Origin of the sequence: Streptomyces sp. NPDC000345, assembly GCF_042898825.1 — a bacterium.
In the GTDB taxonomy this organism is placed as follows: Bacteria; Actinomycetota; Actinomycetes; order Streptomycetales; family Streptomycetaceae; genus Streptomyces.
Window position 1 is genome coordinate 1 of the sequence record NZ_JBIAZE010000029.1, and the last position, 52,229, is coordinate 52,229.

The following is a 52,229-nucleotide window of genomic DNA, read 5'->3' on the forward strand; positions in this document are numbered from 1 at the left end:
TGAGGCGTGGGTGCGCGGCATCCCGGTGGACTGGACGGCGGTGTTGGCCGGCCACGACGCCCGTACCGTCCCGCTGCCCACCTACGCCTTCCAGCACCGCCGTTACTGGCTCGACCTCCCCGAACCCGCCCCCCACGGCGAGCCCGGCAGCCCCTCGGTCGACGAGGTGGACGCTCTCTTCTGGGAGGCGGTCGAACGTGAGGACCTGGAGGCCCTCGCCGACACCCTCGACCTGGCGCCCGAGCGGCGCCGGACGCTCGACACGGTGGAACCGGTGCTGCCCGTCCTGGCGCAGTGGCGCCGGCGCAAGCGGGAGAGCGCCGTGCTGGACTCCTGGCGCTACGCGGTGACGTGGCAGCCGGCCGGCGCATCGGTGGCCGGGCCGGGCCCGCTGGCGTCTCACTGGCTGGTCGTGGTGCCCGGCGCCGACGGGACTGCCGAGGGCACCGCCCAGGAACCGGCCGAGGGCACGGCCCGGGAACTGGTCGAACGGCTGCGCGGACACGGGGAGGTCGACGACGTCGTCACGGTCGTCCTCGACGTGACGTGTGAGGACCGGGCCGCTCTGGCGGACCGTCTGCGCGAGGCCTTCGAACAGAACCCGCTCATCGGCGGCGTACTCAATCTGCTTCCGCTCGCACCGCGCGGTGACCGCTCCGCCACCGAGCCACGGTCCTCCGCCGTGCCCGAGGCCGTCGCGACGACCTTCCTGCTCATGCAGGCGCTCACGGACACGGAGGTGGAGGCACCGCTGTGGACGGTCACCCGGGGAGCGGTCGGCGCGCCCGGCCCGGCCGCCGGTCCGCTCCCCGAGCAGGCGGCCGTCTGGGGGCTCGGCCGGGTCTACGGGCTCGACCGTCCCCAGCGCTGGGGAGGTCTCGTCGACCTCCCCGCACCTCCCGACGACGAGCACGCATCCGACGGCGCGGGCGCGGGTGCGGCACTCGGCACACACGTCTGGGACCGGCTCTGCACCGCTCTGGCGGGCGACGAGGACGAGGACCAGTTCGCCGTACGCGAGGACGGACTGTACGTACGCCGCATGATCCGCAAGCCGGTCGACACCGAGGCCGGCGAACGGCGCACGGTCGGGTTCACGGGCACGACGCTCATCACAGGCGGCACCGGAGCCCTCGGCGCGCACCTGGCCCGACGGCTCGCCGCGACCGGTGCCGGGCATCTGCTGCTCGTCAGCCGGCGAGGCCCGGACGCTCCCGGCGCGGACGGACTGGAGCGCGAACTCACCGCGCTCGGCGCCCGCGTCACCATCGCCGCCTGCGACATCACCGATCGGGAGGCCCTGGCCGCGGTGCTGGCGGACGTACCCGAGGACGCGCCGGTCAACGCCGTGGTGCACGCGGCGGGCACCGAGCCGCCGGCCGTCGCGATCGGGGACACGGACCTCGACGCGCTGCAGGAGGTGATGTGCGCCAAGACCGCGGGTGCCCTGCACCTCGACGCACTGCTCGGCGACCGCCCGCTGGAGGCCTTCGTCCTGTTCTCCTCCGGCGCGGGTGTCTGGGGCGACGGGGGCCACTCCGGTTATGCGGCGGCCAACGCCTACCTCGACGCGTTCGCCGAGTGGCGCCGCAGCCGCGGCCGCACCGCCACCTCCATCGCGTGGGGTGCCTGGGCCGGCGGTGGCATGGTCCACGAGGCCGAGGGCGACCGGCTGCGCCGCTACGGCGTCCCCACCATGGACCCCGAGGTGGCCGTGGGCGCCGTACAGCAGGCCCTGGCGTACGACGAGACGGTCCTGGTCGTCGCCGACGTGATCTGGGAACGGTTCGCGGCGACCTACTCGGCCGCCCGCCGCCGGCGCCTCTTCGACGAGATCCCGGAAGCCCGGTTCCTCGACGCGGCGCGGGCCCGTGCCGGTGCGGCCGAGACCGAAGGCGCGGACGTACCCGGTCCGGCGCGGTCGTTCGCCGACCGGCTGGCCGGCATGAGCCGGGCCGAGCAGGAACGGACCGTGCTCCAGCTCGTGCGTACGCAGGTCGCGGCGGTTCTCGGCCATGACGGTACCGGCGCGATCGGCCCCGGCCACGCCTTCCGCGATCTGGGGTTCGACTCCCTGACGGCGGTCGAGCTCCGCAACAGGCTGAAGGAGGTCACAGGTCTCGGCCTGCCCGCCACCCTGGTCTTCGACCACCCCACCCCGGCCGCGCTCGGCGAACGCCTGCTGTCGGAACTGACCCCGCGGACGGAGGGCGCGGACACAGGGGATCTCACGCCGCTGGACGCGCTGGAGGCTGCCGTCGCCGCCCTCGACCCGGCCGACGACGTCTCCCGCACCAGGATCACCACCCGGCTGCAAGCGCTGCTGTGGCGCCTGTCGGACGGCCCGGCGGAGAAGCCGGCCGGCGGCGACCCCGACGAGGCACCGCTCGAGGCCGTCTCCGACGACGAGATGTTCGACCTGATCGACAAGGAACTCGGCCTCAACTAGACCGCCGGCGGGGCGGTGTACTCCCCCCTGGCCGCCCCGTCCGGCTCATCCCCTCCCATCGCACCACCGACACCACCCGCACCATCCGCACCACCCAGCACCGAACCACCCCGTCCGACCGCCCGGTTGCCAACGCCGCATGGGTGACTTCAAGCCTTCGGGCCTGCTCTAGGGACTGATGACGTTCATGGCTAACGAGGACAAGCTCCGCGACTACCTCAAGCTGGTCACTACCGACCTTCGGCAGACCCGCCGACGCCTCCAGGAGGTCGAGGCCCGGCAGCAGGAGCCCATCGCCATCGTCTCGATGAGCTGCCGCTTCCCCGGCAACGCGCACACTCCGGAAGACTTCTGGGCCATGCTGGTGGCGGGCGTCGACACCGTGTCCGAGCTGCCCGCGAACCGAGGCTGGGACCTGGAGAACCTGTACCACCCCGACCCGGAGCACCAGGGCACCAGCTACACCCGCTCCGGCTCGTTCCTGTACGACGCGGCCGACTTCGACCCCGGGTTCTTCGGCATCTCGCCGCGCGAGGCCACGATGATGGACCCGCAGCAGCGACTGCTCCTGGAGACCTCCTGGGAGGCACTGGAACGCGCCGGGATCGACCCCGGCACCCTGCGCGGCGAGAAGGCGGGCGTGTTCGTCGGCAGCAGCGACCAGGGGTACGGGGCCGCGGCCGCCCGGGCCCGGGACCGCGTCGAGGGACACATGCTGACGGGCGGCTCCGGCGCGGTGCTCTCCGGCCGTATCGCCTACACCCTCGGATTCGAGGGCCCCGCCGTCACCGTCGACACCATGTGCTCCTCGTCGCTGGTCGCGCTGCACCTCGCCGTCCAGGCCCTGCGCCAGGACGAGTGCCGCCTCGCCCTCGCGGCCGGCGCCACCGTCATGGCCGGCCCCCGCAACTTCGTGGAGTTCAGCAGGCAGCGTGGGCTTGCGCCGGATGGTCGGTGCAAGCCGTTCGCGGCGGGTGCGGACGGCACGGGCTGGGGTGAGGGTGTGGGGGTGCTGTTGCTGGAGCGGTTGTCGGATGCGCGGCGCAATGGTCATCCGGTGCTGGCGGTGGTGCGGGGTTCGGCGGTCAACCAGGACGGGGCGAGCAATGGTCTGACGGCGCCCAACGGTCCTTCGCAGGAGCGGGTGATCCGTGCGGCGCTGGCCAACGCCCGTCTGAGCGCGGATCTCGTGGACGCGGTGGAGGCGCACGGCACGGGCACGACGCTGGGTGACCCGATCGAGGCGCAGGCCCTGCTGGCGACCTACGGCCAGGATCGGGAAGAACCGCTGCGGATAGGCTCTCTCAAGGCCAACATCGGCCACCTCCAGGCAAGTTCGGGCGTCGCCGGCGTCATCAAGATGGTCCTCGCCATGCGGCACGGCGTCCTGCCGAAGCTGCTGCACCTGGACGGGCCGACACCGCACGTCGACTGGTCGTCCGGAGCGGTCGGCCTCCTCACGGAGAACGAGGAGTGGCCCGAGACCGGCCGCCCCCGCCGCGTGGGCGTGTCCTCCTTCGGCGGCAGCGGCACCAACGCCCATGTGATCCTGGAGCAGGCGCCGGAATCCGGCCCCGGGACGCGGGAACCGGAGACCACCGACGACACCGTGGCACCGGTGTTCGTGGCCGGCGGCCCGGTTCCGTGGGTGGTGTCGGGGCGTGGTGGAGAGGGGCTCACCGGTCAGGCGGGGCGGCTGGCGTCGTACGTGGAATCGGCCGGCGAGGACGTCCGGCCGGTGGATGTCGCGTGGTCCCTGGCCGCCACCCGTGCCGCGTTCGAGAACCGGGCTGTCCTCCTCGGCGCGGATCGGAGCGAACTCCTGTCCGGCCTCGGCGACCTGGCGGCCGACCGCACGGTCCCGGGAGCGGTGACCGGCAGCTTCGACGTGGTCCCCGACGGCACCGTGTTCGTGTTCCCGGGGCAGGGGGCGCAGTGGGTGGGGATGGGGCGGGAGTTGTGGGATGTCTCGCCGGTGTTCGCTGCGTCGATGGAGGCGTGTGAGCGTGCGCTTTCCCCGCATGTGGAGTGGTCGTTGAGTGAGGTGGTGCGGGGCGGCTGCGAACTGGTTGATGTGGATGTGGTGCAGCCGGTGTCGTGGGCGGTGATGGTGTCGTTGGCGGCGGTGTGGCGTGGGTGTGGGGTTGTGCCGTCGGTGGTGGTGGGTCATTCGCAGGGGGAGATCGCGGCTGCGGTGGTGGCGGGTGGTCTGTCGTTGGAGGACGGGGCGCGGGTGGTGGCGTTGCGGTCGCGGGCGATCCGGGCGATCGCGGGGCGCGGCGGCATGGTGTCCGTCCCGTTGGCTTTGACTGAGGTGGAGGAGTTGCTGGCCGGCTGGGCGGGCCGTATCGATGTGGCTGCGGTGAACGGTCCGGGTTCGGTGGTGGTGGCGGGGGATGCGGATGCGCTGGATGAGCTGATGGCGCACTGCGAGAACAGTGGCATCCGGGCGCGTCGTGTCCCGGTGGACTACGCCTCCCACACCCGGCACGTGGAGGCCATCGAACAGGAACTGGCACGAGTGCTGGCACCGGTTTCCCCGCGCACGGGTGAGGTGCCGTTCTTCTCGACGACCGAGGCGGAGGTCATCGACACCGCTGGGCTGGACGGGGGTTACTGGTATCGGAACCTGCGTCAGCGGGTGCGTTTCGCCGACGCCGTCGAAGGCCTGCTGGCACAGGGTTACGGGGCGTTCGTCGAGGTCAGTTCCCACCCGGTGCTGGGTATGGCGGTGCAGGAGGCGGCACCGGACGCGGTCGTGGTCGGCACGCTGCGTCGGGACAAGGGCGACGCCCACCGTTTCCTGACTTCCCTCGCTGAGGCGTGGGTGCGCGGCATCCCGGTGGACTGGACGGCGGTGTTGGCCGGCCACGACGCCCGTACCGTCCCGCTGCCCACCTACGCCTTCCAGCGTCGTCGTTACTGGCTGGAGAAGACGGTTCCGGCAGGGGTGGGGGTGTCCGGGCAGGAGGTGGTGGACGCCCGCTTCTGGGAGGCGGTCGAGCGTGAGGATCTGGAGGCGCTGGCGGGGACGTTGCGGGTGTCCGACAGTGAGGCGCTGGCGGGTGTTCTTCCGGTGCTGTCGGGGTGGCGCAGGGAACAGGTGGCGCGCTCGGCGGTGGACGGCTGGCGGTACAAGGTGGTCTGGAAGCCGGTCGCCCAGGACACGCGCGCCGTCGACCTGACCGGTCCCTGGCTGCTCGTCGTACCGCAGGGACACCCCGACACCGGCCTCATCACCTCCCTCTCGGGCGGTCTGACGGCCCACGGCGCCGAGGTGACCACCCTCGAAGTGGCCGCCGGCGTCGACCGGGAGCGGCTCACCGCTCTGCTCGGCGGTGTCGTCGGCGACGACGAAGGTGCCGCGCGGCCGGCCGGTGTGCTGTCCCTGCTGGCGCTGGACGAGTCGCCGTACGCTCCGGGCAGCGCGCTCGGCAACGGGCTCGCCCTCAACACCGCGTTGGTGCAGGCGCTCGGGGACGCGGGCGTGGCCGCGCCGCTGTGGATCGCCACCCGGGGCGCGGTGTCCACGGGCCGTGCCGACCGGCCGGCCGCGCCCGTCCAGGCGCAGGTGTGGGGGCTCGGCCGGATCGCCGCTCTGGAGTACCCGCAGCGCTTCGGCGGGCTGGTGGACCTGCCGCCGGACCTGGACGACCGTGCCCTGGCCCGGCTGGTCGCCGCCCTGTCCGGAGCCGCCGAAGAGGACCAGGTGGCCGTACGGGGTTCCGGGCTCTTCACACGGCGGCTGGTACGGGCGGCCGCCCCGGCCGACCCCGCGTCGACCGGATGGGTGCCGAACGGCACCGTGCTGGTGACCGGGGGAACCGGGGGCGTGGGGGCGCATGTCGCCCGCTGGCTGGCCCGCAACGGCGCCGGTCATCTGCTGCTGGCCGGACGCCGGGGCCCGGACACGCCCGGCGCGGCCGAGCTGGAGGTCGAGCTGACCGGGCTCGGCGCCCGCGTCACGCTCGTGGCGTGCGATGCCGCCGACCGCGACCAACTGGCCGCGCTGCTGGCCGCCGTACCCGAGGACCAGCCGCTCACCGCGGTCGTGCACGCGGCCGGGGTGCTCGACGACGGAGTGCTGGACGGCCTCACCCCCGAGCGGGCGGAGACCGTGCTGCGGCCCAAGGTGGCGGCCGCACTGCATCTGCACGAGCTGACCCGGGACCTGGACCTGGACGCGTTCGTGCTGTTCTCCTCGCTCGCCGGCACCCTCGGCGGCCCCGGGCAGGGCAGTTACGCCGCGGCCAACGCCTTCCTCGACGCGCTGGCCCGGCAGCGGCACGCCGACGGGCTGCCCGCCACGTCGGTCGCCTGGGGCGCCTGGGGCGGCGGCGGTCTGGCCTCAGGCGAGACCGGCGAGCGGCTGGCCCGTTCCGGCATGCCCGCCATGGATCCCGAGTCGGCCCTGACCGGGCTTCAGCAGGCCGTGTCCGCCGGGGAACCCGTGCTGGCCCTGGCCGACGTACGGTGGGAGACCTACGCGTTCGCCCACTCCGACCGTGCGCCGCGGGTCCTCGCCGACCTCCCCGAGGTGCGGGAGGCTCTCGCGGCGCGTACCGTGTCCCTGGCGGACGGCGGTGACGGAAACGCGCTCACGGCGCGCCTCGCAGGCCTTCCGTACGACGAGCAGCGGCGCGAACTCCTCGGGCTGGTGCGGACCCTGGCCGCCGCGGCGCTCGGGTACCCCGGCGCCGACCAGGTCGACGAGGAGCGGGCCTTCCGCGACCTCGGCTTCGACTCGCTCACCGCGGTGGCCCTGCGCAACACCATCGCCGAGAGCACCGGCCTCCGGCTGCCGGTCACCCTGGTCTTCGACCATCCGACCGCCGTCGCGCTCGCCGCGAAACTGCACGCCGACCTGTTCGGTGCCGCCGTCCCGTCCGGCGCGACCGGCCCGGCGCCGGCCGCCGCGTCCCGGCCGGCCGCGACGGACGACGACCCGGTGGTGATCGTGTCGATGGGCTGCCGCTACCCCGGCGGCGTGGACGGCCCGGAGGAGCTGTGGAGGCTGCTCGCGCGGGGCGGTGACGCCGTGTCCGCCTTCCCGGAGGACCGCGGCTGGGACCTCGAGGCCGCCTTCGACCCCGACCCGGACCGGCCCGGCACCTTCTACGCCCGCGGCGGCGGATTCCTGTACGACGCGCACCACTTCGACCCGGATTTCTTCGGGATGAGCCCGCGCGAGGCGCTGGCCGTGGACCCGCAGCAGAGGCTGCTGCTCGAGACGTCGTGGGAGGCGTTCGAGCGGGCCGGCATCGACCCGAGGACCCTGCGCGGCAGCAGCACAGGGGTGTTCGTCGGCTCCAACTACCACGACTACGGCTCCCGGGTGCAGCACGCCCCGAAGGACTTCGAGGGCTATCTGGCCACCGGCAGCGCCGGCAGCGTGGCCTCGGGGCGGATCTCGTACACCTTCGGTCTGGAGGGCCCGGCCGTCACCGTCGACACCGCGTGCTCCTCGTCCCTGGTGGCCCTCCACATGGCCGCCCAGGCGCTGCGCGCCGGTGAGTGCACCATGGCGCTGGCCGGCGGGGTCACGGTGATCTCCTCGCTGGACACCTTCATCGAGTTCAGCCGGCAGCGGGCGCTGTCCGCGGACGGCCGCTGCAAGGCGTTCTCCGACGACGCCGACGGGGCGGGCTGGGCCGAGGGCGTCGGCGTCGTGCTGCTGGAGCGGCTCTCCGACGCCCGCCGCAACGGCCACCCCGTCCTCGCGGTGCTCGCCGGTTCGGCGGTCAACCAGGACGGTGCCAGCAACGGCCTCACCGCGCCGAGCGGCCCCGCGCAGCAGCGCGTCATCCGGCAGGCCCTGGCCGCCGCCGGGCTCGCCCCGGCCGATGTGGACGCCGTCGAGTCGCACGGCACCGGCACCCGGCTCGGTGACCCCATCGAGGCGCAGGCGCTGATGGCGACGTACGGTCAGGACCGGCCGCAGGACCGGCCGCTGTTCCTCGGCGCCCTGAAGTCGAACATCGGGCACACACAGGCCGCCGCCGGTGTCGGCGGTGTGATCAAGATGGTGCTTGCGATGCGGCACGGGATGCTGCCCCGCACCCTGCACGCCGAGCGCCCGTCGACCCGGATCGACTGGACCGAGGGGGCGGTGTCGCTGCTGACGGAGGCCGTCGCGTGGCCGGAGGCCGAGGGACGTCCGCGCCGGGCCGGTGTGTCGGCGTTCGGTATCAGCGGCACCAACGCCCATGTGATCCTGGAGCAGCCGCCCGCCGAGTCCCCTCGGCCGGCCGCCGAGGACGGCCCGTCACCGGAGGAAGCGCCCGTGCCGGTGGGCTCCGGCGGTGCCGTCGTCCCCTGGGTGCTCTCCGGCCGCAGCGCCGACGCCCTGCGTGCCCAGGCCGTCCGGCTGCTCGCCCATCTGGAGGACCCGGAGCGGCAGGATGCCGCCGCGCCCCTCGACGTCGCGCACTCGCTCGCCCTCGGCCGGGCCGGATTCGACCACCGGGCGGCCGCCGTCGGCCGTGACCGGGACGAACTCCTGTCCTCCGTACGGGCGTTGGCGGAGGGCCGGGAGGCTCCGGGGCTGGTGCGCGGAGTGCGGCGCCGTGGCGGGCGCACCGCGTTCCTCTTCAGCGGTCAGGGAAGTCAGCGTCCGGGTATGGGCCGTGACCTGTACGCCGCCCACCCCGTGTTCGCCGACGCCCTCGACGCCGTCTGCGCCGAACTCGACCGCGAACTCGAACGGCCCCTGAAGGAGGTGCTGTTCGCCCCGGCAGGTTCGCCCGACGCCGAACTGCTGGACCGCACCGCCTACACCCAGGCCGGGCTGTTCGCCCTGGAAGTGGCACAGTTCCGGCTGCTGGAACACTGGGGTCTGCGACCGGACCTCGTCGTCGGCCACTCCATCGGCGAGCTGGCCGCCGCCCATGTCGCCGGAGTGTTCGACCTCGCCGACGCCTGCCGTCTGGTCGCCGCACGCGGCCGGCTGATGCAGCAACTGCCGGACGGCGGGGCCATGCTGGCCGTGCAGGCGGGCGAGACGGAGGTCGCGCAGGCCCTGCGGACCTACGAGGACCGGGTGTCCCTCGCCGCCGTCAACGGGCCGGCCTCCGTGGTCGTCTCCGGCGACGAGGAGGCCGTGGAGGAACTCGCCCAGGCGTGGCGCGAGGCCGGGCTGCGCACCAAGCGGCTGACCGTGTCGCACGCCTTCCACTCGCCGCGGATGGAACCGATGCAGGCCCGCTTCGCCACCGTCGCCCGCGAGACGGCGTACGCGGCCCCGAGCGTTCCCGTCGTGTGCGACCTCACCGGCGAACTCGCCGACTCCGGGCAGCTGGAGGACGTCGACTACTGGGTCCGCCACGTGCGCGGCACGGTCCGCTGGGCCGAAGCCGTCGCGACCCTGGAGCGGCAGGGGGTGACCGCGTACCTCGAACTGGGCCCCGACGCGGTGCTCACCGCCATGACCCGGGACTGTCTCGCCGAACCGCAGGCCGCCGTCGTCACTCCGCTGCTGCGCCGCGACCGGCCCGAGGAGACCGCGGTCACGAGCGCCCTCGCCACCCTTCACGTGCACGGCGCGGGCCCCGACTGGGCCGCCTTCTTCGCCGGCCGTCCGGTGCGCCGGGCCGATCTGCCGACGTACGCCTTCCAGCGGGCCCGGTACTGGCTCGACGCCGAACCCCGCGTGCCGGACCTCGCCGCCGCGGGGCTCTGCGCCGGCGAGCATCCCCTGCTCGCGGCGGGCACGGCCCTGGCGGGCGGCGACGGCTACCTGCTCACCGGACGGCTGTCGCTCAGCAGCCACCCCTGGCTCGCCGACCACGCGGTCTCCGGCACCGCGATCCTGCCCGGCACCGCCTTCCTGGAGCTGGCGCTGCTGGCAGCCGACCGGGTCGGCTGTGCCGCCGTCGACGAACTCACCCTGGAGGCGCCGCTCGTGCTGCCCGAACAGGGGGCGGTCCACCTCCAGGTCACCGTCGGCGAACCCGGCGAGCAGGGAGTGCGCGGGGTGACCGTGCACTCCCGGCCGGACGACGCGGCGGACGACGAGCCCTGGACCCGCCACGCGCTCGGGCAGCTCGGCACGACGGCGGACCCGGCGGTCGACGTCCCGCTCGGGCCGTGGCCGCCGCAGGGCGCCGAGGAGATCGCGGTGGACGGGATCTACGACCGCTTCGCCGCGGGCGGCTTCGGCTACGGACCGGCGTTCCAGGGGCTGACCGCCGCTTGGAGGCTCGGCGAGGAGGTGTACGCCGAGGTCGAACCGTCCGCCGGGGTCGCCGCCGACGCCGGCGGGTACGGGCTGCACCCGGCCCTGCTGGACGCCGCCCTGCAGACCGTCGGACTGACCGCCGGCGCCGCCTCCGGGACCGCGCTCATGCCGTTCAGCTGGACCGGTGTACGCCTGCACGCGCCCGGAGCGGGTGCGCTGCGGGTGCGTCTCGTCCCGGCCGGACCCGACACGGTCGCGCTGACCGTCACGGATCCCGCCGGCAGCCCCGTCGCCACGGTGAGCGGGCTGACCCTGCGTCCGCTGCCCGCCGGGCAGCTCGGGGACGCCCGCGCCGCCGCCCGTCATCTCCACGAACTGGAGTGGGCGACCCCCGCCGCCGCCCCCGCCCGGACCGCCTCCACCGGCTTCGCCGTCCTGGACGGCGACGGCGACCCCGCCCTCGGGGAGGCACTGACGGCCGCCGGGCTCGCCGCCGCATCCCACCCCGACCTGGCCGGCCTCGCCCACGCCGTCGCCGCAGGCGGCCTTCCGGTACCCGGGACGGTGCTGGCCGCCGTGCCCGGCCTCGCTGACGACGAGGGGGGCCTGCCGGCCGGAACCGACCTGGCCGCCGCGGTGCGCCGGACGACCGGCCGTGTGCTGCGGTTGCTGCAGGACTGGCTCGCCGACGACACCTTCAATGCCACCCGGCTGGTGCTCGTCACCCGGCACGCCGTCACCGTGCACGACGGCGACCGGGCACCCGACCCGGTGGCGGCGGCCGTATGGGGTCTGGTGCGCACCGCGCAGACCGAGAACCCGGACCGGTTCGTGCTCCTCGACTGGGACGGCGCCCAGGAGTCGTACCGGGCGCTGCCCGCCGCGGCCCGCCACGAGGAACCGCAGATCGCCCTGCGCAAGGGCGAGTCGCGGGTGCCGAGGCTGGTCCGTGCCCGGCTGACCCGGACGGCGGACGGCGGCACCGGCACGCTGCTCGACCCGGACGGCACGGTCCTGGTCACCGGGGCCACCGGCGCGCTCGGCGGCCTGGTCGCCCGGCACCTGGCCGGCCGGCACGGTGCCCGGCACCTGCTGCTCGCCGGCCGGCGCGGCCCCGCCGCGCCCGGTGCGCGGGAACTCCTCGAGGACCTGACCGCGCTCGGTGCCCGGGCCGAACTCGTCGCCTGCGACACCTCCGACCGGGAGGCGCTGGCCGCGCTGCTCGCCACGGTCCCCGCGGAGCACCCGCTGACCGCCGTGGTGCACACCGCGGGCGTCCTCGACGACGGCGTGATCGGCTCCCTCACCCAGGAGCGGCTCGACACGGTGCTCGCCGCCAAGGCCGACACCGCGCTGCATCTGCACGAGCTGACAAGGGACAGCGAGCTGCGCGCCTTCGTGCTCTACTCGTCGCTCGCCGGTGTCCTCGGCGGCTCGGGGCAGGGCAACTACGCGGCGGCCAACGCCTTCCTCGACGCCCTCGCCCGGCAGCGGCGCGCCCACGGCCTGCCCGCCCAGTCCCTGGCGTGGGGCCTGTGGGAGGAGCGGTCGGCCATGACGGGCAAGCTGGACCAGGCCGACCTGGTGCGGATGGCGCGCGGCGGAGTCGTCCCGATGCCGTCCGAGCAGGCCCTCGGCCTTTTCGACGCCGCCGTGGCCACCGGCCGGGCCGTGCTGGTCCCGGCCCGCTTCGACACGGCAGGGCTGCGGACGCCCGACGGGGAGGTCCCGGCCCTGCTGAGGTCCCTCGTCAAGCCCGCCCCCGGTCGTCGCGCGGCCGCCGCCGACGGGGCGGCGCCCGCCGAGCGGCTGCGGCGCAGGCTCGCGGACCTGGACGCCGAGGCGCGCCTCGCGGTGCTGGCGGATCTCGTCCGCGACCACGCGGCGGCCGTCCTCGGCTACGCCGACTCCGAGGCGGTGGACCCCGAACGCGGCTTCCTGGAGCTGGGCTTCGACTCGCTGACCGCCGTTGAGCTGCGCAACCGGCTCAACTCCGCCACCGGGCTCAGGCTGCCGGCCACCCTGCTGTTCGACTACCCGACGCCCCTCGGGCTGGCCCGTCATCTGCGGGCCGAGACCGCGCCGGGCGGCGCAGCGGCCGTACAGCCGATGCTGGCCGAACTCGACCGGATGGAAGGCGTGCTGGCGGAGATCGCCGGCGACGAGACGGTGCGCTCCGCGCTGGCCGAACGGCTGCGCGGGCTGCTGTCCGCACTGGACACGGCGGTGCCCGCCACGACCGCGGTGACGTCCGCCGCGGACGGCGCCGGTGGGCCCCCGCAGACGGAGGTCGAGGAGCGCATCGACGCGGCCAGCGACGACGACCTCTTCGACTTCATCGACAAGCAGTTCGGATCCGCGTGACGGGACGACGACGGTAGACCGCGGTCCCCTCTTCCGGGACGGCGGGGCCGGCGGGTTCCGGCCCGCCGGCCCGCCGGAGGGTGCACGGCCCGGACGCGGTGAGGCCGAACTTGGTCCCACCGCAGCCGAGTTGCGCATCCGTGTGCCGTCATCGGGCCCCCTCCGCCGCTGACGGGGCGTCGGGCGTCGCCCGAGATATAGGGCTTCACCTAACACATGCCGAGATCGGCGGATGTGAGCCGGTGTTCGGTGAATGGTTGAGCTCGGGCCGCTTTCCGGTCCCGGTGCGGCCATCGGGCTGTGAAAGGAGCTGGAGGCCATGGAACGAGCGGCAGTCGTCGCCGGACTCGGGGGCTGGGTTCCCCCCACCGTCGTCACCAACGACCAGCTGGCGGAGGTCCTCGACACCAGCGACGAGTGGATTCACCGCCGCACCGGCATCCGGGAGCGCCGCTGGGTCTCGCCGGGGCAGTCCACCGGCGACCTGGCCGTGGAGGCCGGGCGGCGGGCACTGTCGTGCGCCGGGCTGGAGGGCGTCGACGCGGTGGTCCTCGCCACCAGCTCCCCGGACCGGCACTGTCCCGCGACCGCGCCCGAGGTGGCCACCCGGCTGGGACTGGGTCCGGTCCCGGCGTTCGACGTGGCGGCGGTGTGCACCGGCTTCGTGTACGCCCTCGCGACGGGCGCCGGAATGGTCGCGCTGGGCGCCGCCCGGAGCGTGCTGGTCGTCGGCGCGGACGCGTTCTCCACGCTCCTCGCCCCGGACGACCGCTCGACCCGGGTGATCTTCGGTGACGGCGGTGGCGCGGTGGTGCTGCGCACCGGGTCGCCGACCGAGCCCGGCGCGCTCACCGGCCTGAACCTCGGCAGCGACGGCAGCCTCAGCGATCTGATCGAGGTGCCGGCCGGCGGGTCCCGGCAACGGTCCACGGGGCTGCCGGCCAAGACCGAGGACACCTACTTCACCATGCAGGGGCAGGCCGTCTACGCGCAGGCGGTGCGGCGGATGGCGGAGTCGGTGCGGGAGACCGCCCGGCGCACCGGATGGGACCTCGCGGAGATCGACTCCTTCGTGCTGCACCAGGCCAACGCCCGCATCCTGGAAGCGGTCGCCCGGCGGCTCGGCCTGCCGCCGGAGCGGTTCCTCTCCAACATCGAGGTGCGGGGCAACACGGTCGCCGCCTCGATCCCGCTGGCCCTGGCCGACGGAGTCGCCTCCGGCGAGCTGCGCCCCGGGCACAAGGTGGTGCTGGCCGGCTTCGGCGGCGGCCTCACCTGGGGATCGATGGCCCTGGTCTGGCCCCGCCTCGCCGCGCACCGGACGGCGTCGCCGGAGCCCCCGGCCACCTCCGCCGGGACGGACACCGGCACGCCCTGACCGCCGCGCCGACGCCCGAGGCCCCACCACCAGGTCACCAGGAGGAACGTTGGACGCGCAGTCGATCGTCGCCCAGTTGCTGACGCCTGAGGGACGAGCCGATCCCTACCCGCTGTACGAGCGCGCCCGCGAACTGGGACCCGCCGTGCCGGCCGGGGACGGTCTCCTGCTGGTCAGCGGTTACGAAGCCTGCCGCCAGGCGCTGCGCAGTCCGGCACTGGGCGCCGACATCAACCTGGTGACCTGGGGCGCCGACCTCGCCGCACATCCCTCGCTGGCCCTGCTGAGCCGGACCCTCTTCGTCGCCAACCCGCCCCACCACGGGCGGCTGCGTTCGTCGATGTCCCAGGTGTTCACCGCACGGAGGGTGGCGGGCATGGAAGCCGGGATCGCCGGCATCACCGACGCCCTGCTCGACACCCTCGCGGAGGCCGGCTCCTCACCGGTGGACTTCATGGACGCCTTCGCCTTCCCCCTGCCCGCCCATGTCATCTGCGACCTGCTCGGAGTCCCCGCCGAGGACCGGGAGCGCTTCCGGGGCTACGCCGCGGATCTGAGCGCCACCCTGGAACTGCTCGCCGACCCCTCCGGACTGGAAGCCGCCGACCGGGCGGCGCTGGAGGTCCACCGGTACTTCACCGAGCTGGCCGACAAGCGACGGGCCGACCCGCGCGACGACCTGGTGACCGCCATGGTCGGGGCGCGCGACGAGGGAACCCTGCGGGACGACGAGGAACTCGTCGCGAACCTCGCCGGCCTGCTGCTGGCCGGTTTCGAGACCACCACCTACCTCCTCGGCAACGGCCTGCAGGTGCTGTTCGAGCACCCCGAGATCATGGCCGGCCTGCAGGACGGAACCGTTCCGGTGGAGGGCTTCGTCGAAGAGGTTCTGCGCCACGACTCACCCTTGCAGGTGAGCAACCGGGCCGTGCTGACCGACGGCGTCCTGGTCGGGGGCGTGCCGGTGCCGGCGGGCAGCCATGTGGTGCTCCTCCTGGGCGCCGCCAACCGCGATCCCGCCCGCTACGAGGACCCGGACCGCTTCGACCCCCACCGTCGGGACATCCAGCCGCTCAGCTTCGGCGGGGGAGCGCACCACTGCCTCGGCGCCATGCTGGCCCGGCTGGAGGCGGCCACCGCCTTCAGCCAACTGCTGGCGCGGTTCCCCGCTCTGCGCCCGGCCCCCGGGGACGGGCCGGTCCGCCGTGACCGCCTTGTCCTGCGCGGCCATCAGAGCCTGCCGGTCGTCGTGGCCTGAGGACGAACGACCGTCGGTTTTCAGCGAAGTTGCCACGGCGCCCGACTCGAAAGGTTTCGCCCGGTCCCGCCGTGAGAACTTCCGGTGAGGTCGAGCGCAAAGCCATGCGGAGGAATCACCTTGTCGCTCACCACGGAATCCGAACGCCGGACCGTCGGCGTTCTGTCGCCCTCCAGCGAGGAGTTCCTGATCGCCCGGTGGGCCGGTGGAAAGGGCAGAAACCTGCACGCCCTGACCGCGGCCGGCTTCCAGGTGCCGGACTGGTCGGTGATCGGCCTCGACGTCTTCGCCGGCTTCTCCCGGAGCAGCGGACTCGACGAACGGCTGGCCCGGCTGCTCGCCGACGGCTGGGACAGCACGGCCGGGCGGGTCGCCGCCGAGATCGCCGCCCTCATCGAGGCGACACCCCTCGACGAGCGCACCGCCTCGGCCGTCGCCCTGGCCTACCGGCAGGCCGGCGGCGGCCTGGTCGCGGTCCGCTCGTCCGGACAGGAGGAGGACGGCACCGAGCACTCCTTCGCCGGCCAGTTCGACAGCTACCTCAACGTCCGCGGCCTCGACCAGGTCATGGCCCACGTCCGCCGGTGCTGGGCCTCCGGATTCTCCGAGCGGTCCCTGCTCTACCGGGCGCAGCGCGGACTGCCGCCCGGCACCGCGGGCGTCGCCGTCGTCGTCCAGCGCATGGTGCCCGCCGAGCGCAGCGGTGTGCTGTTCACCGCCGATCCGACGACCGGCCGGACCGACCGCCATGTGGTCAGTGCCGTCCACGGGCTGGGGGAGGGGCTGGTCTCCGGGGCGGTCGACGCGGACACCGTCGTCCTCGACGCCACCACCGGCGAACCGCTGAGCACGGTGATCGGCGACAAGCAGGAACGCTACGACGCCGACGCCGGACCGGGGTGCCGGGTGTCGCCGGTCGCCGACGAGGACCGCGAGGCGCTGTCCCTGACCGCCGACGACCTGGCCCTGCTGCACGCGGCCGGGGTCCGCGCGACCGAGTACTACGGCGCCCCGCAGGACATCGAATGGGCCATCGCCGACGGCACCCTCTGGCTCCTGCAGAGCCGCCCCGTCACCACCCTCGGCCGAGATCCCGGGACCGCGCCGGAACCCGAGGGGGAGCTGCGGGTCTGGGACAACTCCAACATCATCGAAAGCTTCAGCGGCGTCGTCTCCCCGCTCACCTACAGCTTCGCCGCCGACACCTACGCCAAGGTGTACGAGAGCTACGCCCGCGCGCTCGGCGTCAGGGGCGAGCAGCTGCGCGAGGTCCAGGAGTGGACCCCGCACCTGCTCGGCTATGTCCACGGACGGGTCTACTACAACCTGTACCACTGGTACCGCATGGTGCGCCTGGCACCGCTGTATCCGCTCAACCGCCGGGTGCTGGAGAAGTCGCTGGGCGTCGCGGAGAGCATCTCCGACGAGACCGCCGACGCACTGCACCCCTTCACCCCCCGGCCCGGACTGCGCGGCCGTCTCTCGCGGCTGGCCCGAACGGCCGTGTTCGCCAGGCGCTTTGTGACCATCGGGAAGTCGGTGGAGATCTTCCACCGGGACTTCTACCGGGCGTACGAGGTCTTCAACAACGTCGACTACGACGCGCTGCCCGGTGACGAGACCTACCGCCGCTTCCGCCGGCTGCAGAGGGAACTCATCGAGAAGTGGGGCCCCATGCAGGCCCTGGACGCCACGATCCTGCTCTCCGTCGGCCTGCTGGCCCTGCTCACCCGCCGGTGGCTGCCCGACGCGCCCGAGTGGTTCACCTGGGCCGCGGCCGCTCCCGGCGGCGACGTCGAATCCGCCGAACCGGCCTGGGCGCTGGCCGACCTTGCCACGAAGGTGCGCGCGGACGACGAGGTGCGGCACCTGCTGGAGCACACCCCCGACGCCGACGCCTACCAGGCGCTGGCCGAGGCCGGCCACACCGGCATCGTGGCCGCCGTCGACGCCTACGTCGCCTCCTACGGCTACCGCAGTCCCGACGAACTCAAGCTGGAAGTCCCCGACCTGTACGAGAACCCGGCCGGACTGTTCACCCTGCTGCGCGACGCCCTGCCCGAGACCCGGGGCGGCGGCGCGGGCGAGCACCGCGGCGAGGCCGACGCATACCTCGACCGGCATCTGCGCGGTCCCCGCCGCTGGGTGTACGAGCGGGTGCGGCGCAAGGCCCGGGCCGCGCTCACCGACCGGGAACGGCTCAGGTTCTGCCGCACCCGCGCCTTCGGCGCCGCCAAACGCATGCTGCGCGCCCTGGGCCGCGACCTCGCCCGCAACGGCGCCCTCACCGCCTGGGACGACGTGTTCATGCTGCGTCTGGAGGAGGTCCGGGGCGCCTACGAAGGCATGATCGACCACACCGGACTGAAGGAACTGGCCGCCCTGCGAAGGACACAGCTCGCCGCGGACGCCGAACTCCACGCGCCGGCCCGCTTCACCACCCGAGGCGCCCCGTACTGGTCGGGCAACCTGGAACGGGCCGGCTGGAGCAGCGGACCCGCCGCCCGCAGCGGCGTCCGCGAACTGCGTGGCACCCCCTGCTGCCCCGGAGTCGTCGAAGGGCCCGCGGTGGTCACCGACACCCCCCGTGACATCGGCGGCGGCATCCTGCTCACCTATCGCACCGACCCCGGCTGGGTGGCCGCGCTGCCCTCGGCCGCCGCCCTGGTCATCGAACGCGGCAGCCCGCTGACCCATGTCGCCGTCGTGGCCAGGGAACTGGGGATCCCGACGGTGGTACAGGTCAGGAACGCCACCACCGAGATCCGCACCGGCACCCTCCTGCGCGTCGACGGCGCCGCCGGCACGGTCACCGTACTCGCCGACCCGCCCGACGGCGGCGCGGCCGCCGAGACCCCGGACACCCCCAGGACGGAGACACATCCGTGATCCTCACCGAGGGCCAGCTGCAGGACCTGCTCGACAAGTCGCTCGCCGAACTCCCTCCGGGCGCCGACTGGGCGGTGGTGCTCGAAGGCTCCATCGCGGAGGGCTTCGGCAACCCCTCCTCCGACATCGACTTCCTGCTGGTCGCCCGGTCCGAAGCCGACCTGCCCACCATGCCGTCGCTGCTCTTCGTCGACGGCCGCCGGGTGGAGATCCGCACCCGGTCGGTCCGTCAGCTCGCCGACCAGTTCCGCGCCCTGCAGGAGGGCGCCAGGCGACCGGGCCGGCTCTCCGAGGACCTGCTCAACCGGTGCCAGCGGCTGCTGAACAGCCACCCGCTGCGCGGCCACGACCTGGTCGACCAGGTCAAGGCGACGCTGCCGGCGGAGCGGTTCGCCCGGATCGCCGCCGACTGGTGGGCGCACCGGGCCCGGCAGTCCCTGCGGCACGCGATGGCGCTGCTGTGCCTCGGCGAGACCGACGAGGCGGTCGACTGGACCCGCGCCGGACTCGTCCAGACGATCAAGTCGTGGGCGGCCGGACAGGGCGAGACCTACCTCGAACCCAAGTGGCTGTCCATGCAGCTCGACCGGACCGACCGCCCCGACGTGCGCGACCGCTACTGGGAGCTGGAGACGGCCGCCCCCGCACCGGGCGACGCCGACGCGGCCCGGGCGCACCTGACCGCCTGCCTCGCCTTCGCCGGCGAACTCGGCCTCACCGGCGTCCCCTGCCGCCCCGAGCGGCTCACCGTCGAACGCGTCGCCGGGGTGACCACCTGGCAGACCGACGAGCGCGTGCACGTCGTCCGCGGCCGGCGCGAGGTGTTCGCCCTCGGCGAGCGCGCCGGAGCGGTCTGGCGCTCCCTCGTCCCGGGCCGGCCGCTGCCCCAGGTCCTGGCCGCGGCCTCGGACACCGGCGTCACCCGCCCCGGCCCGCTGCTGGCCGCGTTCGTGCGCTACGGGCTGGTCCGGCTGGCCTGGAAGGGCGGCGGCACCGTCACCCCGACGCTGCCGCTCGCCGCGCCCCCCGGCCCCGTCACCCCGCCGCCGTCCACCGCGCAGCCGCTGCTCTCGGTGCGCGGCGCGGCCGTCAGCGGCCCCGACGCCATCGACCTGGTGCCGCTGCCCGCCGAACGGTTCGCCGCCGCCACCATGGCCCTGGTGTGGTCCAACGTCGTCGTCGAGAACGCCATCGAGGACCTGACCGGGGCCCTCCAGCGCGGACAGTGGCGGGTCGCCGAACTCACCGCCCGCCGCGCCGTGCACGCCGCGCTGCGCGGCCTGTTCAGCGCGTACGGCGTCAACCCGCTGCCCGCCGACTCCGACCTGGTCCGCCGTATCGACCTGCTGCCGCCCGCCGCCCGGCAGTTCCGCGCCCGCGCCGAGGAACTGCTGCGCCGCACCATCGACTCGGCGGAGGCTGGTGGCGAGGTCCTCGCCGAACTGCGCGACTACGTCGCCCTGGTGCGGGGCACGGCGGGCGCCGATGCCTTCCCCCTCTCCTTCGACTCGGCGGACACCTGGCGGGCCACCCTGGAGCTCGGCTACGACTGGCTGCGCATCGGCGCCTACCTCGACGCGGAACTGCCCCTCGAGGAAGCCCGCGACCTGCTCGCCAGCAACGGGGCCCAGCCCCACCAGGCTGCCTGAGCCACGCCGCCGTCCCACCCCTTCTGGAGGATCGATCGATGGCCGACACGATGACGGTGCTGGTGACCGGCGCCAGCGGCTTCGTGGGCGCGGAGGTGACCGCCCGGCTCACCGGCGCGGGCCACACCGTGCTCACCCTGCTGCACAGCAACGGCGACATCGTCCGCAACAACGGCAGGAAACTCGCCCCCGGCCCGGGCACCCTCACCCGGATCACCGGCGACGTCACCCGCCCCGGCCTCGGGCTCACCGGGGACGACCGGCGGCTCGTCGCCACCGCCGACCGGATCGTGCACTGCGCCGCCGTCACCGACTTCGGACTTCCCGAGGAGCGGTACGAGAGCATCAACGTCGTCGGCACCCGGCACGTCCTGGACCTCGCCCTGGCCCACCGCACCCCGCTGGTGCACGTCAGCACGGCCTATGTGTGCGGGGAGCGCGACGGCGTGGCCCTGGAGGACGAGCTCGACGTCGGCCAGCAGCCCGGCAACGGCTACGAGAAGAGCAAGCTGGCCGCGGAGACCCTGGTCCGCAAGGCCGCCGCGGAGGGCCTGCCGGTGGCGGTGGTGCGCCCCAGCATCGTCACCGGCGCCGCCCGCACCGGCCGCTCCCGCGACTTCAAGACCGTCTACCCCGTGCTCAAGATCATCACCAGGGGCCTGGTGCGCACCGTACCGGGGCACTACGACGCCGCCCTGGACCTCGTGCCGGTCGACCACGTCGCCGACCTGGTGACGGAGGCCACCACCCGCTTCGAGGACGCCGAGGGCCTCACCCTGCACGCGGTCGGCCAGACGCTGACCCTGCGGGACTTCTCCGACGTCCTCGCCGAGTACCCGTCCTTCCGGGTGGCGAGGTTCGTCCCGCCGGCCGCGTTCTCCCCGTCGGCCCTGTCCGACCGCGAACGCCCCTACTACGACCGTGTCATCTCCCTCTACGACACCTACTTCCGGCGCCGGATCCGCTTCGACGACAGCCGGGCCGCCGCCTTCAGCGGCCGTCCGGCGTACGCGGGCGGACGCCCCTACCTGCGCCGCCTCCTCGACCACTGCCTGAAGGTCGGCTACCTCGGCGCGCCGCCGCCCCGGGAACCGACCGCCGCCCCGACGGAAGGGAGCACCACCCCGCGATGACCCACTCCGACCACCCCGAGCCGGCGTACGGCATCCCCGTCTCGCCCCTGCTCACGTGCCACCCCGGGAAACAGCGGCTCTACGGCGCGGACACCTACTACCAGGAGAGCTACGAACAGCTCGCCGCCCTCACCGACGACGCCACCGGCTTCGCCCATCGCCACGCCGCGCTGCTGCTGAAACCCGACGCCGTGGTGGCGCGGACGCTGGACGCGGCCGTGGAGTGGCTGACCGAGCAGGACTTCCGGATCGTCGGCGCGGCGACCACCCGGCTGACCCGGACCATGATCCGCTCCCTGTGGTACTTCCAGTGGAACCTCGCCACCCCCTACCGCAGGCGGCTCGCCGCGCTCTTCCTGGAGGACGCGGACGCCCTCGTCCTGCTCGTCCGCCCCGGGCGCGACAGCGACATCCCGGCCTCGGTCCGCCTCACCGCGCTGAAGGGCCCGACCGACCCCGAAGCCCGGGTGCCCGGCCAGCTCCGCCATCTGCTCGGCCGCTACAGCTACCTGCTCAACCTCGTGCACACCCCCGACGAACCCGCCGACGTGCTGCGCGAGCTGGCCGTGCACTTCGGCCACGCCGGACGTGACCGCCTCTTCCGCTCCGCGCTGGCGGGCGAGGACCGCAGCGCGCACGCCCTGGACCTGGCCGACGAGCTGTACGCCCACACCAAGCCCCGCGACCTCGACTTCGAGCCCGCCGTCGAACGCCTGCGCGCCGCACTCTCCGGCCGGCCCGGCCTCGGCCCCGACGCCACCCCGCGTCACCTCCTGGAACACGCCTGGGAGCACGGCCTCGACATCGATCCGTGGGACACGGTCATCGTCGGATCCAAGGTGCTCCCCATGCGGCAGCCCGGTCGCGCACCGGTGCTGGACGGGGCCGGCGTCGACCAGTGGCGCCGCCACCTGGACGCCCTCCGCGGCGCCCTGAACTGAACGAGGAGCCGCCATGCAGTTCGCCCGGACACTCCCGAAGGAGCTGGTGCACCGGGCAGCGATCGCCGAGGTCTTCCTGACCGACGCGGAGCGCCACGGCGAGGACGAGATGCGGCTGGCCGCACAGCTTCCCCGCCTGCACCCCTTCTACGACGACGTCCTCGGCCCCCGCACCCATCACGACCCCCTGCTGTTGCTGGAGGCCTGCCGCCAGGGCATCTTCGTGGTGGCCCACCGCTACCTCGACGTACCCCTCGGCCACAAGTTCCTGTTGCGGGCGGTCGAGTACGAGGTGCCCGAGCCCGCCGCCCTGGTCCGCGGCGACACCCCCGCGGAAGCGGTCATCGGCGTCCGTGTCGAGCACCGGACCCGCGACCGGACCGGGGTGACCGGGCTGCGGCTGCGGTTCACCGCGGCCATCGGCACCCGTCAGGCCCTGCTGGCCCGCATCGACTACGTGTGGATGCCATCGCAGGCGTGGACCCGCCTGCGGGCCGGGCAGCGGTGCGCGCTCGGCCTGTCCGATCCCCCCGTCGCGCTGCCCGGACGCCCCCTCGACCCGGGCCGGGTCGGCCGGCGCCACCGGGCCAACGCGGTGATCACGCCCCCGCACACCGCCCACGACGGCGTCCGCACGGCCCGCCTGGTGGCCGCGACCACGCACCCGACGCTCTACGACCACTGGGTCGACCACGTCCCCGGCATGCTGGAACTCGAGGCCTTCCGGCAACTGGCCCTGACCGCCGCCGTGGTCGACGGCGCGGTGCGCGCGCCCACGGCGCTGCCCGTCCGCCTGCGGGCCCGCTTCCGCCGCTTGGCCGAGATGGACCTGCCGCTGGAGTGCCGGACCGCTCCGGTGGTGCCGGGAGCCGACATCGAGTGCACCCTGCACCAGCCCGGGGCGCTGGTCGCCGAGGCCCGCGTCGGGTTCGCCGACCGCGACCCGGCCGGCCCGGCGGGCGCCCTCGCGAGCATGGCGGCACACGCCCGTGTCTGAGCCGCCCGCCACCACCGAAGACACCGGACCCCGTACCCGGGACGGGGAACCCCCCGCCGTGAGCACCGTCGCCGTGTCCCGCGTCCCCGCCCGGCTGGGCCGGTTCGTGCTGCGCAGGTTCCGGCCCCACGTCTACGCCACCTACGGCCTGCTGTGGGTCCTCGCCCTGGAGGGCTCCGCCGTGTCCCTGACCGGCACGGCCTGGAGGCCCGCCGGCGCCACCTGGGTGCGGGTCGTCAGCGTCGTCCTCGCCCTGCTGTTCCTGCGGATGCTGGACGAGCGGAAGGACTTCGCGTACGACCGTGTCCACCACCCGGACCGGCCGCTGGTCACCGGTGCGATCACCGTCGCCGAGCTGCGCGGCGCGATGGCCGCCCTCACCGCGGTGGCGGCGGGCCTGAACGCCGCGCTGTCCGCCACGGCCGTCCTGCTGATCCTGGCCGCCCTCGGCTACGGCCTGTTCCTCGCCGCCCTGGAACGCCTCTCGGCGGCGGTACGCGACCGGCAGCTGCTCAACCTCGCGGTCACCTACCCGGTGCAGGTCCTGCTCGGCGTCTATGTGTACGGGTCCCTGGCCGCCGCCGGGACCGTCACCGCCGACCGGCGCGGAGCGCTGCTGCTCGCCCTGTGCGCCTGTGTGTTCCTGCACTTCGAGTTCGCCCGCAAGACCGCCTGGGAGGCGGAGCCCGGCGCACGCCTGTACTCGGCCGGCCTCGGCCCCCGGGGCAGCGCGGTGGTCACCGCCGGCCTCGCGGCCGGGGCGGTCGCCTGCCAGGTCGTCCTGTTCGTGCCGGACGGCGCGCTCGGGCTGCTGCCCTGTCTGACGGCGGTCCTGCCGGCCTGGGGCACCCGGCGGTTCCTGACCGCGCGACGCGGCGGCTGGCCCCTGCCCACCGCGATGGCCTTCGTCGTGACGACGTACCTCGCCCTGGCCGTCCGGGCGGTGGTGCTGCCGTGACCGCTCCGCCTCCCCTGTCGGGCGAGGAACTGCTGACCACGACCCGCTGCGTGCGGCGCGGCCTGGACCTGGAGCGCCCGGTGGACCCGGAACTGGTCAAGGACTGCCTGCGCATCGCCCTGCAGGCCCCCAACGGCAACAACCGCCAGAGATGGCACTGGCTGATGCTCACCGATCCGCGGATCCGCGCCGGTGTCGCCGAGGTCTACCGGGCCGCCTTCGACGACCGCAACGGCGCCGCCCTGCGCCGGCTGGACGAGCAGCCCGAGGGGACCCGCTCCGTGCTCGGCGGCGCCCGGCTGCTGGCCGAGCGGCTGCACCGGGTGCCGGTCCTGGTCATCCCCTGCCTCGAACCGGCCGACGGCCGGCTGCCGGAGGGCAACCAGGCCGGGTTCTGGGGGTCGCTGCTGCCCGCCGCCTGGAACTACGCGCTGGCCGCCCGCAGCCGGGGCCTGGTCACCGCCTGGACGGCCGTCCATCTGGACCGCGAGCGGGAGGTCGCCGACCTGCTGGGTCTGCCGCCCACCGTCCGCCAGGGCGCCCTGCTGCCGACGGCGTATCCGCTGCGCACCACCTTCCGGCCCGGGCCGCGGCGGCCGCTCGAAGAAGTCCTGCACCACGACGGCTGGCAGGGCGGCGACCGCGCGTGACACCCGGACCCCGGACGTCAGGCTGTGGCGGGGAAGACGTCCGGGGCCCTCCGCCGCACCCACGCGGCAGAGGGCCCCGGACGTCGTCCGTCAGCGCCGGCTCACCCTTCGTTCCATTTGAAGAACCGCAGCGTCACCCCGGTCACCACGGCGGCGAAGGCGAGCATGCCGCCCATCGTGGGCAGCACGTCCAGCACCCCGCCGCCCCGGCTGAGCACCGACTCGCCGCCTTCCACGAGGTAGTGCAGCGGCATCACGTACGACACCGCCCTCACCCACTCCGGGGCGCTGTCCAGCGAGAAGAACGATCCGGACAGCAGTGACATCGGCAGCACCAGCAGCTGGGCGAGACCGCCCGCGGACTCCTCGGTCCTGGTGAGCGAGCCGATGAGCAGGCCCAGCGACATCAGGGCCAGCGTCCCGCACACCACCAACGGCACCACCAGCCACCAGTTGCCGGTCAGCTGGAGACCGAAGTACGGCAGGGTCGCCACCGCCAGGAACAGGGCCGTCTGCGTGAGTGCCATGAGCATGGTCATGGAGATCCGGGCGGCCACCACCTCCCAGGGGCGGATCGGCGACAGCTGCATCCGCTGGAGGATCTTCTTGCGGCGCAGCGTCACCAGCGTCAGTGCGGTGCTGAACACCGCGCTGGTGGCGACGGCGAAGCCCAGCAGACCAGGGGTCAGGTACTGGATGGGCTTGACCGATTCGTCCTCGACCTGACTGGCCTTCAGCGTGTACTTGGCGGCCATGCCGGTCGCGGCCAGGTTCGCCTGCTCCAGCACCGCGTTCAGGGTCGCCCGGGCCGAAGCCCCCTTGACCGAGTCGGCCAGGCTGTAGCGCAGCACGACGGTGTCACCGTCCTGCTCGACCAGCGCGTCGTAGTCCCCCTGGCGCACCTTCTCCAGCGCCGCCGACTCGCTCTTCACCTTGGTGATCGTGGCGGCCTTGGACAGCTGGTCCCGCTGGGCACCGGTGAGCGAGTCCAGCACCTGCACCTCGCCGACCTGGGCCACCTTGATGTGCGAGGTCCCGTCGCTCTTGAACAACGAGCCGAACAGCATCAGGAACAGGATGGGGAAGATCATCAGGAAGAAGATCGTGCCCTTGTCCCGCAGGACGCTCAGGATCATCGCCCGGGCCAGCTCGCGGATCGGGTTCAGCCGTCTGTCCCTGACCGGGCCCTTGCGGCCCGGACCGGCCTTGGCCGCCGCCTTCTCCTGCTCCGCCGGGGCCTTCGCGGCCGCTCCGGAGGAGCGGGAGGACGTCTCGTCGATGCTCACGCGCGGTACTCCCGTCCGGTCAGCTGGAGGAAGACGTCCTCCAGAGTGGCGCCGCGCACCTGGAGGCTGCGCAGCGCCCGGTGGTCGGCCAGGATCGACAGCACCGGCCCGGGGGAGTGGGTGGCGATCGACAGCGTGATCCCGTCGTCCTCCACCACCGCGTTGTCCACCCCGGCCGCCACCAACCGGCCGCGCAGCGTGTCCGCCTTGACCAGCCCGGACTCCACACTCACCCGCACCATGTCGTCCAGCTCGCGGATCAGGGCCGCCGGCGCGCCCGTCTTGAGCACCCTGCCCTTCTCCATCACCGACACCCGGTCGCAGAGCATCTCGGCCTCGTCCAGGTAGTGCGTGGTGAGGACCAGGGTGCGGCCCTCCTCGTTGACGTCCCGCAGCAGGTCCCACAGATTGCGGCGGGCCTGCGGGTCCAGACCGGCGGTGGGTTCGTCCAGGAAGACGATCTCCGGGTCGTGCACCAGACCGCAGGCGATCGACAGCCGCTGCGCCTGGCCGCCGGAGAGCTTGTCGGCCGGCACGGCGCCGAACTCGGTGAGGCCGACCCGCTCCAGCATCGCGTCGGCCTGCCGGACACCGACCCGGTAGAAGGACGCGAACAGGCAGATGGTCTCGCGCGTGGTGAGCTTGTCGAAGAACGACGACGCCTGGAACTGCACGCCGATCCGTCTCAGCAGCCTGGGATTGCGCGGCCAGGGGCTCTCGCCGAACAGCTCGATCCGGCCCTCGTCGGGCTCGCGGACGCCCTCCAGAATCTCCAGAGTGGTCGTCTTCCCCGCGCCGTTGGGACCCAGGATGCCGTAGAACTCGCCCGCCTCGATGTGCAGCGAGACTCCGTCGACGGCCTGGATGTCCCCGTACCGCTTGCGGACGCCGTCCGCGACGATCGCCGCCGTCATGACGCGTACGCCCTGACCGTGCGGGGCCGTGAGCCGGCCCCGCCGCACATGAACTGAAGGTCCATCACTCGACTGTCGTCTCTCCGTGATCGGTTGAGGGATCGGGGCCGGGCCGGGGGAGTGACAGGGCGCGGTGAACGCGTCCACCGCAGGTCGGCCGGGCAGGGCCGAACCGCGGCGCGAGCGGGTGGGCCCAAGGGCGGTTCGGAACCTCCACACCAGCACAGCCGCCACGGCCGGGGCCACCAGGGGCGCCGAAGACTAGGGAATCGCCCCTACTCCCGGGCCCGTTGAGGGGAACACGCCGTTCCGGTGCCGGCCGCCGACCGTAGGTTCGACGCGCAGAGCTCCACGTGCCTTCCACCGCGAACCCCACAGGATCGAGGAAGCGACGATGCCCCCCACAGCCCGGGACGAGGCGACCCACCGCGACGGCGGGTACCGGCCTCCCGGCGCCACCCCCCGTACCCGCGTCCCCGCCGCACCGCCGGCGGCCACCCCGCTCCCGCCCCTGGCCCTGCTGCCGGTGTGCGCCCTCGCCTGCGTCACCGCGGCCCTGCTGTTGCGCACCGCGGACCGCTTCGGCTACTTCAGCGACGAGCTGTACTTCCTCGCCGCCGGCCGCAGCCCCGCCTGGGGATACGCAGACCAGCCGCCGTTGCTGCCGCTGCTGACCCACGCCCTCGACACCGTGTCCCCCGGCTCGCTGCCGGTGCTGCGCGCACCGGCCGCGGCCCTCACCGCGCTCGGCGTGCTGACCGCCGCCCTGACGGCCCGGGAACTGGGCGGCCGGCGCGCGGCCCAGCTCGCCACCGCCGGTGCGTACGCCGTCTCGCCGGTCATGCTGCAGATGGGCCATCTGCTCATCACCGCCACCCTGGACATCTTCCTGACCACGGCCGGCGTCTGGCTGCTGGTGCGCTGGATCCGCACCCGGCGCGACCGGCTGCTGCCCCTGCTCGGCCTGACCGCCGCCGTCTCCCTCCAGGTCAAGTTCCTCAGCGTCGGCCTGTGGGCCGTACTGTTCGCGGCCCTGCTCCTCGCGGGGCCCCGGGACCTGCTGCGCCGCCCGCTGCTGTGGGCCTCGGCGGCCGGAGCCCTGCTCACCGCCGTACCGGGACTGCTGTGGCAGGCCCGCGCCGGCTGGCCGCAACTGGCCATGACCGAGGTCATCGCCCAGGAGGTCGCCGGCGAGGAGGGCGGCCGGGCGATGTTCCTGCCCACGGTCCTCTCGGCCGCCGGACTGGCCGGCGCGGTCCTCCTGTGCTGCGGGCTGGGATGGCTGCTGGTCGCGCGCCGGGCCCGCCCCTACCGGTTCCTCGCCCTGACCTTCGCCGGACTGTGCGCCTGTTACCTCGTCGTCCACGGACGGCCGTACTACGTCGCCGGGCTGTTCGCCGTCCTGTGGGCGGCCGGCGCCACGGCTGTGCAGGGTCTGCGCGCCACCCGCCCGCGCGTGTGGTCGACGGCCGTGGTCTACCTGGTGTCGGCGGTCCTGGCGGTGCAGGTGCTGCCGCTCTACCCGGTCCAGCGGCTCTCCCGGTCCTCCGCCGACCGGCTGGCGATGGAGACCGTCGGCTGGCCCGACCTGGCCGCCTCGGTGGCCCGTGTCCACCGCCGGCTGCCCGCCGACCGGCGCCGCCGGGCCCTGCTGATCACCGACCGGTACGACCAGGCGGGCGCCCTCGACCGGTTCGGCCCCGGGCTCGGTCTGCCGCGGCCGTACAGCGGCCACCGCGGCTACTGGTACCTGCGCCGCCCGGCCGACGACACCGCGACCGTGGTCTTCGTCGGCGCGGACGCCCGTTTCCTGCGGCGGTTCTTCACCAGCGTGCGCCGGCGCGGCACGGTCACCAACGCGGACCGGGTGCACAACCTCAACTGGGGCACCCCCATCTGGGTCTGCGAGGGACTGCGCCGGCCCTGGCGCACGACGTGGCCCCGCATGTCCCACCTGAGCGCCTACTCGGCGACGCGGTAGCTCCGGCGGCGCGCGCCGGAGCCGGCACCGCGGGCCGCCCCTGTCCGGGACGGCCCGCGGTGCCGGCCACGGGGGTGCCCTCACCCCCAGGTGACGGGCAGCGCGTACACGCCGTAGTGCATCGCCTTGTCCCGCAGCGGGATCTCCTGCGGATCGGCCGCCAGCCGCAGGTCCGGGAAGCGGTCGAAGAGCTTCTGGAAGCCGATGCGCAGGGTCGCCCGGGCCAGATGCTGCCCCAGGCACTGGTGGATGCCGAAGCCGAAGGCCAGGTGGCGCCGCGACGGCCGGGTGACGTCGAAGACCTCCGGGTTCTCGAACTGCTCCGGATCCCGGTTGGCGGCCGGCAGGGACAGCACCACGGTCTGCCCGGCCTCGATGGTCCGTCCGCCGATCTCCACGTCCTCCAGCGCCACCCGGCTCGCGCCCATGTGGGAGATCGTCAGATAGCGCAGCAGCTCCTCCACCGCCCGCTCCATCAGCTCCGGCCGCCTGCGGACCTTCTCCAGCTGCTCGGGATGCTCCAGCAGCGCGAACGTGCCGAGACCCAGCATGTTCGGCGTGGTGTCCAGCGCGCCGCCGATGGTGATCCAGGCGATGTTCGCCAGTTCCTCCTCGGTCAGCTCACCCGTCTTGACCAGCTTGCCGAGCAGCTTGTCGTTCGGCTCGGCGAACAGGTCCTTGACCACACGGGCCAGGGTCTGGTCCAGCGCCGTGTTGTGTTCGACGAACTCCTCGAGCGTGTAGTCGATCCGCATGATCGCCGAGAAGTGCTTGTCGAGCTCGGCGATGTCCTCCTCCGGCACACCCATCACCGAGTGCACCGACCGGTACACGACCTTCTGCACGAACGCCGGCAGCAGATCCACCGGCGGCTGGAGACCGGCCATCTCGTCGAGCACGTCGTCGATGATCCCGGCCAGCGTCGGCTCGTACTCCTGGATCCTGCGGACCGTGAAGAAGCCCGTCAGCAACCGCCGGTAGCGCGTGTGGTCAGGGGCGTCCATCCGGACGAAGGAGCCCGGTCCCGACGGCTGCGGCTCGTACTTCTCCACCTCGAACGGCGGGGACGCCACGAGCGCCAGCAGCTCCGCGCGGTGACTGAACCGGGGGTCGGTCATGATGGCCCGCACATGGTCGTGCCGGGTCACCAGCCAGCCGTCGTCGCGGCCCGGCGCGATGTCGAAGGTGACCGGGCTGATCGGTTCCTCCGCGCGCAGCCGGCGGTACTCCGGATCGGGGTCGAAGGGGCAGATGCGGTCGGTCGGTATCACAGGTGGTTTCGGCTCGTAGGCCATGAGTCCTCCGTCTGGTGGTGTGCGTCCGCCGGGGTGTGCCGCTCAGGCCCGGCGGACCGTGAGGGGCAGCCGCCGAAGGCCGAAGACGTTGACCCGGTTGTCGAAGTAGGACAGCGGCGCGTCGCGGTCGACCCGGATGCCCGCGTAGCGGTCGAGCATCAGGTCGAGCGCGATCTGCCCCTCCATACGGGCCAGCGGGGCGCCCAGGCAGTAGTGGATGCCGTGCCCGAAGGCGAGCTGCCTGGCGTTGGAGCGGCCCGGCAGGAAGCGGTCCGGCTCCGGGAAGACCCGCTCGTCGCGGTTGGCCGACAGCAGCCAGAGGTACACCATCGCGTTCTCCGGGACCTTCTCCCCGGCGATCTCCACGGCAGCCGTCGGCACCCGTTCGATCTTCAGGAACGGCGGCCGGCAGCGCAGCACCTCTTCGGTGAACGGCGTGATCCCCGCGCGGTCGGCGCGCAGCCCGGCCTGCACGCCCTCCTCCCGGTCGAGCGTCAGCAGCATGTTGCCGAGCAGTACGGCGGTGGTGACATGACCGGCGAGCAGCAGCAGCGCGGCGAAGCTCACCACGTCGTCGTCGTCGAGGCTCTCCCCGTCGACCTCGGCCCGTACCAGCAGGCTCATCAGGTCGTCGTACTCGCGCGCCCGCCGCTCGGCGACATGCCGGCGCAGATAGGCGTCCAGTTCCTGCACGGTCCGGCCCATGACCTCGGCGCCCTCGGGCGTCTCCCAGTCCACGGTCAGCAGGTTGTCGGCCCACACCTGGAACAGCGGGCGGTCCGAGGGCGGCACACCGAGCAGGGAGGAGATCACGATGACCGGCAGCGGGTTGGCGAACGCCTCGATCACGTCGAAGCGGTCGCCGCCGTCGAGACCGTCGAGCAGCTCGGTGGCCACCTCGGTGATCCGCGGGGCCAGCTCGTTGATCATCTTCGCGGTGAAGACCTTGCTCACCAGCCGCCGCAGCTTGCCGTGCCGGGGCGGGTCCAGCAACAGCAGCGTGCCGCCCGGCGGTTGCCGCTCACCGCCCGACAGCCGGGTCACCGTGTCCGAGGAGAAGGCCGCCGGGTCGGAGCTGATCCGCTGGACGTCCTCGTGACGGAAGACGTGGTAGCGGCCCGCCGGATCGCACCACACCGGCTGCTCGTCGCGCATCCGCCGCAGCCAGGCCAGCAGGGTCGCACCACCGTCGAGACCCACCTCGGGCGGCGCGGCCACCTCAGGGCCGACAGGAGCGGGCACGGCAGTCATCGGGAACCCCTCTCGTAGGGCGGGCCGCACGGAGGCGGGCCGTAAGCGGCCTCAGCGCAGCACGCCGGGCGGAACGAGGGCCAGGAAAGCCGCGCAACTCTAGGGATTTGCCGGTGCCGCCCGCCGCCCGGCCGGTGCCGTGGGCAACTAGGGGATTTTTCAGAGTCGGAGGTCAAGCGGCCGTGGACCGCCCGGGCGCCCCCAGACTGGGCCGCGTTCGAGGTGTTCGAGGAGCCATGCCCAGAGCGTGGGTGTCCGAGCCTGAGGAGATACCGGTGTTGTCTACCGATCCGAGCGCAGCGGGCCTGCCACCGCTCTCCGCCGTGGTGTGCGACCCGGGTCTGGGGGCCGAGCTGTGAGCGAAGACCGCCTGCGGGACTATCTGAAGCGGGTCACCGCCGATTTGCACCGCACCACCGGCCGCCTGCGCGAGCTGGAGACGAAGGACCGCGAACCCGTCGCGATCGTCTCCATGGCCTGCCGGTACCCGGGTGACGTACGCGCCCCCGAGGACCTGTGGCGACTGGTCGCCGACGGCACCGACGCCATCACGCCCTTCCCGGAGGACCGCGGCTGGGACGTCCCGGCCCTCTACCACCCCGACCCCGAGCACCCGGGCACCTGCTACACCCGCGAGGGCGGCTTCCTGCACGACGCCGCGGACTTCGACCCCGACTTCTTCGGCATGTCGCCCCGCGAGGCCCTCGGCACCGACCCGCAGCAGCGCCTGCTGCTGCAGATCTCCTGGGAGGCGCTGGAGCGGGCCGGACTCGACCCCGGCACCCTGCGCGGCAGCCCCACCGGCGTCTTCGTCGGGGTCATGTACAACGACTACGGCTCCCGGTTCGACGCGCCCCCGCCCGGTCTCGAAGGCTTCATCGGCAACGGCAGCGCGGGCAGCATCGCGTCCGGACGGGTCGCCTACACCCTGGGCCTGGAGGGCCCGGCGATCACCGTGGACACGGCCTGCTCCTCCTCCCTGGCCGCCCTGCACCTGGCCTGCCGGGCGCTGCGGGCCGGCGAGTGCTCGCTGGCGCTGGCGGGCGGTGTCGCCGTGATGTCCACCCCGGTCACCTTCACCGAGTTCAGCCGCCAGCGCGGACTCTCCCCCGACGGCCGCTGCAAGTCCTTCGCGGACGCGGCGGACGGCACCGGTTGGGGCGAGGGCGCGGGCCTGCTCCTGCTGGAGCGGCTGTCGGACGCCCGGCGCAACGGGCACCGGGTGCTGGCCGTGATCCGGGGCAGCGCCGTCAACCAGGACGGTGCCAGCAGCGGCCTGACGGCGCCGAACGGTCCCGCGCAGCAGCGGGTCATCCGGGCCGCCCTGGCGAGCGCGGGTCTGTCGGCCGCCGACGTGGACGCGGTGGAGGCCCACGGCACCGGCACCACACTGGGCGATCCGATCGAGGCGCAGGCCCTGCTCGCCACCTACGGACGCGACCGTGAACACCCGCTCTGGCTCGGCTCGTTGAAGTCCAACATCGGGCACACCCAGGCCGCCGCCGGGGTCGGCGGCGTGATCAAGATGGTCATGGCCATGCGGCACGGGATGCTCCCGCGCACGCTGCACGTCGACGCCCCCTCCCGTCACGTCGACTGGTCGGCGGGCCGGGTCGCGCTGCTGGCCGAGGCCCGGCAGTGGCCGCGCACGGAGGAAGGCCGGCCACGCCGCGCGGGCGTCTCCGCCTTCGGCGTCAGCGGCACCAACGCGCACGTGGTCCTGGAGGAGGCCGGGCCGGCCGGGGAACCCGCAGCCGCTCGGCCGGACACCGGCGACGGCGGCGTGGTGCTGTGGCCGCTCTCCGCACGCGGGGAAGGGGCGCTGCGGGCGCAGGCGGCGAGGCTGCTGGACCGCACCGACGGCTCCGCCGTCGACGTGGGGCTGTCGCTGGCGGTGACACGGTCACTGTTCGAGGACCGTGCCGTGATCGTGGGCGCCGGCGTGGACGAACTGCGGTCCGGGCTGGCCGCGTTGGCGGCCGGCGAGGCGGACGCACGGGTGGTGCGGGGTACGGCGCTGCGCGGGCGCACGGCGTTCCTGTTCGCCGGACAGGGTTCCCAACGCCTTGGCATGGGACGGGAGTTGTACGAGACGTATCCCGTCTTCGCACAGACCGTCGACGCGGTGGACGCCGAACTGCCCTTCAGTCTGCGGGAGACCGTCTTCGGTGAGGACGCCGAGCGGCTGGACCGGACCGAGTTCGCCCAGCCCGCCCTGTTCGCGCTCGAAGTGGCGCTGTTCCGGCTCCTGGAGTCCTGGGGCGTGCGCCCGGACCTGGTCGCGGGTCACTCCATCGGTGAGATCGCCGCGGCCCATGTGGCCGGAGTGTGGTCGCTGGCCGACGCCTGCCGTCTGGTCGTGGCGCGGGGCCGGCTGATGCAGGCCCTGCCCGGGGGCGGGGCGATGGTCGCGCTACAGGCCTCCGAGGAGGAAGTCCTCCCGCTGCTGGACGACACGGTGGGCGTCGCCGCGGTCAACGGCCCGCGAGCCGTCGTGGTCGCCGGTGCCCGCGACGCGGTGGACGAGGTGGCCGCGCACTTCCGCGCCCAGGACCGCAGGACCACGGCCCTCCGCGTCAGCCACGCCTTCCACTCCCCGCTGATGGAACCGATGCTCGCGGCCTTCCGCGAGGTCGCGGAGAGCCTGACCTACGGGCGCCCGGGGCTGCCCGTCGTCTCCACCGTCACCGGCGAGGCCGCGAGCGCCGAGGAGCTGATGTCCCCGGACCACTGGGTCCGCCACGTCCGCCGCACCGTCCGCTACGCCGACGCCGTCCGCACCCTCGCCCGGAGCAAGGTGACACGGTTCGTCGAACTCGGGCCGGACGCCACGCTCACCGCGCTCGCCCGCACCCTGCTCGACGACGACCAGCGCGTCCTGGCCCCCACGCTGCGCAGCGAGGCACCGGAGGCGGCGACCCTGCTGCACGCCGTCGCCACGCTGCACGCGCACGGCAGCAGCCCGGACTGGTCCGCGCTGTTCCCCGGCGGCAGGACCGTCGAACTGCCCACCTACGCGTTCCAGCAGCGACGCTTCTGGCTCGATCCGGCGCCCGGCACCGGACGGCGTGGCGGCGGGCATCCGCTCCTCGGGGCCGCGGTGACCCTGGCGGACTCGTCCTCGGTGCTGTCCACCACCGTGCTCTCCACCCGCACGCACCCCTGGCTGGCCGACCACACCGCGGCGGGCGTCACCGTGCTGCCCACGGCCGCGTACGTCGACTTCGCCCTGCATCTCGGCGGACTCGTGGGATGCCACCATGTCGTCGAGCTCGACCAGGAGCGGCCCCTCGTCCTGGACGGCGACCGGCCCGTGGAGATCCAGGTCGTCCTCGACGGCCCGGACGAGGACGGCGTCAGGGCGTTCGCCTGCCACTCCCGGCCCGCCCCGGTCGCCGCCGGCCCGGCGGAGGAGGACGCGAGCGCGTCCGACCGGCCCTGGACCCGCAACGCCCGAGGTGTCCTCGCGCCGGCCGGTGCCACGCCGGAGCAGCCGGATCAGCTGGAGCAGGACGCGCAGGACGCGCAGGACGCGTTGGACGGGCACGACGCACCGGACGGCGCCTGGCCGCCGCCCGGTGCCCACGCCCTGGACGCCGACGAGATCGAGGAGATCTACGAGGCGGCGCGGGCCCGCGGCCTGGACCACGGTCCCGCCTTCCGGGGGCTCACCGCGGTGTGGCGGGCCGGCGACGAGACGTACGCCGAGGTCGCCGTACCGGAGGAGTTCCGCGCGGACGCCCTGCGGGTGGCGCTGCACCCGGCGCTGCTCGACGCGGCCCTGCACGCCGCCGCCGCGCTCGGCCACCCCGGCGGATTCGCCGTGACATGGCGGGACTGCACGCTGCACGCGGGCAGCGCCGAGGCGCTGCGGGTCAGGCTCCGGCCCCGCCCCGACGGCGCACTGCGACTGGACCTCGCCGACGAGTCCGGCACCCCGGTCGCCACCGTCGGCGCGGTCACCCTCACCCCCGTGGACGAACTGCCCCTGACCGTCCCGTCCCCGGCCGGTGACGATCTGTTCGTGGTCGACTGGACCGCGCTGCCCGCGGCCCCCGCCCCCGCACACCGGCCCACGGTGGCCGTCGTGGGCGCCGGACCGGCCCCCGCGGACGCCGAGCGCCACCCGGACCCGGACGCCTTCTTCACCGCCCTGGCCGCCCCCGGCGCCTCCGTGCCGGACCTGGTGCTCGTGTCCTTGCGGGGAGCCGACGCGGAACTGCCCGCCGCCGTGCACGAGTCGGCCGCCGCGGCCCTGGAACTGCTCCAGCGCTGGCAGGCCGAGGAACGCACGGCAGGCGCCCGGCTGGTCCTGCTCACCCGGAACGCGGTGGCCGTCCGCCCCGGTGAGCCGGTCGCCGATCTCGCCGCGGCCACCGTGCGCGGCCTGGTGCGCTCGGCACAGTCGGAGAACCCGGGGTCCTTCCTCCTCGTGGACACGGACACCGACACCGGCGTCCCCACGGACACCGACACCAGCACCGGCAGTGGTGCCCCCACGGACACCGGCCCCGGCACCTGCCCCGGCACCCCCACGCACACCGGCACCGACCCGGAGGCGCTCCTCGCCGCGATCTGCGAGGCCGCGCACCGCGGGGAGACGGAGATCGCCCTGCGGTCCGGCCGCCTCCACGCCGCCCGCCTCACCCGGCACCACCCGGACGGCTCCACGCGACCGCTCCTCGATCCGGAGCGGACCGTGCTGATCACCGGTGCCGGCGGCACCGTCGCCGCGGCCGTCGCCCGGCACCTGGTCACCGCGCACGGAGCACGGCATCTGCTGCTCACCAGCCGCCGCGGCCCGCAGGCACCCGGAGCCACGGAGCTGCGCGCCGAGCTCGAACGGGCCGGTGCCGAGGTGACCGTGGCCGCCTGCGACGTGGCCGACCCCGCCGCGCTCGCGGCGCTCCTGGACGCCGTACCCGAACCGCATCCCCTCGGCGCCGTCTTCCATGCCGCCGGGGTGATCGACGACGGGGTGATCCCCGCGCTGACCCCGGACCGGCTGTCCGCCGTGCTGCGGCCCAAGGCGGACGCCGCCGTGCATCTGGAGCGGCTGACCCGGGACCTGGACCTGACGGCGTTCGTGCTCTTCTCGTCCGCCGCCGCCACCTTCGGCGGACCCGGCCAGGGCAACTACGCCGCCGCCAACGCCTTCCTGGAGGCGCTGGCCGCCACCCTGCGGGCACAGGGACGGCCCGCGCTCGCCCTCGGCTGGGGCCTGTGGGCCGAGGAGAGCGGCATGACGGCCGGGCTCGGCGACGCCGACCGCACCCGGATGGCCCGTGCGGGCATCGCGCCGCTGCCCACCGCCGACGCCCTGCGCCTGCTCGACCTCGCGCCGGCCCAGGACCGCCCGGTGCTCCTGCCGGTCCGGCTGGACCTGGCCACCGCGCGGACCGCCACCACCCCCACCCCGGCCCTGCTGCGCGACCCGGCCGTCTCCGCGCGCCGTACCGCCGGGCCCGCCAGGCCGGGCGGACGACTGGCCCGTACCCTCGCCGCACTGCCCGCCGCCGAGCGGCCCGCCGCCGTCCTCCGGCTCCTCCAGGCGGAGATCGCCGCCGTTCTCGGGCACGCCGCGGACGCCCCCGCCGCCGATCCCGAACGCGCCTTCCGCGACCTCGGCTTCGACTCGCTGACCGCCGTCGACCTGCGCAACGCGCTGCAACGCCGCACCGGCCTGCGGCTCGCGGCCGGCGTCGCCTTCGACCACCCCACCCCGGCCGCCCTCGCCGCGCACCTGCTGCGCTCGCTGCCGGCCGGTGACGGATCCGCCCGTCCCGTCACCACCGCGCCCCGGCCCGCGCAGGCCGGCAAGGACGAACCCGTCGCCGTCGTCGGCATGGCCTGCCGGCTCCCCGGCGGCGCCGACACGCCCGAACGGCTGTGGGACCTGCTCGTCTCCGGCGGCGACGGCCTGACCGGATTCCCCGAGGACCGCGGCTGGGACCTCGCCTCGCTGTACCACCCCGACCCCGGCCACGAGGGCACCAGTTACACCCGCACCGGCGGCTTCCTGTCCGGCGTCGACGGGTTCGACCCCGCCTTCTTCGGCATCTCTCCGCGCGAGGCCCTGGCCATGGACCCGCAGCAGCGGCTGCTCCTCGAGGTGTGCTGGGAGGCCGTGGAGCGAGCAGGCGTCGACCCGCGGACCCTGCGCGGCTCCCGCACGGGCGTCTTCGCCGGCACCAACGGGCAGGACTACACGGCCCTGCTGCGCATGTCCGCGGACGACGTCGACGGCTACCTCGGCACCGGCAACGCCGCCAGCGTGGTCTCCGGCCGCATCTCCTACACCCTCGGCCTGGAGGGCCCCGCCGTCACCGTCGACACCGCCTGCTCGTCCTCCCTGGTCGCCCTGCACTGGGCGGCTCGGGCGCTGCGCGCGGGGGAGTGCGACCTGGCGCTCGCGGGCGGCGTCACCGTGATGTCGACCCCGGCCGCGTTCCTGGAGTTCAGCCGCCAGCGCGGTCTCGCGCCGGACGGCCGCTGCAAGGCCTACGGCGACGGGGCGGACGGCACCGGCTGGGGCGAGGGCGCCGGGATGCTGCTGGTGGAGCGGCTGTCCGACGCCCGGCGCAACGGACACCGGGTGCTCGCCGTGCTGCGCGGCAGCGCCGTGAACTCCGACGGCGCCAGCAACGGCCTGACCGCCCCCAACGGTCCGTCGCAGGAACGGGTGATCCGGGCCGCGCTGGCCGACGCCGGGCTCACCCCGGCCGACGTCGACGCCGTGGAGGGACACGGCACCGGCACCGTCCTCGGCGACCCCATCGAGGCACAGGCACTCCTCGCCACCTACGGCCAGGACCGGGAACGGCCCCTGTGGCTGGGCTCGGTGAAGTCCAACCTCGGCCACACCCAGGCCGCCGCGGGGGTCGCCGGCGTCATCAAGACCGTGCTGGCGCTCCACCACGGCCGACTGCCCCGCACCCTGCACGCCGACCGGCCCTCCAGCCGGGTCGACTGGACCTCCGGCGCCGTACGCCTGCTGACCGAGACCCGGCCGTGGCGGCGCGAGGAGGGCCGCCCCCGGCGCGCGGGCGTCTCCTCCTTCGGCTTCAGCGGCACCAACGCCCACGTCATCCTGGAAGAGGCCCCGCCCGTCCCGGACCAGGCCCCGCCGAACAACGCCGCCGAGGCCCCGCCCGCCGCGGGGCGGCCGGTCACCCACCGGACGACCGCCTGGCCGCTGTCCGCCCGCACCCCCGAGGCGCTGCGCGCCCAGGCGGAGAACCTGCTCGACCACGCCCTGCGGCACCCCGAGCTGTCCGCCGCCGACCTCGGCCACTCCCTGGCCACCACCCGCCCCGTCTTCGAACACCGCGCGGTGCTCCTCGGTACCGGACGCGACGACCTGCTCGCCGGCCTGACCCGGCTCGCCTCCGGCGCCACCCCGCCCGACGGGACCGGCGCCGCCGCCCGCGGCGGGCGGACCGCCTTCCTCTTCACCGGCCAGGGCGCCCAACGACCCGGCATGGGAAGCGACTTGTACGGCGCCTTCCCGGTCTTCGCGGACGCCTTCGACGAGGTGTGCGCCCACTTCGGCGCCGACGTCCTCGGCACCCCGCTGCGCGAGACCGTCCTCGGCGACGCCGGAGCGCCGCTGGACCGCACCGGGTACGCGCAGCCGGCCCTGTTCGCGCTCGAAGTCGCCCTGTACCGGCTCGTCCGCAGCCTCGGTGTGACCCCCGACCACCTGTTGGGTCACTCCATCGGTTCCCTGGCCGCCGCGCACGCCGCCGGAGTCCTCTCCCTCACCGACGCCTGCACCCTGGTCGCGGCCCGCGGCCGGCTGATGGACGCCCTCCCCGAGGGCGGCGCCATGGTCGCCCTCCAGGCCGCCGAGGACGAGGTCCTGCCCCTGCTGGAGGGCCGGGAGCACGAGGTGGGCCTGGCCGCGGTCAACGGCCCCCGCTCCGTGGTGATCTCCGGCGAGGAGAGCGCCGTACGGGAGGTCGCCGCCCGGATCGAGGAACGCGGCCTGCGCACCAGGCGGCTGCGCGTCAGCCACGCCTTCCACTCGCCGCTGATGGAGCCCATGCTCCAGGAATTCCGCGAGGTCGCCGCCACGCTGGAGTACCACGAGCCGCTCGTCCCCGTGGTCTCCGACGTCACCGGCCGGCCGGCCGCTCCCGGCGAACTCGCCTCGCCCGACCACTGGGTCCGGCACGTGCGCCGGGCCGTCCGCTTCCACGACGGCGTGCGCGCCCTCCAGGACGCCGGGGTCCGCCGCTACCTGGAGATCGGCCCCGACGGCACCCTGACGGCCTTGGTCGCCGACGCCGTCGCCGACCCGGCCGGCACCGCCGCCCTCGCCCTGCTGCGTCCCGGCCAGGACGAGACGGGCAGCCTGCTCGCCGGACTCGCGCGCGCCCACGCCCACGGCGCCGACGTCGACTGGAGCGCCGCCACCGGCGGCTCCGGCGGGATCGTCGACCTGCCCACCTACGCCTTCCAGCGCGAGCGCTACTGGCCCTCCACGGGCGGCCGGAACGCGGGAGACCTGGCCGCGGCGGGCCTCGCCGACGCCGGACACCCGCTGTTGGGAGCCCGCGTCGACCTCGCCGACGCCGACGGCCACGTCTTCACCAGCCGGCTCTCCGTGACGGACCAGCCGTGGCTCGCCGACCACGCCGTCGGTGGCACCACCGTCCTGCCCGGCACCGCCCACCTCGACCTGGCGCTGCTCGCCGCGGACCGCGTGGGCTGCGACCGGGTGACCGAACTGACCCTCGTCGAACCGCTGTTGCTGACCCCCGGGCAGGCCGTCACCCTGCAACTGCGGGTCGGCGCGCCCGATCCGGACGGCAACCGCCCGCTCGGCGTGCACTCCCGGCCCGCCGACGCCGCCTCCGACCGGCCCTGGACCCTGCACGCCGACGGCGTCCTCGCCCCCGGCGCCCACCCGGAGCCCGACGGCGCCCCGCTCGCCGCCTGGCCGCCCGCGGATGCCGAGGAACTGCCCGTCGACGACACCTACGACCGCCTCGCGGCCGCGGGATTCGACTACGGGCCCGTGTTCCGGGGGCTGCGCGCCGCCTGGCGGCTCGACGGCGACGTGTACGCCGAGATCGCCCTGCCCGAACAGGCACACGCCGACGCCCCCCGCTACGGTCTGCACCCCGCGCTGCTCGACGCCGCCCTGCACGCCACCGCCTTCCTGCCGCTGGACGACTCCGCGGCCGGCCGGCTGCCGTTCTCCTGGCGTGACGTGACCCTGCACGCCACCGGCGCCACCGCCGTACGGGTCCGGCTCGCCCTGCGCGGCGAGGACACCGTCACCCTCGACGTCGCCGACGCCACCGGGCGGCCCGTCGCGTCCATCGGTTCCCTCACCCTGCGCGAGATCGACCCCGAACGGCTGCGCGTACGGCCCGACCGGGGCGCGGGCGACCTGTTCCGCCTCGACTGGCAGCCGCGGCCCGCCACCGGCGACCGGCCGGACCCGGGCCGGCTCACCGTCCTCGGCGACGACGCGGGCCGGGAGTTCGCCGACCTGCTCGCCGCCGCCGGAGTCGCCGCCGACGTCACCGAGGCCCCCGGCCCCGCCGCTCTGGCTGCGGCCGACGGCGCGCCCGGCACCGTGCTCGCCGTCCTGCCCCACGGCGACGGCCCGCTGGAGCGGGCGGGACACGCGGCGGCACAGCACGCCCTCGCCCTCGTACGGCAGCTGCTGGCCGAACGACGGCTGGACGCGACCCGGTTGGTGCTGGTCACCCGCGAGGCGCTCGTGCCGGACGGACCCGCGGGACCCGGCGTTCGCCACCCGGCCGCCGCGGCCGCCTGGGGACTGGTCCGCTCGGCGCAGTCCGAGCACCCCGGCCGGTTCGTCCTCGTCGACACCGACACCGCGGCCGCCTCACTGGCCGCCCTGCCCGCGGCACTCGGCCACGCCGATCCCCAACTGGCCCTGCGGGAAGGCTCCGTACATCTCCCGCGCATCGCCCGCACCGACCCGGCCGACGGCCTGCGCCCCCCGCACACCGGATCCGGAACGGCCTGGCGGCTGGACATGGTCCGCAAGGGCACCCTGGACGGCCTGGCACTCGTCGCCGCACCGGACGCCGAACGCGCCCTCGCCGACGGGGAGATACGGATCGCCGTCCGCGCCGCCGGAGTCAACTTCCGCGACGTGCTCAACGCCCTCGGCATGTACCCCGGCCCGGCCCGCGACTTCGGCCTGGAGGGAGCCGGGGTGATCACCGAGGTCGGCCCCGGGGTGACCGGTCTCGCCGTCGGCGACCGTGTCATGGGCATGTTCCCCGCTGCCTACGGGCCCGTGGCGGTGGCCGACGCCCGCACCGTCGCCCGGATCCCGGACGGCTGGACGTTCGCCCAGGCGGCGACCGTGCCCATCGTCTTCCTCACCGCCTACTACGCCCTCGTCGACCTCGGCGGCGTGAGCGAGGGGAACTCCGTCCTCGTGCACGCGGCGGCCGGCGGCGTCGGCATGGCCGCCACCCAGCTCGCCCGCCACCTCGGCGCCGAGGTCTACGCCACCGCGAGCCCCGGCAAATGGGACGCCCTGCGCGCCGCCGGACTGGACGACCCGCACATCGCCTCCTCCCGCGACCTGTCCTTCGAGGCCGCCTTCCGCGCCGCGACCGGCGACCGCGGCGTCGACCTCGTCCTGGACTCCCTGGCCGGCGAGTTCGTCGACGCCTCCCTGCGCCTGCTGACCCCCGGCGGAACCTTCCTGGAGATGGGCAAGACGGACGTCCGCGGGTCCGACGACGTCGCCGCCCGCCATCCCGGCGTCCACTACCGGGCGTTCGACCTCATCGAGGCCGGCCCCGACCGCATCGGCGAGATGCTCACGACCCTCGTCGGCCTGTTCGAGAGCGGAGTGCTGACCCCGCTGCCCGTCACCCCGTGGGACGTACGCCTCGCGCCGCAGGCCTTCCGCCACATGTCGCAGGCCCGCCACATCGGCAAGGTCGTCCTCACCGTCCCCGCACCGCTCGACCCCAACGGCACCGTGCTCATCACCGGCGGCACGGGCGGCCTGGGAGCCCTGCTCGCCCGCCACCTGGTCACCGAGCACGGCGTACGTCACCTGCTGCTCGCCTCACGCCGCGGACCCGCCGCTCCCGAGGCCGCGCCCCTCGTCACGGAACTGGAGGAGCTGGGCGCACAGGTGAGCGTCCGGGCCGCCGACGTCGCCGACCGCGACCAGGTCGCCGCACTCCTCGCCTCCGTACCCGACGGTCATCCGCTGACCGCCGTCGTCCACGCGGCCGGCGTCCTCGACGACACGGTCGTGGACCACCTCACCCCCGAGCGCCTGGCCGCCGTACTGCGCCCCAAGCTGGACGCCGCCACCCACCTCCACGAGCTCACCCGCCCTCTCGACCTGGCCGCGTTCGTCCTGTTCTCCTCGGTCGCCGGCACCCTGGGCGCCCCCGGCCAGGCCAACTACGCCGCGGCCAACGCCTTCCTCGACGCCCTCGCCGGGCACCGGCACGCCCTGGGCCTGCCCGCCCTGTCCCTGCCCTGGGGACCCTGGTCCCAGGCCACCGGCATGACCGGCGGCCTCGGCGACGCCGACCTGCGCCGCATGGAACGCGCCGGACTGCCGCCCCTCGCCGCCAAGGAGGGACTGGCCCTCTTCACCGAGGCACTGGACCACCCGGCGGCCGTCCGGCTGCCGATGGCGGTGGACACGACCCGGCTCGGTGCCGAAGGCCCGGTACCGCCCCTGCTGGCCGGCCTGGCCCGCACCCGCCGCACCGTCGCGGAGCGCACACTCACCGCCCGGCCCGGCGACAGCGGGGACCTCGCCGCCGAACTGGCCCGGCTCGGCGCCGCCGACCGGCACCGCAGGCTGGCCGAGGAGGTCTGCCGCCAGGTCGCCGCCGTCCTGGGACACGCCTCCGCCGCCCGCATCGACCCGGACCAGTCCTTCAAGGAACTCGGGTTCGACTCGCTCACCGCCGTCGAGCTGCGCAACCGGATGAACGCCGCCACCGGAGTCCTGCTGCCCGCCACCCTGGTCTTCGACCACCCCACCCCCGCCGCGCTCGCCGACCATCTCGGCCGGGAGCACTTCACGGCCGGAACGGACGACGGCCCGGCCGCACCGGGCACGGCCGGCCTCGGCCCGGGCGAACCCGACGAGGCGGCCATCCGCAGGCTGCTGATGTCCATCCCGATCACCAGGTTCCGCGAGTCGGGGCTGCTGGACGCGCTGATGGACCTCGCGTCCGCCCCCGCCGTCCGTCCCGGCCAGGAGCCGCCGGCCACGGCGGACGGCACCGACGTGGACGTCGACGACATGGACGTGGACGACCTCGTCCGGATGGCCCTGGGCGCCGACGACTGAGCGACCGCCCCCGTCCGATCCCCGCCGGCCCGTCCGGCCCCCTGTCTGCCTCGAAGCGCGAAGTGTGGAGCTGAGCATGTCCTCCGAAAAAGTCGTCGAAGCCCTCCGTGCCTCGCTCCGGGAGAACGAACGGCTGCGCAAGCACAACCAGCGGTTGCGGGAGGCGATGACCGAGCCGGTCGCCATCGTCGCCATGGCCTGCCGCTGGCCGGGCGGAGCCGACACCCCCGAGGACTTCTGGCGGCTGCTCGCGGACGGCACGGACGCCATGACGGGCTTCCCCACCGACCGCGGCTGGGACCTCGACGCACTGTTCGGGCAGGAGGCGACCGGCGGCGGCAGCGCCGCCGTCCAGGGCGGCTTCGTCCACGGCGCCGACCGCTTCGACGCCGACTTCTTCGGCATCTCTCCGCGCGAGGCCCTCGCCATGGACCCGCAGCAGCGGCTGCTGCTGGAAGTGGCCTGGGAGACGGTGGAACGCGCGGGCATCGCCCCCGCCGCCCTGCGCGGCAGCAGCACCGGCGTCTTCGTCGGCTGCAGCAACCAGGAGTACGGCTCCGTGCTGCGTGACGTCCCCGACGGCGTCGAGGGCCACATCCTCACCGGCAACACCGGAAGCGTCGTCTCCGGGCGGGTCGCCTACACCCTGGGCCTGGAGGGCCCGGCGATCACCGTGGACACGGCCTGCTCCTCCTCCCTGGTCGCCCTGCACCTGGCCTGCCACGCCCTGCGGGCCGGCGAGTGCTCCCTGGCGCTGGCGGGCGGTGTCGCCGTCATGTCCACACCGGGCGCCTTCGTCGAGTTCAGCCGCCAGGGCGGCATGGCAGGCGACGGCCGCTGCAAGCCCTTCGCGGACGCGGCGGACGGCACCGGATGGGGCGAGGGCGCGGGCCTGCTCCTGCTGGAGCGGCTGTCGGACGCCCGGCGCAACGGGCACCGGGTGCTGGCCGTGATCCGGGGCAGCGCCGTCAACCAGGACGGCGCCTCCAACGGCCTGACGGCGCCGAACGGTCCCGCGCAGCAGCGGGTCATCCGGGCCGCCCTGGCGAGCGCCGGTCTGTCGGCCGCCGACGTCGACGCCGTGGAGGCCCACGGCACCGGCACCACACTGGGCGATCCGATCGAGGCGCAGGCCCTGCTCGCCACCTACGGACGCGACCGCGAACGGCCCCTGTGGCTGGGGTCGGTCAAGTCGAACATCGGGCACACCCAGGCCGCCGCCGGGGTGGCGGGCGTCATGAAGATGGTGCTGGCGATGCGGCACGGCCTGCTGCCGAGCACCCTGCATGTCGACGCCCCGTCCACGCACGTCGACTGGTCGGCGGGCGACGTGAGCCTCCTGGACGAACCGCGGGACTGGCCCCGCACCGAGGACCGCCCGCGCCGGGCCGGTGTGTCGTCCTTCGGCATCTCCGGCACCAACGCGCACGTGGTGCTGGAGGAGGCCGAGGCGGTCGAGGAGCCCACACGCCCCGGTGACGGCGCCGGTGACGGCGGGGTGCTGCTGTGGCCGCTGTCTGCGCGTGGGGAGGGGGCGCTGCGGGCACAGGCGGCGAGGCTGCTGGAGGCGGCGCGACGTCCTGCCGCCGACGTGGGGTGGACCCTGGCGGTGACACGGTCGGCGTTCGAGGACCGTGCGGTGCTCGTGGGTTCGGACGGGGAGGACCTGCGGGCGGGGCTGGCCGCCCTGGCGGCCGGCGAGACGGACCCGCGGGTGGTGCGGGGTACGGCGCTGCGCGGGCGCACGGCGTTCCTGTTCGCCGGCCAGGGCTCCCAGCGCCTCGGCATGGGACGGGAGTTGTACGAGAGGTATCCGGTCTTCGCGGAAGCGTTCGACGCGGTGGACGCGGAACTCCCGTTCGGCCTGCGGGAGACCGTCTTCGGCGAGGACGCCGAGCGGCTGGACCGGACCGAGTTCGCCCAGCCCGCCCTGTTCGCCCTCGAAGTCGCCCTGTTCCGGCTCCTGGAGTCCTGGGGCGTGCGCCCGGACCTGCTCGCGGGTCACTCCATCGGTGAGATCGCCGCCGCCCATGTGGCCGGAGTGTGGTCCCTGGCCGACGCGTGCCGCCTGGTCGTGGCGCGGGGCCGGCTGATGCAGGCCCTGCCCGCGGGCGGGGCGATGGCCGCCCTCCAGGCGTCCGAGGACGAGGTGCTGCCTCTGCTGAACGACGTGGTGGGCCTCGCGGCGGTCAACGGCCCGCGATCCGTGGTGATCGCCGGTGACAGCGCCGCGGTGGAGAAGGTCGCCGGGCACTTCCGGGCCCAGGACCGCAAGGTGACCGCCCTGCGGGTGAGCCACGCCTTCCACTCGCCGCTGATGGAACCGATGCTGGCCGAGTTCCGCTCGGTGGCCGAAGGCGTGTCGTACGAGCGTCCGAAGCTGCCCCTGGTCTCCACCGTCACCGGAGCGGCCGCGAGCGCCGAGCAGCTGATGTCGCCCGAGCACTGGGTCCAGCACGTCCGCCGCACCGTACGGTACGCCGACGCCCTCCACACCCTCGCCGGCCAGAACGTCACCCGCTACCTCGAACTCGGCCCGGACGGCACCCTCTCCGCCCTCGCCCTCGCGCTGCTGCCCACCACCGCCGAGGCACCCGAGGGAGCGCCGGCACCGCACGTGGTGGTGCCCGCGCTGCGCACGGACGGCACGGAGCCCGGCAGCCTGCTCGGCGCGGTCGGCACCCTGCACGCGCACGGACACAGCCCGGACTGGTCCGCCCTGTTCCCCGCGGCGCGCCCCGTCGAGCTGCCCACCTACGCCTTCCAGCGCGCCCGGTACTGGCCGTCCGAGTCCTCCTCCGGCCAGGAGGGCGGCCAGGCGCAGCCCCTCGACTCGGCGTTCTGGGCGGCCGTCCGCAAGGGTGACGTCCGTGACCTCGCGGAGCGGCTGGCGCTCGACCCGGACGTCCTGGCACCCGTACTCCCCGCCCTCACGTCCTGGCACCACGACAGCACGCGGCGCGCCACCGCCGAGTCCTGGCAGCACCGGGAGACCTGGACACCCCTGCCGTCCCCCACGGGTTCCCCGACCGGCGCCTGGCTGGTGCCCTTCTGCGCCGACGACCCGGACGCCGCCGCGACGGCCGGGGCCCTGGCCGAGGCGTTCACCGCCGCCGGAGCGGACGCGAGCCCCTTCGCCGTGGCCGCCGACGCGGACCGCGCCCGGATCGCGGAGGCGCTCGCCGAGGCCACCGCGCCCCGCGGCGGTCTGCTCCAGATGCTGTCGGTGCTCGCCCTCACCGAGACACCCCACGCGGCCCACCCCGACGTACCGCTCGGGCTGCACCTCAACACCCTGCTGGTGCAGGCGCTGGCCGGGAGCGGCACCACCGCACGGCTGTGGGCGGCCACCCGGTCGGCGGTGTCCGTCGGCCCCGCCGACCGGCTCACCCGGCCGGTGCAGGCCACCACCTGGGGGCTCGGCCGGACCGCGGCCGTCGAGCACTCGGACCTGTGGGCCGGTCTCCTCGACCTTCCGCAGCGACCGGACCAGCGGGCGCTCGCCCGACTGGTCGCGTGCCTCGCACAGCCGGGCGACGAGAACGAGCTCGCGGTACGCGACTCAGCGGTCTTCGCCCGCAGGCTGACACGCGTCACCCGTGACGCCGACGAGACCCGTCCCGCAGCGCGCTTCACCGGAACGACGCTCATCACCGGCGGCACCGGAATCATCGGCGCCCATGTGGCACGCCACCTGGCCCGGGAGGGCGCCGAGCATCTCCTGCTCGTCAGCCGCCGCGGCCCGGCGGCGCCCGGTGCCGGCGAACTGCGCCACGAACTGGAGCGGTCGGGCACCCGGGTCACCCTCGCCGCCTGCGACCCCGCCGACCGGTCCGCGCTCGACGAACTCCTCGCCACCGTCCCGGCCGACCGGCCGCTGACCGCCGTGCTGCATGTCGCGGGCGTCCTCGACGACGCACCGCTCACCGCGATGGACCCCGAGCGCTACGCCACCGTCCTGCGCGCCAAGCTGCGCGCGGCCGACAACCTCGACGAGGCCACCCGGAACCTCGACACCCCCCTGGCCGCCTTCGTGCTCTTCTCGTCCATCGCCGGTGCGCTCGGCTCGGCGGGCCAGGCCGGATACGCGGCCGGCAACGCCTACCTCGACGCCCTCGCCCGCCGCCGCCGCGCCGCCGGACTCGCGGCCACCTCCGTCGCCTGGGGCCCCTGGGCCGGCGGCGGCATGGCCGACGACCCCGCCGTACTGACCCGGCTGCGGCGCGGCGGCCTCACCCCGATGGAGGTCGAACCCGCGCTCACCGCCCTCGGCAGCCTCCTGGCCCACGACGACACCTGGACGCTGGTCTCCGACATCGACTGGGCCAGGATCGCCGCCGGACGGCGGGGCCTGCCGGGCGGCGCGCTGCTGAGCCGCATCCCGGAGGCCGTCCGGGCCACGGCGGCCGCCCAGGACACCACCACCGCACACGGCGGCGGCCTGCGCGCCGAACTCGCCCCCCTGGACGCCGCCGAGCGCCGCCGGCTGCTCCTGAAGCTGGTGCGGCGCAGCGCGGCCACCGCGCTCGGCCATCCGACCCCGGAGAGCATCCAGCCGGCCCGCGCCTTCCAGGACTGCGGCTTCGACTCGCTCACCGCCGTCGAACTGCGCAACCTGCTGGCCACCGCCACCGGCCTCACCCTGCCGACGACCCTGGTCTTCGACCATCCGACACCCCTCGCCCTCACCGATCACCTGGTGCGCGCACTCGACGACGACACCCTGCCGTCCGCTCACCGCGCGCCCGGCGCGGACCCGGTCCCGGCGAGCGGCAGCGGCGGCGACGAACCGATCGCGATCGTCGCCATGGCCTGCCGGCTCCCCGGCCGCGTCACCTCCCCCGAGGACCTGTGGGACCTCCTGGTCCGGGGCGGCGACGCCATCGGCTCCTTCCCGGCCGACCGCGGCTGGGACCTCGACACGCTGTACGACCCCGACTCACGGCGTCCCGGGACCAGTTACGTCAACGAAGGCGGCTTCCTCGCCGACGCCGACGCCTTCGACGCCGCCTTCTTCGGCATCTCGCCCCGCGAGGCCGTCGCCATCGACCCCCAGCAACGCCTGCTTCTCGAAGTCTCCTGGGAGACCGTCGAGCGGGCCGGCCTCGACCCGCGCTCCCTGCGCGGCAGCCGCACCGGCCTGTTCGTCGGCTGCGGCCACCAGGGCTACGGCGCGACGCTCACCGAGGTCCCGGACGACGTACGCGGCCATCTGCTCACCGGCAGCGCGGCGAGCCTGGCCTCGGGCCGGGTGTCGTACGCGCTCGGCCTGGAGGGTCCCGCGGTCACCCTCGACACCGCCTGCTCCTCGTCCCTGGTCGCCCTGCACCTGGCGGTGCAGGCGCTGCGGGGCGGCGAGTGCGACCTGGCGCTGGCCGGTGGGGTGACGGTGATGTCGACGCCGGGTGTGTTCGTGGAGTTCTCGCGGCAGCGGGGGCTCGCCGGGGACGGCCGGTGCAAGGCCTTCTCCGACGAGGCCGACGGCACCAGCTGGTCCGAGGGCGTGGGCATGCTGCTGGTGGAGCGGCTGTCGGACGCCCGGCGCAACGGGCACCGGGTGCTGGCGGTGGTGCGGGGCAGCGCGGTCAACCAGGACGGCGCGTCCAACGGTCTCACCGCTCCCAACGGCCCCGCGCAGCAGCGGGTGATCCGGGCCGCGCTGGCGGGCACCGGACTCACCCCGGCCGACATCGACGCCGTCGAGGCGCACGGCACCGGCACCACGCTCGGGGATCCGATCGAGGCACAGGCGCTGATCGCGACGTACGGCCAGGACCGTGAACGGCCCCTGTGGCTCGGGTCGGTGAAGTCGAACATCGGGCACACCCAGGCCGCCGCCGGGGTGGCGGGTGTGATCAAGATGGTGCTGGCGATGCAGCACGGCCTGCTCCCGCGCACCCTGCACGTGGACACCCCGTCGTCCCACGTGGACTGGTCGGCCGGTGCGGTCGAACTGCTCACCCAGGAGCGGGAGTGGGCCGGGGAGGAGAGCCGGCCGCGGCGCGCCGCCGTGTCCGCCTTCGGGCTCAGCGGCACCAACGCCCATGTCGTCCTGGAGGAACCCCTCCCCGCCGACACCCCGGAACCCCCGCCCGCCCCGCGCCCCCCGTCGGCCACGGTGCCCTGGCTGCTCTCCGGCCGCAGCGACGAAGCGCTGCGCGCCCAGGCCGCCCGGCTGGCCGAGCACCTCGACTCCCGCCCCGAACTGACCCCCGCCGCGGTCGCCCACGCGCTCGCCACGTCCCGCGCCGCCTTCGAGCACCGCGCCACCGTGGTCGGTGAGGACCGCGACGACCTCCTCGCCGCGCTGAAGGCCGTCGGCCGGGGCGAACCCTCACCCGCCGTGGCCGTGGGCACCGCCGACTCCGAGGGGAGCCTCGCCTTCCTCTTCGCGGGGCAGGGCTCGCAGCGGCTCGGCATGGGCCGTGAACTGTACGAGACGTTCGGGGCGTTCGCGGAGGCCTACGACTCCGTCTGCGCCCACCTGGACAACGAACTCGGACGGTCCCTCAGGGAGATCGTCTTCGGCGACGACGAAGAGACCCTGAACCGCACCGAGTTCACCCAGCCCGCCCTCTTCGCCTTCGAGGTGGCGCTGTTCCGCCTGCTCGAATCGTGGGGTGTCCGCCCCGACGTTCTCGCCGGGCACTCCATCGGCGAACTGGCGGCGGCCCATGTCGCCGGAGTGTGGTCCCTCGACGACGCCTGCCGCCTGGTCGCGGCCCGCGGACGGCTCATGCAGGCGCTGCCCGAGGGCGGCGCCATGGTCGCGCTGCAGGCCGCGGAGGAGGAGGTGCTGCCCCTGCTGGCCGGGCGGGAGGCCGAGGCCGGCATCGCCGCCGTCAACGGACCTCAGAACGTCGTCGTCTCCGGCACGAAGGACTGTGTGTCCCGGATCGCCGGACACTTCCGCGACCTCGGCCGCAGGACCACCGCGCTGCGGGTCAGCCACGCCTTCCACTCGCCGCTCATGGAGCCCATGCTGGGGGACTTCCTGCGCGTCGCCGAAGGCCTCACCTATCACCGTCCGCAGATCCCCGTCGTCTCCGAGGTGACCGGCGCGCTGGCCGATCCCGCCGAACTGTGCGCGGCCGGCTACTGGGCGGCCCACGTCCGCCAGCCCGTACGCTTCGCCGACGACGTACGCCGCCTGCGCGAGCAGGGCGTCACCCGCTACCTCGAACTCGGCGCCGACGGCACCCTCACCGCCCTCGCCCGCACCTGCCTGTCCGACGACCAGGCCGCGGTCCCCGGCCCGCTCCTGGTACCCGCGCTGCGCAAGGACCGCCCCGAGGTCACCGGGCTGTACGGCGCACTGGCCCGGCTGTACGTCCATGGTGTCGACGTCGACTGGACCCCGGCGCTCGGCGCCACTCCGGCCACCCGCGCGGTCGACCTGCCGACCTACGCCTTCCAGCACGAACGCTACTGGCTCGACCACGGCACCGCCGCCGTGCGCACGGCCGGGACGGCCGCCCGGACCGCGGCGGACACCGCCGACGACCGCTTCTGGGAAGCCGTCGAGTGCGAGGACGTCGACGCCCTGACGCAGGCACTGGGGCTGCCGGCCCAGGAGATCGGCGCGGTCGTCCCGGCGCTGGCCTCCTGGCGCAGGCGGCAGCAGCAGGAGACCGCCGTCGAAGCGCTCTCCTACGAGGTGGTGTGGAAGCCCGCCGCCGTCGAGCCGGCCACCGCCCCGGCCGCCACCGACGCCCGCCGGCTGCTCCTCCTCCCGGACGCCCAGGACGGCGACGACCCGGCGGTCACCATCCTCACCACGGCGCTCGGCGGGCCCGACCGGGTCACCCTCGTCCCCGGTCTCGCCCGCACCGACCGCGCCGCGCTCGCCGACCGACTGCGGGACGCCGCGGAGGGCCGCCCCGTCGACGGCGTCCTGGCCTTCGCCCAACTCGCCGGAACCGACGCCGACGGCCTGCCGCTCGGCCCCTCCGGGGTCGCCAGCCTGTTGCAGGCGTTGGGTGACGCGGGTGTGGGTGGCCGGGTGTGGGTGGTGACGTGTGGTGGTGTGTCGGTGGGCCGTTCGGACGGTCCGGCGGATCCGGTGCAGGGTGCGGTGTGGGGTCTGGGCCGGGTGGCGGCTCTGGAGTATCCGGACCGCTGGGGTGGTCTGGTCGACCTGCCCGAGGTCCTGGACCGCCGCGCCGTCACCCGACTCATGGGAGTCCTGTTCGGCGGCGGCACGGAGGACCAGGTGGCCCTGCGGCCCTCCGGCGTCCTCGGCCGTCGTTTGGAGCGGGTGCGTCCTGTGGGTGGGGACGGGGGTTGGTGTCCGCGGGGGACGGTGTTGATCACGGGTGGTACGGGTGTGTTG

18 protein-coding genes are annotated in these 52,229 nt (G+C 74.5%); 14 read left to right on the forward strand and 4 right to left on the reverse strand.

The genetic code is table 11. The annotated features are described in order from the left end of the window. The 11 genes from ACFY30_RS38925 to ACFY30_RS38975 all read left to right on the forward strand — a co-directional run. Window positions 1-2,449: SDR family NAD(P)-dependent oxidoreductase (locus tag ACFY30_RS38925; protein WP_390849872.1), on the forward strand; the 2,449-nt coding region annotated here is incomplete at its 5' end. Between the two features lie 187 nt (window positions 2,450-2,636). Beyond that, window positions 2,637-12,989 (forward strand): type I polyketide synthase, encoded by a 10,353-nt coding sequence (locus tag ACFY30_RS38930; RefSeq protein ID WP_390849890.1) that lies wholly within the window; start codon window positions 2,637-2,639, stop codon window positions 12,987-12,989. Window positions 12,990-13,308: 319 nt separating this feature from the next. Beyond that, complete coding sequence (locus tag ACFY30_RS38935) at window positions 13,309-14,367, forward strand: beta-ketoacyl-ACP synthase III (RefSeq protein ID WP_390849873.1); 1,059 nt, start codon at window positions 13,309-13,311, stop codon at window positions 14,365-14,367. A 49-nt stretch (window positions 14,368-14,416) separates the two neighbouring features. Continuing rightward, the gene (locus ACFY30_RS38940) at window positions 14,417-15,625 is read left to right on the forward strand and encodes a cytochrome P450 (RefSeq protein ID WP_390849874.1); all 1,209 of its coding nucleotides are present in this window, start codon (window positions 14,417-14,419) and stop codon (window positions 15,623-15,625) included. Between the two features lie 120 nt (window positions 15,626-15,745). Next, on the forward strand, window positions 15,746-18,514 hold the full coding sequence (locus tag ACFY30_RS38945; protein ID WP_390849875.1) for a phosphoenolpyruvate synthase: 2,769 nt from the start codon (window positions 15,746-15,748) through the stop codon (window positions 18,512-18,514). Then, window positions 18,511-20,163, forward strand: coding sequence for a hypothetical protein (locus ACFY30_RS38950; RefSeq protein ID WP_390849876.1), 1,653 nt, complete (start codon window positions 18,511-18,513; stop codon window positions 20,161-20,163). Before ACFY30_RS38945 ends, ACFY30_RS38950 begins: the two co-directional genes overlap by 4 nt. 38 nt (window positions 20,164-20,201) lie before the next feature. Continuing rightward, on the forward strand, window positions 20,202-21,296 hold the full coding sequence (locus ACFY30_RS38955) for an SDR family oxidoreductase (RefSeq protein ID WP_390849877.1): 1,095 nt from the start codon (window positions 20,202-20,204) through the stop codon (window positions 21,294-21,296). Continuing rightward, a complete protein-coding gene (locus ACFY30_RS38960; protein ID WP_390849879.1) occupies window positions 21,293-22,237 on the forward strand; it encodes a nucleoside-diphosphate kinase in 945 nt (314 codons plus the stop codon). The genes ACFY30_RS38955 and ACFY30_RS38960 overlap by 4 nt, the downstream gene beginning before the upstream one ends. Before the next feature lie 13 nt (window positions 22,238-22,250). Next, window positions 22,251-23,234: a ScbA/BarX family gamma-butyrolactone biosynthesis protein gene (locus ACFY30_RS38965; protein WP_390849880.1), complete on the forward strand. Its 984-nt coding sequence runs from the start codon at window positions 22,251-22,253 to the stop codon at window positions 23,232-23,234. 58 nt (window positions 23,235-23,292) lie between these two features. After that, on the forward strand, window positions 23,293-24,192 hold the full coding sequence (locus ACFY30_RS38970; RefSeq protein ID WP_390849881.1) for a hypothetical protein: 900 nt from the start codon (window positions 23,293-23,295) through the stop codon (window positions 24,190-24,192). Then, window positions 24,189-24,842 carry a nitroreductase family protein gene (locus ACFY30_RS38975; RefSeq protein WP_390849882.1) on the forward strand — a complete coding sequence of 218 codons (654 nt, stop codon included), beginning with the start codon at window positions 24,189-24,191 and terminating at the stop codon, window positions 24,840-24,842. The genes ACFY30_RS38970 and ACFY30_RS38975 overlap by 4 nt, the downstream gene beginning before the upstream one ends. Before the next feature lie 101 nt (window positions 24,843-24,943). Here the strand turns inward: ACFY30_RS38975 and ACFY30_RS38980 are convergent, their stop codons facing one another. Beyond that, window positions 24,944-26,128: an ABC transporter permease gene (locus ACFY30_RS38980; protein ID WP_390849883.1), complete on the reverse strand. Its 1,185-nt coding sequence runs from the start codon at window positions 26,126-26,128 to the stop codon at window positions 24,944-24,946. Next, window positions 26,125-27,042, reverse strand: a complete 918-nt coding sequence (locus ACFY30_RS38985; protein WP_390849884.1) for an ABC transporter ATP-binding protein — start codon at window positions 27,040-27,042, stop codon at window positions 26,125-26,127. The genes ACFY30_RS38980 and ACFY30_RS38985 overlap by 4 nt, the downstream gene beginning before the upstream one ends. A 394-nt stretch (window positions 27,043-27,436) precedes the next feature. On the opposite strand from ACFY30_RS38985, the gene ACFY30_RS38990 reads away from it, so the two are divergent. Further along, window positions 27,437-29,023: an ArnT family glycosyltransferase gene (locus ACFY30_RS38990; RefSeq protein ID WP_390849885.1), complete on the forward strand. Its 1,587-nt coding sequence runs from the start codon at window positions 27,437-27,439 to the stop codon at window positions 29,021-29,023. 80 nt (window positions 29,024-29,103) lie between these two features. Here the strand turns inward: ACFY30_RS38990 and ACFY30_RS38995 are convergent, their stop codons facing one another. Continuing rightward, window positions 29,104-30,318: a cytochrome P450 gene (locus ACFY30_RS38995; RefSeq protein WP_390849886.1), complete on the reverse strand. Its 1,215-nt coding sequence runs from the start codon at window positions 30,316-30,318 to the stop codon at window positions 29,104-29,106. 42 nt (window positions 30,319-30,360) lie between these two features. After that, the gene (locus ACFY30_RS39000) at window positions 30,361-31,569 is read right to left on the reverse strand and encodes a cytochrome P450 (RefSeq protein ID WP_390849888.1); all 1,209 of its coding nucleotides are present in this window, start codon (window positions 31,567-31,569) and stop codon (window positions 30,361-30,363) included. A gap of 328 nt (window positions 31,570-31,897) precedes the next feature. Between ACFY30_RS39000 and ACFY30_RS39005 the strand changes: the two genes are divergently transcribed. Both ACFY30_RS39005 and ACFY30_RS39010 read left to right on the forward strand, forming a co-directional pair. Beyond that, complete coding sequence (locus ACFY30_RS39005) at window positions 31,898-43,897, forward strand: SDR family NAD(P)-dependent oxidoreductase (protein WP_390849889.1); 12,000 nt, start codon at window positions 31,898-31,900, stop codon at window positions 43,895-43,897. Window positions 43,898-43,967: 70 nt separating this feature from the next. Continuing rightward, a partial coding sequence (locus tag ACFY30_RS39010; protein ID WP_390849891.1) for a type I polyketide synthase occupies window positions 43,968-52,229 on the forward strand: 8,262 nt, incomplete at its 3' end.

Coding starts and splice junctions, on each gene's coding strand:
- ACFY30_RS38955 (WP_390849877.1), top strand. CDS start 20,202: ATGGCCGACACGATGACGGTGCTGGTGACCGGCGCCAGCGGCTTCGTG.
- ACFY30_RS38990 (WP_390849885.1), top strand. CDS start 27,437: ATGCCCCCCACAGCCCGGGACGAGGCGACCCACCGCGACGGCGGGTAC.
- ACFY30_RS38995 (WP_390849886.1), bottom strand. CDS start 30,318: ATGGCCTACGAGCCGAAACCACCTGTGATACCGACCGACCGCATCTGC.
- ACFY30_RS38985 (WP_390849884.1), bottom strand. CDS start 27,042: ATGACGGCGGCGATCGTCGCGGACGGCGTCCGCAAGCGGTACGGGGAC.
- ACFY30_RS38965 (WP_390849880.1), top strand. CDS start 22,251: ATGCAGTTCGCCCGGACACTCCCGAAGGAGCTGGTGCACCGGGCAGCG.
- ACFY30_RS38930 (WP_390849890.1), top strand. CDS start 2,637: ATGGCTAACGAGGACAAGCTCCGCGACTACCTCAAGCTGGTCACTACC.
- ACFY30_RS39000 (WP_390849888.1), bottom strand. CDS start 31,569: ATGACTGCCGTGCCCGCTCCTGTCGGCCCTGAGGTGGCCGCGCCGCCC.
- ACFY30_RS38960 (WP_390849879.1), top strand. CDS start 21,293: ATGACCCACTCCGACCACCCCGAGCCGGCGTACGGCATCCCCGTCTCG.
- ACFY30_RS38935 (WP_390849873.1), top strand. CDS start 13,309: ATGGAACGAGCGGCAGTCGTCGCCGGACTCGGGGGCTGGGTTCCCCCC.